A 54,794-nucleotide genomic window follows, 5' to 3' on the forward strand; every position below is an offset into this window, starting at 1 on the left:
TCGCCGGCTTGCGCAGCTCATGCAGCTGGCGGCGCAGGCGGTGGCGATCGGCGATCAGTGCCTGGTCGAGGTTTTTCAGCAGGAGGTCGAATGCGGGAGTCTGGTCGGTCATCGGGGCCGTGGTGCAGTCATGCCAGGGTGGGCGCGAACGGCGCCCAGCCCGGCGGGAAAATTAGCCGGCGATTGTCGCAGATTTCCCCCCACTGCGCCCAAGCCAGCTCAGCCCCTCGCCTCTTACCGCACATCCGCCGCCTCCGCGCCTCAGAATCCCTCGGCGCGATAGACCTCCGCGCCACCGAGCAGGGTCCAGAGCACCCGGGCCTTGCCGAGCTGCTCGACTGGCAGCCGGAATATGTCGCGATCCAGCACCACCAGGTCGGCTTGCTTGCCTACCTCCAGGGAGCCGGTGTCCTGCTCCTGGCGCAGGCTGTAGGCGGCATCCAGGGTGTAGGCGCGCACCGCCGCCTCCAGGCTGGGCAGGCTGCGCTCGCCCAGACCCAGGGCATTGTGCATGATGCCCAGGGGCGACAGCGGGTTGACGTCCCAGTCGGAACTCAGGGTGACCCGCGCACCGCTGTCATGCAGCTGGCCCAACGGCAGCAGTCGATAGGCGCGCTGACCGATCAGCGGCTCGTTGTCCTTGAGGAAAGACGGCGCGAAGTAACGGCTCGGCTGAAAATCGGCGGTAACGTTCAGCTGCCGGAAACGCGGCAGGTCGGCCTGGTCCACCAACTCGACGTGGGTCAGGCGGTGCCGCCCCTGGCCGCCGCCGGCCTCGATGGCGTCCAGGGCATCGCCCACCGCCTGGTCGCCGATGGCATGGATATGCATGTCGAAGCCTGCCTCGGACAGCTCGCCGACATAGCGTCGCAACCGCTCGGGACCAAAGTAGTACAGCCCTTTGGGCTCGACCCCCGGCAGGCTTTCTTGATAGGGCTGCTGCAGCCGTGCGGTGCTGTTGTGGATGATGCCGTCGACGTAGAACTTGACCTGGTTGACCCGCAGCAGGCTGTGCTCATCGCCGGGTCGATACAGGGACTTGAGTTCGGCCAGCTGCTGCTCGTCGTCCAGCGACGGATAGGCCCACAAGCCCAGGGCGGTGCGCGCCTTAAGTTCGTCGCGTTCGGCGGCCTTCTGCCAGGCCTCGAGATGGCCCCGGCGCCAGAACACCCGGGCATCGGCCACCGAGGTGACGCCGTTGCTGGCCAGTTCGTCCTGGCCCGTCAGCACCGCCTGATAATAGACCTCTGCGAGCGCCCTGGACGGCGGCAGGGCCTGGTCCAGCGCCAGGTCGCCGGCATTGTCCAGCACCAGGCCGGTGGGTCGACCGTCCTCGTCGCGCATGATCACGCCGCCGATCGGGTCGGGGGTGTCGGCATCGATGCCGGCCAGTTCCAGGCCCTTGGAGTTGAGCCAGTAGGCGTGCGAGGTCTCCTCCATCAGGGTCACCGGACGGTCCGCCACCACGGCGTCGAGCAGGTCGCGCGGGGCTTCGTCCTCCTCCAGCAGGGTATGCAGGGCGAAGCCCCAACCCACCAGCCAGTCGCCCTCGTCCTCGGCATTGCAGCCCTCCAGTTGCGCCAGCCACCGCTCCATCCCATCCCCGGGGCTGAGGGTGCAATCGCCCTGGGCCTGCGAGGAGGCATCCAGCACATGGGCGTGGGTATCCTGGAAACCCGGCAGCACCAGGCGCCCCTGCAGGTCGACCCGCTCGGTCTGCGCGTCGACATAGGCCTGCAGCGCCTGGCCATCGCCCACGGCGAGAATCCGCCCGTCCTCGGCGATGGCCAGGGCGCTGGCCCAGGGCTGCTGCTCGTTCACCGTGTAGATCTTGCCGTTGTGCAACAGCGTGGCGGCCGGCTCGGCGGCCTGCAGGGCGGAACTGGCCAGCATCAGCAGGCCGGTCAGACTCGGAACTACTCGCATAAAAAGCCTCATCCTTGGATATCGGTGCCACCGCCGCACTGGCGCGAACTACTGCGCGGTGGCGGTCTTGAAGTTGGTCCAGGTGCGCATGCGCGCACGCATGTCGCGCTGTGGGATGTCCTTGCCGGGGAACAGCCGGGCGTAGCTGGCCTCGCTCGGGTAGATGTCCGGGTTGTCGCGCATCTGCGGGTCGACGGCGGCGCGCGCCTTGGCGTTGGAGGTGGGGTAGCCGGTGAAGTTGGAGATGGCCGCCATGTGCTCCGGGCGCATGACGAAGTTGATGAAGGCGTAGGCGTATTCAGGATGCTTGGCATCCACGGGAATCGCCATGGTGTCCATCCACACCGCGGAGCCCTCGCTGGGGATGCGGTACTGGAAGTCCACCTGCTTGCCGGCGGCGTCTGCCGTGCGCTGGGCCTGGGTCATGTCGCCGCTGTAGCCGAGCGACAGGCACAGGTCGCCGTTGACCAGGTCGGTGACCGGCTGCGACTGCAGCTTGGTCACATAGGGGCGCAGCTGCATCAGCAGGGCTTGCGCCGCCTCCAGGTCCTCAGGCTTGGCGCTGCGCGGGTCGCGCCCCAGGTAGTGCAGCGCCACCGCCAGCACTTCGTCGGGGGAGTCGATCAGGGAGATTCCGCAGTCGGCGAACCTGGCCGCCAGCTCCGGCTTGAACAACATATCCAGACTGTTAACCGGCGCGCCCGGCGCCCGCTGGCGGATCATCTCGGCGTTGTAGGTCAGGCCGACCGTGCCCCAGGTGTAAGGCACCGTGGCATCGCGGGAATTGGGGTACTGCGCGTGCAGCGCCCGCAGGCCCGGCTCGATGTCCTCCAGCTCGGTCAGCTTGGCCTTGTCCAGCGGCTGCAGGGCGCCGGCGCGCATCAGCCGTTCGGCCACGGTGTCGCCGGGGAAGATCAGGTCGTAGCCACTGCCGCCGGACATCATCCTGGCCTCCAGCGTTTCGCTGCTGTCCATCACGTCGTAGACCACGCGAATGCCGGTCTCCGCGGTGAACTTGGCCAGGGTGTCCTCGGCGAAGTAGTCCGCCCAGTTGTACAGGTGCAGCACCTTCTCCTCGGCCAGCAGCGGCTGGCTCAGCAGCCCCAGGCCCAGGACCAACGCCGCCAGTGGTTTGCTGTGCTTATTCATCGTGAACTCCTCGCGCCGTCCAGCGCACGTGGGTTTGACGACCGTCCAGGCCCAGCAGGGGGCCGTACATTTCCGGGCGACGATCGCGGTAGATGCCCCAGGTCAGGCGCTCTTCGCGCATGGCCGGCAGATCCAGGGTCTGCACCAGCACGCCGGTCGAATCGCGGTCGGCCTCGGCCAGCGTCTTGCCCTTGTGATCGGTGATGAACGACGAGCCGTAGAAACTCATCGCCAGCTCGGGGTCGTTGCTCGCCACCTCACGGCCGACGCGGTTGGCGGCGACCACCGGCAGGATGTTGGCGGCGGCATGGCCCCGCATGCACATCTGCCAGTGATCGCGCGAATCCAGCGTCGCGGCCCCCGGCTCGGAGCCGATGGCGGCGGGGAACAGCAGCACCTCGGCGCCCTGCAGGGCCAGGCAACGGGCGGTCTCGGGGAACCACTGGTCCCAGCAGATGCCCACACCGAGGCAACCGAAGGCGGTGTCCCAGACCCGGAAACCGGTGTCGCCGGGGCTGAAGTACTCCTTCTCCTGATAGCCGATGGCGTTGGGAATGTGGGTCTTGCGGTAGACACCGAGCAAGCGACCGTCGGCGTCGGCCACGCTCAAGGAATTGAAGTAGACATTGCCGGCCTTCTCGAACCAGGACAGCGGCAAGACCACGCCCAGCTCCCGGGCCAGGGCGGCGAAGCGTTTGAGCACCCGGCTGTTGCCGTACTCCTCGGCCAGCGCCAGGTGCTTGTGATCCTGCTCGATGCAGAAATAGGGCGTGGCGAACAGCTCCTGCAGCAGGATCACCTGGGCGCCCTGGGCGGCCGCCTGGCGCACCAGCTGCTCGGCCTGGTCGAGATTGCGTCCGAGCTCCCAGCTGCAGGCGAACTGGGTGGTGGCGATGCACAGTTTGCTCATGCCCCTCACCCCTTCAGCGGCCAGGCCGGCTGTTGCTGGGTGATGCAGTGCACCCCGCCGCCGCCATGGGCCAGGTGGTCGATCCGCACCGGTACCACTTCACGCCCCGGGAAGGCCATGGCCAGGGTCTCGGCGGCCACCCGATCGGCGGCGATACCGTAGGCCGGCATGATCACGGCGCCGTTGGCGATGTAGAAGTTGGTGTAGGAGGCGCAGAACACCTCGGCCGCGCTGTCCACCGCATCGCTGGCATCAAACAGCTCGAGCAGCTCGAACCGGCGCCCACGGGCATCGGTGGCCAGCTCCAGGGCGCGTCGATTCTCGCGCACCACCTCGGCATAGGTCGAGGACTGCTCATGGGTGGCGTCCACCAGCAGCGCGCCGGGCCGGGCGAAGGCGCAGACGCCATCGACGTGGCCGTCGGTCATGTCGCCGGTGACATGGTCGGGATCGCCTGGCAGCCAGATGGTCTTCTTCACGCCGAGCAGGCGGGCGAAGATGGCCTCCATCTCGACCTTGCTCAGGCCCGGATTGCGATTGGGGTTGAGCAACACCGACTCGGTGGTGATCAGGGTGCCATCGCCGTCCACATGGATGGCGCCGCCCTCGTTGGCCAGCGGCGTGCCGAAGCACTCCAGGCCCAGGCCGTTGAGCACGCGCCGGGCCAGGCTCTCGTCCAGGTCATGGGCCGACTTGCCGCCCCAGGCATTGAAACGCCAGCTGACCCCGGCCAGGCCCAGCTGCGGATGGCAGACGAAGCTCGGCCCGCTGTCGCGGCACCAGCTGTCGTTGACCGCCAGCTCGACCAGTTCGATACCCGGCCCGCACAGCGTCCGGGCGGACGCCAGGGCGCTGGGGTCGACGACCAGCCTGACCGGCTCGAAGCGGGCGATGGTGTTGGCCACCCGGGCGAAGTCCTCCTGCACCTGGGCCAGGGTCACCCCCCAGGTGTTCTCCCACAGCGCCTGGTTGTGCGGCCAGACCATCCAGGTCGCGGCGTGCCGGGCCCATTCGGCCGGCATCCACCAGCTTGCTTGCTGCGTGTCGTTCAGTTGCATGACGAGTGCCTTTCCAGTTAAGTAGTTGTTATCACTGAAAACCGCCGAAGCGGCCATGACACCCATGCTAAGCCCCTATAAATCACGCAACAAACGATGGATTTTGCCTAAAACTGATTAGCAGGACTTATCAATCATGCTCAAACACTGGCCACCGCTGAACGCCCTGCGCGGCTTCGAAGCCGCCGCCCGCCTGGGCAGCTTCCACAAGGCCGCCGAGGAGCTGCACCTCACTCAGTCGGCCATCAGCCAGCAGATCCGCAGCCTGGAAGGCTATCTGGAGCAGCCGCTGTTCCATCGCAGCGGCCGCAGCGTCAGCCTGACGGACGCGGGCCACGACCTGCTCAGCACCACCCAGTCGCTGCTGCAACAACTGGCCGTGGGCATTCGCCGCCTGGAGCAGTACAGCAAGCCCAATCAGCTGGTGCTCAACACCACCCCGGCTTTCGCCCGTCACTGGCTACTGCCGCGCCTGGGTGATTTCCATCGGCACCACCCGGAGATCGATCTGTGGCTGTTCACCACCGACGAAGCCCCGGACATGGCTAGCCAAACCATCGACATTGCCGTGCGTGACGATATCGCCGCCCAGGCCGAGTGCAGTTTCCGGGTGCTGTTGCGTGACCGCCTCTATCCGGCCGGACACCCTACACAGCTGGCACTACCGGTCAGCCAACGCACCACCCTGCACGGCGAACGGGAGATGGATTGGAGTCATTGGGAAGTGGAGGCAGGCATCGACGTCGGCCAGCAGGGCCACGGCCTGAATTTCTCAGAGCCCGGCCTGCTGCTGGACGCCGCCTGCCAGGGCCTGGGCATCGCCCTGGTCAGCCAGCTGCTGGCCCGTCAGGCACGCACCAACGGCCTGTTGCAGCCGTTGACCGAGCGTAGCGTACGCGGCCCCAACTGGGCCTGGCTGATTCACCGCGACAGCGAGCACAGCCCGTTGACGCGCGACTTCTGCACCTGGCTGGAGCGTCAATTGGAGAGCGGTGACAACACCAAGAGCACGGCGCGCCATCAAGGCTGACGCCCCGGTGGCGCAGGCCCGCGCTCTCAGGATCAGATCTGGAACTGGCCAACCAGGCGCTCGCCGAGGCCATGCAATTCGCGCGAGGTCTGCGTTTCCTGCTGATCGGCCAGGCGCTGCAGCATCAGCATGGCGATGGTGCTGAGCACCAGGGTCAACAGGAAGATCGGGCCGAGGGCCAGGCCAGCAGCAGTTTGCCGCGTAGACGAAGACCGGAAAGCATGAAGGCGAGCACCTGGGTTGAAAGCAAAGGGCCGGCATTGTGCCAAACAACAGTCGCCAGAAATAATTACGCTTATGTCTAGTTCCCGCCGAAACCCCGGTCTAGAGCCATTTGCCAAATGACCGACAAGAAAAAACCCGCCGCGGCGGGTTTTTTCAAGCGATTGCGACTCAGGCGTTGGCGACTTTCTTCAGCTCCTGGTCACGCAGCTCGCGACGCAAGATCTTGCCGACATTGGTGGTCGGCAGCTCTTCGCGGAACTCCACCGCCCTCGGCACCTTGTAGCCGGTGACGTTGGCGCGCATGTGCTCCATGACCTGCTCCTTGGTCAGGGTCACGCCCGGCTTGGCGACCACGAACAGCTTGATCGACTCGCCGGATTTTTCATCCGGCACACCGATGGCCGCGCACTGCAGCACGCCCGGCAGGGTCGCCAGCACGTCTTCCAATTCGTTCGGATAGACGTTGAAGCCGGACACCAGAATCATGTCCTTCTTGCGGTCGACGACCCGCATGTAGCCGTCGTCCTGGATCAGCGCGATGTCACCGGTCTTCAGCCAGCCCTCGGCATCGATCATCTCGTCGGTGGCGTCCTGGCGCTGCCAGTAGCCCTTCATCACCTGCGGGCCCTTGACGCACAGCTCGCCCACCGCACCCAGCGGCAGCGCGTTGCCGGCATCGTCGATGACCTTGCACTGGGTCGAGGGCACCGGAATGCCGATGGTGCCCATTTGAATGTTCGCCACCGGATTGACCGAGGTCACCGGGCTGGTTTCGGTCATGCCATAGCCTTCGCACACCGGACTGCCGGTCACCTGGGTCCAGCGCTCGGCGGTGGCCATTTGCAGGGCCATACCGCCGGACAACGTGATCTTAAGGGACGAGAAGTCGAGCTTCTGGAATGCCTCGTTGTTGCACAGGGCGATGAACAGGGTATTGAGGCCCACGAAGGCGCTGAACTTGTGGCGCGACAGTTCCTTGACCATGCCTGGCAGGTCGCGCGGATTGGTGATCAGCAGGTTGTGGTTGCCGATCAGCATCATCGCCATGCAGTGAAAGGTGAAGGCATAGATGTGGTAAAGCGGCAGCGGCGCCACGACGATTTCGCAGCCATCGCCCATGTTCGAGGCCATCATCGCCCGGGCCTGCAGCATGTTGGCCACCAGGTTGCGGTGGGTCAGCATCGCGCCCTTCGCCACTCCGGTGGTACCGCCGGTGTACTGCAGCACGGCGATCTCGCCGCTGGCCGGATTGACCTCGGCCACTGGCTTGCCGCGCCCCTTGGCCAGAGCCTGGGTGAGCTTGACCGCCTTCGGCAGGTTGTAGGCCGGCACCATCTTCTTCACGTGCTTGATCACGCTGTTGACCAACAGGCGCTTGAGCGGCGCCAGCATGTCGCCGACCTCGGTGACGATGACCGTGTTGACCCCGGTCTTGGGCACCACCTGCTCCGCCAGGTGGGCCATATTGGCCAGGCAGACCAGGGCCTTGGCGCCGGAATCGTTGAACTGGTGCTCCATTTCCCGCGCGGTGTACAGCGGGTTGGTATTGACCACCACCAGGCCGGCGCGCATGGCGCCGAATACCACCACCGGGTACTGCAGCAGGTTGGGCAGCTGCACGGCGATGCGGTCGCCCGGCTCGAGATCGGTATGCTGTTGCAGGTAGGCGGCAAAGGCACCCGACAGCTGGTACAGCTCGCCGTAGGTCAGGGTCTTGCCGAGGTTGCTGAAGGCCGGCTTGTCGGCAAAACGCTGGCAGGACTGCTTCAGCACCGCCTGAATGTTCGGGTACTGGTCCGGATCGATCTCCGCGGCGATGCCAACGGGATACTTATCCTTCCAAAAATTCTCGGTCATGGAAGCCCACTCCTAAGCGACAGCTGATCTTCGCCGCGCGCAGGCGGCTGTTTGTTGTTTTGACCTGCTTTTCCACCGTACAGGCGGCCACAAGGCGGGCCGAGAGTAGCAGCTTTGCCAGGGGCCGCCTAGCACCCAAAGCAGGACAGGAGGTCCAAATGCGAACGAAATATGCATTTTTGGTCATTTTTAGAAGAAGCTGTCAGATTGCCCGACAATCGCCTCAGTATCTGGCATGCAATCACGAACCTGGTGCGTACAGAAGGGGCTCAGGCTGCCGCCTCGGGCTGTTCCTGGCGACCCTGGGTGATGAGCGTAGTCGCCCCCGGGCGAAGCACGCACGAGCGATTCGGGGCCTGGCCCCGAACCGGTAACGCCGCCCGCAGGCGGCGTCGAAGGAGGGGTCAGGCGATATCGCGCAGTTCGCGCCGGAGGATCTTGCCGACCGGGGTCATCGGCAGCGCCTCCTTGAAGACGATGTGCTTGGGCACCTTGTAGCCGGTGAAGTTTTCCTTGCAGTAGGCCTTGAGCTCCTCGACGCTGAGGTCGCCGCTGCGCGGCACCACGAACAACTTCACCGCTTCGCCGGATTTCTCGTCGGGCACGCCGATGGCCGCGCAGCTGGCGACCTTGGGGTGGGCCATCACCACGTCTTCGATCTCGTTGGGGTACACGTTGAAACCGGAGACGATGATCATGTCCTTCTTGCGATCGACGATGCGTACAAAGCCGTCCGGGTCGATCACCGCGATGTCGCCGGTCTTGAACCAGCCGTCGGCATCCAGCACCTCGGCGGTGGCCTCCTCGCGCTGCCAGTAGCCTTTCATCACCTGCGGTCCCTTGATGCACAGCTCGCCGCGCTCGCCCAGTGGCTGCTCGTTGCCGTCATCATCGATGACCTTGAACGCCGTGCCCGGCAGAGGAACGCCAACCGTCCCCAGGCGCGCCTTGTCGCCGTAGCCGTTGGCGCTGGCCACCGGCGAGGTCTCGGTCAGGCCGTAGCCTTCGGTCACCGCGCAACCGGTCATGGCCTTCCAGCGCTCGGCCGTGGCCTTGACCAAGGCGGTGCCGCCGGAATTGGTGAGCTTGAGGTGGGAGAAGTCGAGCTTCTTGAAATCGGGGTGATCCATCAGGGCGACGAACAGGGTGTTGAGCCCCAGCAACGCGGAGAACTGCCACTTGCCCAGCTCCTTGACGAAGCCGGCGATATCCCGAGGATTGGTGATCAGCACGTTGTGGTTGCCGTTGACCATCATGCACATGCAGTTCGCGGTGAATGCATAGATATGGTAGAGCGGCAACGGCGCGATCATGATTTCCTGCGCCTCCTTGAGCAGCGGCGCGCCGTCGTTGCCAAGCTGCGACATGCAGGCGTTGACCTGGAGCATGTTGCCCACCAGGTTGCCGTGGGTCAGCATCGCGCCCTTGGCCACCCCCGTGGTGCCACCGGTGTACTGCAGCACGGCGATGTCGTCCTGGCCGACCTTGACCGGTTTGAGGTCGTAGCCGTGACCCTGGCGCAGCGCCTGCTTGAAGGGTACCGCCTGGGGCAGGCGGTAGTCCGGCACCAGCTTCTTGACCTTCTTCACCAGGGTATTGACCAGCCAGCCCTTCAGGCTCGGCAGCATGTCGCCCATTCTGGCTTCGATCAGGTATTCGATTTCGGTGTCGGGCAGCACTTCCTGCACCAGCTTGCCGAACATGTTCAGGTAGACTAGGGCGCGCACCCCGGCGTCCTTGAACTGGTGGCGCATCTCCCGGGCGGTGTACAGCGGGTTGGTGTTGACCACGATCAGCCCGGCGCGCATGGCGCCGAACACCGCGATCGGGTATTGCAGGACGTTGGGCATCTGCACGGCGATGCGGTCGCCGGGCTGCAGGTCGGTGTGCTTCTGCAGATAGCCGGCGAAGGCGGCGGACAGTCGATCAAGCTCGGCGTAACTGAGGGTCACCCCCAGGTTGGTGAAGGCCGGGCGGTCGGCGAATTTCTTGCAGGAGCGCTCGAACACCTCGACCACCGACTTGTAGGCGCCCATGTCGATGCTGCTGGGTACCCCGGCCGGGCGCTTGTCGTTCCAGAAATCAGGCTGCATTGTTGTTATTCCTCTTCCTCGAGATGTTGTCCCCCGCCAAGCGGGCCTGCGCAAGGCCTTGCCATGACACGCCTGGAGCTGCGCCGAACTTAGCAGTTCTGCCGCGGGGCGCAAAGACTGGCACGGGCGTCATAGATCCCATGAATCTTCGATCCGCGCATGCGGCTGTGAAAGCCCGGGGCCTGCCTCTACAATGCCGACTCCCGCAGGCTCAAGGACTCGCCATGCACCATGAAGCATTCTGGCTGAACAGCAGCGATGCAACGCCCCTGTACGTGAACCGCTGGTCCCCCGACGAGCCACCCAGGGCCGTGGTGATGCTGGCCCACGGCATGGCCGAGCACAGCGACCGTTACGCCCGCCTGGGGACCGCGCTGACGGCGGCCGGCTACGAGCTGTTCGCCCACGACCAGCGGGGCCACGGCCAGACCGCCCGTCACGGACGCCTCGGCCACTATGCCGACGACAATGGCTGGAACCTGGTGATTGGCGACCTGGCCCGTCTCAACCACCATATCCGCCAACACCACCCGCACACGCCAATCTTCCTGCTCGGCCACAGCATGGGCAGCTATATCGGCCAGGCCTACCTGATGCACCACAGCAGCAGCCTGCAGGGCGCGATCCTCTCCGGCTCGAACTACCAGCCAAGCTGGCTGTACCGCCTCGCCCGCCTGGTGGCGCGTTTCGAACACTGGCGCCAGGGCCCCCACGGCCGCAGCAAGCTGATCGTCCGGCTGTCCTTCGGCTCGTTCAACAGCGCATTCAAACCCAACCGCACCACCTTCGACTGGCTGAGCCGGGACCCGCAGGAAGTCGCCAGCTACGTCAACGACCCGCTGTGCGGCTTCCTCTGCACCAATCAGCTGTGGCTCGACCTGCTCGGCGGTCTGCAGCACATCAGCCAGCCGCAGCACCTCGAGCAGATCGACAGCGAGCTGCCGCTGCTGGTGATCGGTGGCGACCACGACCCGGTCAGTGCCGGCAAGCGCCTGCACCACCTGGCCGACGTCCTGCGCCAGGCCGGCCTCAAGCAGGTGCAATTGAAAACCTACCCGGACGCCCGTCACGAGCTGCTCAACGAGCGCAATCGCGACGAAGTGACCGCCCACCTGATCGGCTGGCTGGACGAGGCCCTGGCCCACAGCCGCCACCGCACCCGGAAAGCCAAGGAGACCCCATGAGCCAGACCAGCAACACGCCCTACGAAGCCCTCGAAGTCGGCCAGACCGCCAGCTACAGCAAGACCGTCGAGGAACGCGACATCCAGCTGTTCGCGGCGATGTCCGGCGACCACAACCCGGTGCACCTGGACGCCGAGTACGCCGCCGGCACCATGTTCAAGGAGCGCATCGCCCACGGCATGTTCAGTGGCGCGCTGATCAGCGCCGCGGTCGCCTGCGAGCTGCCCGGCCCCGGCACCATCTACCTGGGCCAGACCATGCGTTTCACCCTTCCGGTCAAGCTCGGCGACACCCTCACCGTGCGCCTGGAAATCCTCGAGAAGCTGCCGAAATTCCGCGTCCGCATCGCCACCCGCGTGTTCAACCAGCGGGACGAACTGGTGGTCGACGGCGAGGCGGAGATCCTCGCCCCGCGCAAGCAGCAGACCGTGGAACTGACCGAACTGCCGCCGATCCGCATCGGCTAGGTGCCGGGCAACCTGAGCGATGCGCTCCGGTCTAACCCGCACAGCCCCCGACAGACCGCCACGGCGGCGGTCTGTATTTTTCTTCGCAGCACCCCACGCACCTCCCTGGAGAGTTCCATGTCCCTATCCATGTACCACGCGTCCATCCCGGTCTTCGTCCGCCAACTGGGCAACCTGTCGACCATTCTCGGCCTCGCCGCCGCCGACGCCGAGGCGCGCAAGATCGACCCGAGCGTGTTCTTCAACGCCCGCCTGGCCCCCGACATGTTCCCCCTGAGCCGTCAGGTGCAGATCGCCTGCGATGGCGCCAAGGCCGGCGTCGCCCTGCTGGCGGGCGTCGAAGCGCCCAGCCATGCCGACGACGAAACCAACCTCGCCGAACTGCAGGCGCGCATCGCCAAGACCCTGGAATTCCTCCAGGCCGTGAGCCCCGAACAGATCGACGGCAGCGAGGCGCGCACCGTGACCCTCAAGCGCCGCGACAAGGAAACCCACTTCCAGGGCCAGGCCTTCCTCCTCGACCACGTCCTGCCCAACTTCTATTTCCACTACACCACCGCCTACGCCATCCTGCGCCACAACGGCGTCGCCGTCGGCAAGCGCGACTTCCTCGGCACCCGCTGAGTCGCGCCCGACAGCCGATCCACTCGGCTGCCCGCAACTGCCGTGAGGGCGGGGCCCATGTTGCCCCGCCCCTCGCCGCCCCTCTCTGGATATCCAATAAAGATCCTGCCGCCTACCGTTCGGCGGATGCGGCCGTTCGTTGGCATCAATTAATTAAACTGATATTTAAATAAACTCCGCCAAACCCGGAGCCGAACATGTCCCGCCCCCGTTCACCCGGCCGGCCCAGCGGCGACTCGCCGCCGCAGCGCGAGCGCCTGCTCGACGCCGCCGTACAGGCCTTCGCCCACACCGGCATCCAGGCCGCCAGCCTGCGCGGCATCGCCGAGCACGCCGGGGTCACTCCGGCCTTGGTCAATTACTACTTCGGCAACAAGGCGCGCCTGGTCGAGGCGATGATCGAGGAACGCTTCATGCCCTTGATCCGCGGCGTCGCCGAGCGCCTGCAGCAGGCCGGCGACGACCCGCACGAGCTGGTGCAGCGCTTCGTTCGCGGCATGAGCGAGATGGTGGTCCAGCACCCCTGGATTCCGCCGCTGTGGGTGCGCGAAATACTCTGCGAGGGCGGCGCGCTGCGCGAACAACTGACCAGCCGCATCGCCCCGCTGATCCCCCTGCTGCTGGCCCAACGCTTCGCCGCCGCCCAGGCCCGCGGCGGCCTCAACCCGGCCCTCGATCCGCGCCTGCTGGTGGTCTCGCTGATCGGCCTGACCATGCTGCCCTATGCCGCCGCGCCGCTGTGGCGCGGCATCTTCGCCAACCCGCAGCTCGGCGACGAGGCGCTGATCAGCCACACCCTGGCCCTGCTCGAACATGGGATGGAGGCCTGAAATGCGCACCCTGCTGCCCTGCCTGCTGATACTCGGCCTGTTTGCCGGCTGCGAACGCCCAAACGATGCGGTGCTGCTCGGCACCCTGGAATGGGACCGCATCGGCCTGCCGGCCGAAGCCTCGGAGCCCATCCTGCGCTGGCACGTGACCGAGGGCGAGCGGGTCGAGGCCGGCCAGCTGCTGCTGGAGCTCGACCCGCGCCGGCAGAACGCCCGCATCGCCCAGGCCCGGGGCGAAGTCGCCCTGGCCGAGGCGCGGCTGCGCGAACTGAGCAACGGCGCCCGGGTGGAAGCCATCGACGCAGCCCAGGCCAATCTGGCGCGCAACCGCGCCGCGCAAGTCGACGCCGAACGCAACTTCCGGCGCATCGCCACCCTGCACCGGCGCGGCCTGCTGGCCGTGGCCGAACTGGACAGTGCCCGCGCCAGCCGCGACCAGGCCCGCGCCGCCAGCCGCAATGCCGAGGCCCAGCTGCGTGAACTGAGCAACGGCACCCGGCCCGAGCAGCTGGAGCAGGCCAGCGCGGCGCTGCAGGCGGCCCGCGGCGGCCTGGCCCTGCTCGAGGTCGGCCGCGAGCACCTGAGCCTGCGTGCCCCCCGGGCCGGGCGGGTCGACGCCCTGCCCTTCAAGCCCGGCGACCAGCCGCCCGGTGGCGCCGAACTGGTCAGCCTGCTGGTGGGCGAGCAGCCCTACGCGCGGGTCTACGTGCCCGCCAGCCTGCGCGCCGGCATGACCCTGGGCGATACCCTGCAGGTGCGGGTCGAAGGAATCGAGCAGCCGTTCACCGCCAGCGTCAGCAGCATCCGCAGCGAGGCCAGCTTCACCCCCTATTTCGCCCTCAGCGGCGACGACGCCAGTCGTCTGATGTACCGCGCCGAGTTGCGCCTGCAGGGCGAGGCCGCCCGCCAACTGCCGGCCGGCCTGCCGGTACGCGCCGAGCGCCAGCGCCATGAATAGCGCCGAGCCGGTGATCCGCTGCCGCGGCCTGAGCAAGCGCTTCGCCGCGCTGACCGCGGTCGACGCGCTCGACCTCAACGTGCGCCGCGCCGAGGTGTTCGGTTTCCTCGGCCCCAACGGCTCCGGCAAGTCCACCACCATCCGCATGCTCTGCGGCCTGCTGCTGCCCAGCGCCGGCGAGATCGAGGTGCTCGGCTGCCAGATTCCCCGGGACGCCGAGGCGCTGAAGCGGCGCATCGGCTACATGACCCAGAAGTTCTCCCTGTACGAGGACCTCAGCGTGCTGGAGAACCTGCAGTTCCTCGCCACCGTGCAGGGTCTGGGCAAGGCCGCGGCGCGTTCACGCATCGCCGAGCTGCTCGAGCGCTACTGGCTGAGCGAGCTCCGCCAGCAGATGGCCGGCACCCTCAGTGGCGGCCAGAAGCAGCGCCTGGCACTGGCCGGCGCGGTGCTGCACAAACCCGACCTGCTGCTGCTGGACGAGCCGACCAGTGCGGTCGATCCGCAGTCGCGGCGCGAATTCTGGGATTCGCTGTTCGAGCTGGCCGAAGCCGGCACCACCCTGCTGGTATCCACCCACTACATGGACGAGGCCGAGCGCTGCACCCGCCTGGGCATCCTCGACGCCGGCCGCCTGGTGGCCGACGGCAGCCCGCGCGAGCTGCTCGACGCCCTGCCCGGTCAGCCGCTGCTGGTCGAATGCGAACAGCCGCGCCAGGCTCAGCGGGCGCTGCAGGGCTGCCCCGAAGTGCTGGCCATGGCCCAGATCGGCGCCGCGCTGCGGGTGCTGGTGGCCGGCACCGATGGCCGCGCCGCCATCGCCCAGCGCCTCGACGCCGCACGCCTCGACGCCCGCCTGCACGATGCCCCGGCCAACCTCGAGGACGTATTCGTCTGCGTCACCCGGCAGCCCGTACAGGTGCGCCCATGAACCTGCGCCGACTCAGCGCGATCGTCATCAAGGAACTGCGCCAGCTGCGCCGCGACCGCCTGACCTTCGCCATGATCGTCGGCATCCCGCTGCTGCAGCTGGTGCTGTTCGGCTACGCCATCAACATGGACGTGCGCGGCATCGACGCCGCCGTGCTGGACCAGGCCGGCACCGCCAATGCCCGCGAGGTGGTGGCGGAAATCGGCTCCAGCCAGGTGCTTGACCTGCGCTACCGGGCCAGCAGCCCACAGCAGCTGGACGAGCTGCTGCGCCAGGGCAAGATCAGCGCCGCCCTGGTGCTGCCCGCGGACTTCGAGGCGCGCCTGCAGCGCCAGGACCGGCCGCCGCTGCAGCTCGTGGTCGACGGCTCGGACCAGAGCGTGCAGGCCTCGGCCCGGCAACTGGCGGCCTACCCCCTGCCAGGCTGGGACAGCCGCCAGGCGGTGGAGCTGGTGAACTTCTACAACCCCGAGCGGCGAGCCGCCCTGAACACGGTGCCGGGGCTGATCGGGGTGATCCTGACCATGACCCTGGTGATGTTCACCGCCATCGCCCTGGTGCGCGAGCGCGAACGGGGCAACCTGGAGATGCTGATCGCCACGCCGCTGTCGCCCTGGGAGCTGACCCTGGGCAAGGTGCTGCCGTTCGTCGGCATCGGCCTGATCCAGGTGACGGTGATCCTGCTGGTCGGCCGCCTGCTGTTCGAGGTGCCGGTGCGCGGCTCGTTGCTGCAGCTGTATGGCGCGGCCCTGCTGTTCATCGTCGCCAGCCTGGCCCTCGGGGTGTTCCTCTCGACCCTGGCGCGCACCCAGTTCCAGGCCATGCAGATGGCTTTTTTCACCTTCCTGCCGCAGATCCTGCTGTCCGGTTTCATGTTCCCCTTCGCCGGCATGCCCCAGGCCGCCCAGTGGTTCGCCGAGCTGCTGCCGCTCACCCACTTCCTGCGCCTGGCGCGCGGCATCATGCTGCGCAGCGCCGGCCTGCTGGAACTCTGGCCGGAAATGCTCGCCCTGCTGGCGTTCACCGTACTGATGCTGAGCGTGGCGGTGCTGCGGGTCAGCAAGCGCCTCGACTAGCCGCGGCAGCTTGCTCCCCGGCAGTTTCGAAGCAAAAAAGGGGCGACCGTAGTCGCCCCAATTGCCTTGCGTGCCCATGCAAACGCCGGCGCTAGCCCTGGCCGCGCCCTCGCGAATCCTTCCAGATGAAATAACCAACGCCCGCGAAGAACGCCAGCATCAGGGCGACGGTGCCGACCCCGGCGAGAACGACTACATCGATGAACATGCTGGCCTCCTGCATTGACCTTGGCGGGTATGGCGCCAAGGTAACAGGGGCGACGGCGCGGTCCTTGACCCAGGTCAACGGATGCGAGGGGGGAGAAAGCAGGGGGACACCCAAGATTGACCCGGGTCAAGGGAGCGGCGTCCAGCGCGATGGCTCAGCGCTTCTTAGACTTGCCCCGGGACTTCTTCTTGCCCTGGGTCAAGGGCAACACCTGCTCGAACTTCTCGCGCATCTCGTTGAGGCGCTTGTCGTGCAGGTCGTGGATGCGCTTGTCGCGCTCGGCGCTGAAATCGATCAGGTTTTCGTCATTGCTCATGCGGTCGACCGGATTAAGCGGAAGGTCAGGTTCAGACGCGGCGCACAGGGCCGGCGCGTCTTCGCCACTTGATGCTGCCAATAATGCTGCGTCGGGCCGGCCATGACCAGCAGCGATCCGTGTTCGAGGCGCAACGAGTGCTCGATCCGCGACTGGCCCTTGCGGCGCAGGTCGAAACGGCGGGCGCCGCCCAGGTTGAGCGAGACGATCACTGGGTTGGCACCCAACTCGGCCTCGTCGTCGCTGTGCCAGCCCATGGAATCGTTGCCATCGCGGTAATAGTTGAGCAGCACGCCATTGAGCGCCTGGCCCACCGTCGCCTGCAGCCGCTGGCGGATCTGCGCCAGCAAGGGCGTCCACGGCAGTGGCCGATGCTGCAGGCCGGAATAGCGGTAGGCGGCGTCCTCGTCGCCGTACCAGGCCACCAGGCGCGGCACCGGGTGAACGCGGCCATAGAGGCGCACCTGAGGCTGCTGCCAGGGCGTTTGCGCGAGTAACTGGTGCAACCAGGCATCGGCCGTGAGCGGGTCGAGCCACTGGGCATGCAGTTCCAGCTGGGCATCGGGCAGTTGCAAATGGCTGTCGGAAAAAAGGTCCAAGGGCATCTCGGGGCGGGGCTGAGGCGATTCGATTGTCCGCGTTTCAGACCTGCACATCCACCCACAGGCCCTGGCGCGGCAGCTCGTCGAGCCCCTGGGCATCGGCCTCGTCCACCTCGCCCTCGGCCAGTTCCTCGGCGCTGTAGCCCCGACGTTGACGCCGTCGCTGTTCCTCGCGCCGCAGTTCCTCGGCCTCCTGCGGGTGCCGCTTGTCGAGGCCCACACCGCTCTCCTTGGCGCTTTCCGCCGCAGGCGTCACCGGTGGCACCTCGGGTTTTGGCTTGATCACGTCCTGCTGCACGGTGACCGGGGCCAGGCTGTGGGGAATGGGTGGTAGCACGATATGACGCCCTCCTTTGGTCAGGCTGTCGGCCAACTCGATGCCGACTTGAGAACCGCCTAACTACACTTTCGACTCGGGAGACGCCGTCAAGTGCCCTTCGCGCAGTATTGCGCCTTTGGCCTGGGCCCGACGTTCCGTTACCATAGCCGGCTTTTTCACGCGGGAGACAGGCATGGCGCAATACGAACCGGGGCAACGCTGGATCAGTGACAGCGAAGCGGAGCTGGGCTTGGGAACCATCCTCATGCAGGAAGGCCGCATGCTCACCGTGCTCTACCCGGCCACTGGCGAGACCCGCCAGTACGCTGCGCGCAATGCACCGCTGACCCGCGTGCGCTTCGCCCCGGGTGACGAGATCACCCATTTCGAGGGCTGGAAGCTGACCGTGCAGGAAGTCGAGGACATCGACGGCCTGCTGGTCTACCACGGCCTCAATGGTCAGCACGACAGCATCAGCCTGCCGGAAACCCAGCTGTCGAACTTCATCCAGTTCCGTCTGGCCAGCGACCGCCTGTTCGCCGGCCAGATCGACCCGCTGCCCTGGTTCGCCCTGCGCTATCGCACCCTGGAGTTCACCAGCCGTCAGCTGCAGTCGAAGCTCTGGGGCCTGGGCGGCGTCCGCGCACAACCCATCGCCCACCAGCTGCACATCGCCCGCGAAGTCGCCGACCGCATCGCCCCGCGGGTACTGCTGGCCGACGAAGTGGGCCTGGGCAAGACCATCGAGGCCGGCCTGGTGATCCATCGCCAGCTGCTCAGCGGCCGCGCCAGCCGGGTGCTGATCCTGGTACCGGAGAACCTGCAGCACCAGTGGCTGGTGGAGATGCGCCGGCGCTTCAACCTCGAGGTCGCCCTGTTCGACGCCGAGCGCTTCATCGAGAGCGACGCCGACAACCCGTTCGAGGACGCCCAGCTGGCACTGGTCGCCCTGGAGTGGCTGCGCGAGGACGACAAGGCCCAGGACGCGCTGCTCAAAGCCGGCTGGGACCTGCTGGTGGTCGACGAGGCCCACCACCTGGTCTGGCACCCGGAACACGCCAGTGCGGAATACCGCCTGGTCGAGCAACTGGCCGGGGTCATTCCCGGCGTGCTGCTGCTCACCGCGACGCCGGAGCAGCTTGGCCAGGACAGCCACTTCGCCCGCCTGCGCCTGCTCGACCCGCACCGTTTCCACGACCTCGAGGCTTTCCGCGCCGAGAGCGCCCATTACCGGCCGATCGCCGAAGCGGTGCAGGAGCTGCTGGACAAGGGCAAGCTGTCGACCACCGCGCACCGCACCATCCACGACTTCCTCGGCCTGGAAGGCGAAGGCCTGCTGGCCGCGGTCAACGACGGCGACCAGGATGCCGCGGCGCGCCTGGTGCGCGAGCTGCTCGACCGCCACGGTACCGGCCGCCTGCTGTTTCGCAACACCCGCGCGGCGGTGCAGGGCTTTCCCGAGCGCGAACTGCACCCCTACCCGCTGGCGAGCCCGGACGAGTACATGGAGCTGCCGATCGGCGAGCACCCCGACCTCTACCCGGAAGTCAGCTACCAGGCCCAGTCCGAGGTGGACGAGGACCAGCGCTGGTGGCGTTTCGACCCGCGCGTCGAGTGGCTGGTCGATACCCTGAAGATGCTCAAGAAGTTCAAGGTGCTGGTGATCTGCGCCCACGCCGAGACCGCCATGGACCTGGAAGACGCCCTGCGCGTGCGCAAGGGCATCCCCGCCACCGTGTTCCACGAGGGCATGAGCATCCTCGAGCGCGACCGCGCCGCGGCCTACTTCGCCGACGAAGAGTTCGGCGCCCAGGTGCTGGTCTGCTCGGAAATCGGCAGCGAAGGCCGCAACTTCCAGTTCGCCCATCACCTGGTGCTGTTCGACCTGCCGGCCCACCCCGACCTGCTCGAGCAGCGCATCGGCCGCCTCGACCGCATCGGCCAGAAACACCGCATCCAGCTGCACGTGCCCTACCTGGAGAACAGCCCGCAGGAGCGCCTGTTCCAGTGGTACCACCAGGGGCTCAACGCCTTCCTCGCCACCTGCCCCACCGGCAACGCCCTGCAGCACCAGTTCGGCGCGCGCCTGCTGCCGCTGCTCGAAGGCGGCGACGACGATCAGTGGCAGCGCCTGGTGGATGAGGCCCGCGCCGAGCGTCAGCGCCTGGAAGGCGAGCTGCACGCCGGCCGCGACCGCCTGCTGGAACTCAACTCCGGGGGCGCCGGCGAAGGCGAGGCGCTGGTCGAGGCGATCCTCGAGCAGGACGATCAGTTCGCCCTGCCGATCTATATGGAAGCGCTGTTCGACGCCTTTGGCATCGACAGCGAGGACCACTCGGAAAACGCCCTGATCCTGCGCCCCAGCGAGAAGATGCTGGACGCCAGTTTTCCGCTGGGCGACGACGAAGGGGTGACCATCACCTACGACCGCAGCCAGGCCCTGGCCCGCGAGGACATGCAGTTCCTCACCTGGGAACACCCCATGGTGCAGGGCGGCATGGACCTGGTGCGCTCTGGCTCGATGGGCAACACCGGCGTCGCGCTGATCAAGAACAAGGCGCTCAAACCCGGTACCGTGCTGCTGGAACTGCTGTACGTCAGCGAAGTGGTCGCCCCGCGCACCCTGCAGCTGGGCCGCTACCTGCCGCCCGCGGCGCTGCGCTGCCTGCTCGACGCCAACGGCAACGACCTGGCCGGCAAGGTCGCCTTCGAAACCCTCAACGACCAGCTGGAAAGCGTGCCGCGTGCCAGCGCCAACAAGTTCGTCCAGGCCCAGCGGGACGCCATCAGTCCACTGATCAACTCGGGCGAGGAGAAAATCGCGCCGCGCCACGCCGAGCGGGTCGCCGAGGCCAAGCGCCGCCTGGCCGCGGAGATCGACGAGGAGCTGGCGCGCCTGACCGCTTTGCAGGCCGTCAACCCGAGCGTGCGCGACGACGAACTGAACGCCCTGCGCCAGCAGCGCGAGCAGGGCCTGGCCATGCTCGACAAGGCCGCCCTGCGCCTGGAGGCGATCCGCGTGCTGGTGGCCGGCTAAGCCCCCAAGTCGTACCGCAGAAGGCCCGCACGCGCGGGCCTTCTTGCGTTTCTGATGCCTGGATCGCCGGCATGGCGCGGCAATGCCCACTCAGATCAGACGCCCCAGCCGGCGGGCGCTCGCCCTTGGCTCGAATGGCTATAAGCGTAGTAGCCAAAAAATCACCACCGTCCCCCCATCACCGCTTGTCGCCCAAGCACCCTCACTATACTCACGGCATACCGCGACCCTCCGTCGACTGGTGTACGGGAGAGAGCACGCTATGGATTGGCTAGACCTGCGTTTGACCTCGGATATTCCCCTCAGCGGACAACTGATCCTCGAATCTACCCATACATTTTGGCTGGTCCTGCTGGCCTGCATGGTCGCCGGCGCCGCCGGCTACGCTGCCCTGGACATGGTCGAGCGCGCCCGCGGCTGCCAGCGCCCCGGCACCCGAAGCCTGTGGTGCTGGATGGGCGCCCTGAGCCTGGCCGGCGGCATCTGGTCGCTGCACTTCATCGCCATGCTCGCCCTGCAGGCGCCCATCGCCATCCGCCATGACCTGCCGACCACTCTGGTCTCGCTGCTGGCCGCCTTCGTTCCAGCCCTTGTGGCCATGCACCTGCTCGACCGCCAACAGCTGGGCCGTCGCCAATGTGCACTCGCCGCCCTGTGCATCGGCCTGGGCATCACCGCCGCCCATTACGGCGGTCTGAGCGCGACGCGCTCGGCGGCCACCCTGTATTTCCAGCCCGGATTGCTGGCGCTGGCGGTGTCGCTGGCGGTCGGCTGCAATTACGCCGCGCTGCTGCTGCATCGGCATGCCCGCCAGGTGCGCAGCGAGCGGCGGCCAGGCTACCGGGCCGCCGCCGGCGCCCTGCTGGGCCTGGCCATGGTGCTGATGCATTTCGTCGGCATGCAGTCGCTGAGCCTGACGGTGCCAATGGGCACCGCCCTGCATCTGCAGGGGGCGACCAATGGCCTGCAGCTGGCCCTGACCGTCGCCAGCATCGCCCTGCTCAGCATCGGCGCCAGCCTGGGCGCCGCCTGGGCCGACCGCAAACAGGAGCACAAGGAGCACGAGCAGTTGCAGGTCGACTCACTGCTGACCCAGCTCGATCACGCCCGCGCTTCGCTGCAGCAGGTTACCCAGTTCGACGCCCTGACCGACCTGCTCAATCGCCAGGGCCTGGACGAGGCCCTGGCCGAGAAGATTCAGCAGCATCGACAAGAAGGCATACCACTGGCGGTCATGTTCCTCGACATCGATCACTTCAAGCGCATCAACGACAGCCTCGGCCACGCCGCCGGCGACGAGATGCTTCGGGTGTTCGCCGAGCGGATTCGTGGCGTGCTGCGTGGCAACGACGTGATCGCCCGCTTCGGCGGTGACGAATTCTGCGTGGTCGCCAGCCTGATCGACAATGAAGAGGCGCGCTACCTGGCGCAGCGGGTGATGCAGCGCATCAAGGAACCGGTGGTCCTGGCCGGACGCAGCATGGTGATGACCACCAGCATCGGCATCAGCCTGTTCCCCAAGGATGGGGAAAACTGCGAGGAGCTGCTCAAGCACGCCGATCTGGCCCTCTATCAGTCCAAGGGCAGCGGCCGCAACAATGCCCAGTTCTTCAGCACCCCGCTGAAGATCAAGGCCAGCTTCGAGCTGCAGTTGGAAGAAGAACTGCGCACCGCCCTGCAGCACGACCACGGCCTGCTGCTCTACTACCAACCGATTCTCGATCTCGACACTGGCCAGGTGAGCAAGCTGGAGGCCCTGGTGCGCTGGCAGCACCCCGAGCACGGCCTGTTGACCCCGGACCGCTTCATCGGCATTGCCGAAGCCAACGGCTTCATCGCCGAACTCGACGCCTGGGTGCTGCTGCGCGCCTGTCGCGACCTCTGCATGCTCGGCGACACCGGCTATCCGCAGCTGCGGGTTGCGGTGAACTGCTCGGCGCTGAACCTGGGTCGCGAAGAGCTGGTCCAGGAGGTGCGCGAAGCCCTGACCCGCTCCGGTGTCGCGGCCCAGCGCCTGGAGCTGGAGGTGACCGAGAACGCCCTGATGGGCAATATCAACCGTGCGGTCGGCCTGCTGCAGCAGATCCGCGAGCTGGGCGTTAGCCTGTCGATCGACGATTTCGGCACCGGCTACTCGTCGCTGGCCTACCTCAAGCGCCTGCCCCTCGACACGCTGAAGATCGATCGCTCCTTCATCCAGGACGTGCCTGCCTCACACCAGGACATGGAGATCATCCAGGCCGTGATCGGCATGGCCCACACCCTGCACCTGAAGGTCGTCGCCGAAGGCGTCGAGACCCCCCAGCAACTGGCCTTCCTGCAACAGCACGGCTGCGACTACCTGCAAGGCTACCTGCTCAGCCGACCGCTGCCGCTGCTGCAACTGCTGGACTTCCTGCGCCAGCAACCGGCGACCGCCGAATCCTTGCCCCTGCTGTCGCGCTGTCGCTGAACGCCTGCCGGTTGACGCCTGGGCCTTCGCTGTCCATGGTCATAGCAGGCATCAACACGCCAAACCAGCGACGGGCTCCATGTCAGTACCCATTGCCAGCCAACCTGCAAGCACGGCCTCGACCCACACGACCGGCTACTCGCTGTGCCTGGGCATCGCCCTGTTCATCGCCCAGTTGCTCTGGCCGGTGGACACGCTGGCGGCCGACAAGCTGCGCCTGCAACTGCGCTGGCTGCACCAGTTCCAGTTCGCCGGTTACTACATGGCCCTGGAAAAAGGCTTTTATCGCCAGGCCGGGCTGGACGTGGAAATTCTCCCGGGCGGCCCCCAGGCGGCCAGATCGATAGAGGCGGTGCTGGCCGGCGAGGTCGATTTCGCCATCGCCAACAGCGGCCTGGTCATCGCTCGCCTGCAGGGCGAACCGGTCGTGGCGCTGGCGGCGATCATGCAGAGCTCGCCGGTGGTGTGGATCGTCCGCGCCGACTCGGACATCTATGCGCCCCAGGACCTGGCCGGCAAGCGGGTGATGCTGCTGGCGCCGCCGGAAAGCGCCGAGCTGCGCATCACCCTGCTGCGCGAGGGCATCGACCTCAGCCAGCTGCGGATCAGCCCGGCGAGCTTCGATCCGCAGGACCTGATCGACGGCCGCACCGACGCCTACAACGGCTACACCTCGAACGAGCCGTACTGGCTCAAGCAACAGCAAATTGCCTACCGCCTGATCAACCCGCGCGAGTACGGCGTGAACTTCTACAACGACGTGCTGGCCACCCGCGAGGCCCTGCTCGAAGAGCGGCCCGAGCAGGTCGAAGCCTTTGTCAACGCCAGCCTGGCTGGCTGGCAGTACGCCCTGGACAACACCGAGGAAAGCATCCGGCTGATCCGGCAACGCTATGCCCCCGACAAGCCCCTGGAGCACCTGCGCTTCGAGGCGCAGGCGCTGAGGAAGCTGATCATGCCGGAGCTGGTTCAGCTCGGGCACATGAACCCCGGCCGCTGGCAGACCATCGCCGACAGCTATGTCGAGCTGGGCATGGCCGAGGCTTCCAGTGACTTGGAGGGTTTCCTTTACCAGGGCCTGGCACAGCCCGATCACCGCCTGCTCTACCAGGTCATCGCGGGCACCGCCCTGGCCCTGCTGTTGACGGCCATCGTCGCCCTGCGCTTCGCCCACCTGACCCGACGCCTGCGCCAGGAGATGGGCCGGCGCCTGCAGGCCGAACAGGAGCTGCGCGACAGCAACCTGCAGCTCGAACGTGTGGCCAGCACCGACCGCCTGACCGGGCTGTGGACCCGCCTGAAACTGGAGGAAGTGGCGCACAACGAGATCAAGCGCGCCGAGCGCTATCAACTGCCGCTCAGCCTGCTGTTCTTCGACATCGATCACTTCAAGGTGGTCAACGACCAGCATGGCCATGATGCCGGCGACCGAGTCCTCAGCGCCCTGGCCCAGCGCGTCCAGGCGCAGCTGCGCGAATCCGACTGCCTGTGCCGCTGGGGCGGCGAGGAGTTCGTCATCCTCATGCCCCATACCGACCTCGAGCATGCCGCGGTGATGGCGGAGAAGCTGCGCATCCTGGTGTCCGCCGAGGCGGCCGCCCCGGACATTGGCGTCACCGCCAGCTTCGGCGTGGCCCAGTGGCAACCCGGGCAGAGCCTGCGCGAGCTGGTGAAATCTGCCGATCAGGTGCTCTACCTGGCCAAGCAGCGCGGTCGCAACCGCATCGAGTGCTTCGTTCCGAGCGCGCCGCGCCCCCAGACCTGACCCCGACCTATGCCTCAGGCAAGGGCGCGCCAGTGGGCCAGCCAGCCCAGGCTGGCGCGCGTGCCCCCCTCCCCCGGCTTGTATTCGGCGCCCAGCCAGCCGCGATAGCCGGTGTCATTCAGCGCCGCCAGCGCCGGGGCGAAGTCCTGGCTGCCACTACCCGGTGCCCCGCGGCCGGGACAATCGGCGAACTGCACATGACCGATGCGCCCGGCCAGCAGCTCGATGCCCGCGACCAGGTCGAGGCCCTGCCGGGCCATGTGGTAGAGGTCGTACTGGGCCAGGCAATTGGGGTGAGCGACCGCGCGCAGCAGCGCGTCCAGCTGTTGCGGCGTATTGACCAGAAAGCCGGGCATATCCAGTGGATTGATCGCCTCCACCAGCACCCGGATGCCCAGCAGTTCGAACGCCTCGGCCGCCTGGCGCAGGTTGTCGACCAGGGTGGTCAGTGCCTGCTCCCGACTGACGCCTTCGGCCAGGCGCCCCGGCAACACGTTGACGCAGGCCGGGCGCACCATCGCGGCGTAGCTCAGGGCCTCCTGCAACGCCTCCGAGAAGGCCGCCTGGCGCTCCGGCACAGCCGCCAGGCCGGGGCCGCCGCTCATCAGGTCAGCGGCCGGCAGATTGATCAGCACCAGCGGCAGCCCGGCGGCGGCCAGGGCCTCCTTCAGGCGAATCGCCGGAACCTCATAGGGAAACTGGATCTCCACGCCATCGAATCCGGCGGCACCGGCGGCGACAATGCGCTCGACCAGCGGCAGTTCGCCGAACAGCAGCGACAGGTTGGCGGCGATCTTCATGCCTGGCCCTCGCGATACAGCTCGACCAGGGTCGCCGGGTCCTTCTCCAGGTTGCCCTGACTGCCGTGCAGGCGCATCAGCTGGGCGGCCAGGCCGCTGACCGGCGTGGCCGAACCGGTCTCGCGGGAAAGCCTGACCGCGGTATCCAGGTCCTTGAGCAGGGTGCGCACATGCCACTTGATCGGCTCGAACTGGCTGCTGGCCATCTGCGGCGCGAGTATCTGCAACGGCTTGGAATCGGCGAAGCCGCCGGCCAGCGCCGGCGCGATCAGGCCGGCGTCGACCCCGGCGCGCTCGGCCAGGGCCACCACCTCGGCGATCACCAGGGCGTTGCAGGCGACGATCATCTGGTTGCACACCTTGGTCACCTGGCCGGCGCCGACCTCGCCCATGCGCGTGAGACGCTGGCCCAGGTGCGCGAGGATCGGCCGCACGCGCTCGACATCCGCCTCGCAACCGCCGGCCATGATCGCCAGACTGCCCGCCTCGGCGCCCACCGTGCCGCCAGACACCGGCGCGTCCACCCAGCGCATGCCGGTACGCTGCAGCAGTTCGGCGGCCATCTCGCGGGTCGCCGCCGGCTCCAGGCTGGACAGATCCACCAGCACCTGTCCGGGCTTGCCGCCCTCGACTATGCCGCCCGGCCCGAACACCACCTCGCGCACCACCTCGGTGTTGGCCAGGCAGAGCATCACCACGTCGGCCTCGGCGCAGAGCGCGGCCGGCGTCGCCACGCAGCGCGCGCCCTGCTGCTGCAGGGGCGCGCACTTGTCCGGGGAACGGTTCCATACGCTCAGCGGATAACCGGCGGCGAGCAGACGGCGGGTCATCGGCAGGCCCATCAGGCCAATGCCGGCAAAAGCGATCGAAGGCAGTGAAGCGGTCATCTGGCAACTTCCCAAGTTCAACAGAAAATCCATCTTAACGGCAGGCGCCCGCAATGAAAGCTGCGCAATTGCCCGCGCATCCCTATAATCCGCCCGCTTTCCCCGCTATTGAACCGGAGAACCCATGAAACTCAAGAATTCCCTGGCGCTCGTCGCCGGCCTCGCCCTGTCCCTGTCCTGCGTCATCAGCCAAGCCGCCGAAGTCCTGAAGGTCTCGGCCATTCCCGACGAGGCACCCACCGAGCTGCTGCGCAAGTTCGAACCGCTGGGCGCCTATCTCGAACAGCAGCTGGGCATGCCGGTCGAATTCGTCCCGGTGACCGACTACGCCGCCGTGGTCGAAGCCCTCGCCGCCGAGCGCGTCGACCTGGCCTGGCTGGGCGGTTTCACCTTCGTCCAGGCGCACCTGAAGAACGCCGAAGTCCTGCCCCTGGTGCAACGCGCCGAGGATGAGCAGTTCACCAGCAAGATCATCAGCGCCGACCCCACCGTCCAGTCGCTGCAGGACCTCAAGGGCAAGACCTTCGCCTTCGGCTCGGTGTCCTCCACCTCCGGCAGCCTGATGCCACGCTACTTCATGCTGCAGGACGGCATCGAACCGGAAGCCTTCTTCAGCCGCATCGCCTACTCCGGCGCCCACGACGCCACTGCCGCCTGGGTCCAGGCCGGCAAGGCCGATGGCGGCGTGCTCAATGCCTCGGTCTGGGACAAGCTGGTCGCGGCCGGCAAGATCGACAGCGACAAGGTCCGGGTGATCGCCACCACCCCGCCTTACTTCGACTACAACTGGACCGTTCGCGGCGGCCTCGACCCGGCCCTGCGCGACAAGCTCAAGGCCGCATTCCTCGCCCTCGACCCGGCCGATCCGGCGCACAAGGCGATCCTCGACCTGCAGGGCGCCAGCCGTTTCATCGAAACCAAGGCGGACAACTACCAAGGCATCGAGGAAGCAGCCCGCGCGGCCGGCCTATTGAAGTGAGCCTGAGCCTGCACGGCGTGGGCCTGGCCCACGCCAATGGCCGGGTCGCGCTCAGCGACATCGACCTGCACATTCGCCCCGGCGAGCGGGTGGCCATCATTGGTCCATCCGGTGCGGGCAAGACCAGCCTGCTGCGGCTGTTCGCCACCGCCCTGCGCCCCAGCTGCGGCCAGCTCAGCGTGCTCGAGCAGCAGCCCTGGCAACTCAGCGCCCGCCAGCGCCAGCGCCTGCGCGCGCGCATCGGCCTGATCCACCAGACCCCACCCTTGCCGCCGCGCCAGCGCGTGGTCACCGCGGTGCTGGCCGGCAAGCTGGGTCAATGGACCCTGGCCCGCAGCCTGTTCAGCCTGCTGCACCCGGTCGACACCGCCGGGGCGGCCGCGGCCCTCGGCCGCCTGGACCTGGCGCAAAAGCTGTTCGAGCGCTGCGACCAACTCTCCGGTGGCCAACTGCAACGCGTCGGCATCGCCCGCGCGCTGTACCAGGCCCCCGAACTGATTCTCGCCGATGAACCGGTATCGGCCATGGACCCGCTGCTCGCCGGGCACACCCTGGGGGTGCTCAACCGCGAGGCCGACAGCCGCGGCCTGACCCTGCTGGCCAGCCTGCACGCGGTGGACCTGGCCCTGGCCCACTTCCCGCGGATCATCGGCCTGCGCGACGGACGCATCGTCTTCGATCTGCCACCGGCGGCGATCAAGCCCGCCCAGCTGAACGCCCTGTACGTCAACGAGCAGCTGCAGGCCGCACCGACCTCGACACCGCCGCCGCAGCAGATCCTGCATATCCCGCGATGCTGAACCCAGCCCCACGCGACCCGGCCGCACTGCCGCGCCTGGCCCTGACCCTGCTCGCCCTGCTGCTGTTGTGGCCCGGCTTGAGCATCAGCGAACTGGACCTGGGCGTGCTGTTCGACGACGACAATGCCGTGAGCATGGGCCGCTTTCTCGGCGACTTCTGGCCGCCGGCCCATGATGCCGAGTTCCTCCGCCTGCTCGGCCGCGCGACCCTGGAGACCCTGGCCATCGCCACCGCCGGCATGGCCCTGACGCTGCTGATCGCCATTCCCGGCGCGCTGCTGGCCAGTCGCGCGCTGTCGCTGTCGGCACTGCACCATGGCGGACGTCCCGCCTGGTGGGCGCAGGCCCTGCGCTGGCCGGTTCGCGCCACCCTGATCGTCCTGCGCAGCGTGCCGGAAATCGTCTGGGCCCTGCTGTTCGTGCGCGCGGTGGGCCTGGGCCCGACCGCCGGCGTGCTGGCCATCGCCATCACCTACAGCGGCATGCTCGGCAAGGTCTACGCGGAAATATTCGAGTCGGTCGACCCACGCCCCAGCCGCGCCCTGCTGCTGGCCGGCAGCCCGCGCCTGGCGGCCTTCGCCTATGGTGTGCTGCCCGCCGCTGCCGCGGAAATGCTTTCCTACACGGTGTACCGCTGGGAGTGTGCGATCCGCGCCTCGGTGGTGATGGGCTTCGTCGGCGCCGGCGGCCTGGGCCAACAGATCGAACTGTCGATGCGCATGTTCGCCGGTGCCGAGGTCGCGAGCATGCTACTGACCTTCCTGGCCCTGGTGCTGCTCGCCGACCAGCTCAGCCGACTGCTACGGGCGCGGCTGCTGTGAGGCGCGCCGACAGCCGGCTTCTGGGCAACGGCGCCCTGCTGCTGGTGCTGCTGGCGGCGGTGATCGCCGCCTTCATCTACCTCGGCATCGATCTCGGTGCGCTGCTCGGCGGCGACAACCTGCAGCAGATGGCCGACTACGCCGGCCGCTTCCTGCGCCCGGACCTCTCCGCCGCGCACCTCCGAGCCATCGGCCAGGGCGCCGTGGAGACCCTGGCGATGTCGGCCATCGGCACACTGCTGGCGATGGTAGTGGGATTGTTCCTGGCACTGCCGGCCGCCGGCCGCTTCGGTTGGCCCGCCAAGAGCGCCGCGCGCCTGCTGCTCAACGCCCTGCGGGCAGTCCCGGAGCTGGTCTGGGCGGCCCTGGTGGTGCTGGCCGCCGGCCTGGGGCCCAACGCCGGCACCCTGGCGCTGGCGCTGCATACGGCCGGGGTGCTCGGGCGGCTGTTCGCCGAGGCCCTGGAAAACGCGGCGGACGAGCCGGCCGAGGCGATCCGCCTGGGCGGTGGCAGCGCCGTTGCGGCCTTCTGCTATGGCACCCTGCCGGCGGTCTGGCCGCAACTGGTGGCCTACTCGCTGTACCGCTGGGAAAACAACATCCGCATGGCCAGCGTGCTGGGCTTCGTCGGCGCCGGCGGTCTGGGCCAGATGCTCTACGTCCACCTGAGCCTGTTTCAGGAAGCCCAGGCGGCGACGGTGATCCTGGCCATGCTGGTGCTGGTACTGGGTGTCGATGCGCTGAGCGGCTGGGCCCGGCAACGCTGGGTCAGCGCCTGAGCACTAAAGCCCGTCCTTCTCCAGATGGTCCAGGTTGACCGGGTCGCCGGTATGACTGCCGAGCTTGGCCCGGATATCGGCGAACATGTGGTCGTATTCCTGATGATCGCGCAGCAGCAGGCTGGTGTTGGCCGGCAGGCCATGCTTGCGCGCGATACGGCTGGCAACACTGGCGAAGTTGAATGCCGTATCGCGGTGCAGCTCGAACTGCTCCTCGAAGGCCTTGCCCGCCACTTCGCCGGCCATGCGCATGTGCAGCATCGGTCCTTCGACCGGGTCCTGACGCACCTCGTAAAACAGGTCGATGCTGTACTTGGGCTGATCAGTGGTGGCAACCGGGTTGCCACGGTGCAAATGGCCGGGCTCGAACATGGCGACGCTCCGTCTGCGGATCAGCAACGAGCATAGTTGCTTCTCGGTGGCTTTGCCGGAGCAGGCTCAGCGCGGCTGCTCGGCCCGCTCCTGGACCAGCACCCAGGGTGCCACGACCACCGCCCACAGCTGCGGATCACGGGCCAGCAGATCCTCGGCGAGCCCATCGTCGACCTTGCGCAGCAGGCCACTCTGCAACCAAGCGGCCACCTTGTCCTGATGGTTCTCAGCGACGGCCTCGGCAATCGCGACCAGATCCTGGGCACCCTCGACCCACAACAAGGCGCCCCGGGCGAAGAACGGTTGCAGCTCTTGCCAGCGAATGGGGGCGGTTTCGCCAAGCAGCTTGGCGTAGAGGGTGCTAGGTTGTTCTGTCATGGTGTGCCCTGTCGTGGAAGCCGGGATTGAGTCGGCGGCCATGATAGCGTCGCAAGCCCTCGAGGCAAGCGCGCAGGACGCCATCAGGAGGTGACGAGGCACGCCGCTTTTCTGTACGTCTATTGCATTTAAGCGACACCCGCGTATTTTGCCCCCAGCGGCCGGCTTTTCAAGGCGCGAACCGGCGCTCTACACTGCACCGGTACAGTTGCCGGGGGTACAGCCGGGGGAAACATCCCGGTTCTGCAGCTTTGGCCGCCAGAACTACAACAATGAAATACCAATAAGAGTGGAGCACTATGAACAAGGCTACTAAGCAGATTTCCAAACTGTTTGCCGCCATGGCCATGGCCGGCGTTGCCAGCTACTCGGTAGCGGCTGACAACATCAAGATCGGCATGGCCGGTCCGGTGACCGGCGCAGTCGCCCAGTACGGCGAAATGCAATTCATCGGTGCCAAGATGGCCATAGAGCAGATCAACAAGGCCGGCGGGGTGAACGGCGCGATGCTCGAAGGCGTGGTCTACGACGACGCTTGCGATCCGAAGCAGGCCGTTGCCGTGGCCAACAAGATCGTCAACGACGAAGTCAAGTTCGTGATCGGTCACCTCTGCTCCAGCTCCACTCAGCCGGCGTCCGACATCTACGAAGACGAAGGCATCCTGATGGTCACTCCGGCCTCCACCAGCCCGGACATCACCGCCCGCGGTTACGAACTGGTGTTCCGCACCATCGGCCTTGACAGCCTGCAGGGCCCGACCGCCGGCAACTTCATCGCCGACAGCATTAAGCCGAAGAACGTCGCGGTCATTCACGACAAGCAGCAGTACGGCGAAGGCATCGCCACCGCGGTCAAGCAGACCCTGGAAGGCAAGGGTGTGAACGTCGCCCTGTTCGAAGGCATCAATGCCGGCGACAAGGACTTCTCGGCGATGATCTCCAAGCTCAAGCAGGCCAACGTGGACTTCATCTACTACGGCGGCTACCACCCGGAGCTGGGCCTGCTGCTGCGCCAGTCTTCCGAGAAGGGTCTGAAGGTCCGTTTCATGGGCCCGGAAGGCGTGGGTAACAAGGAAATCTCCGCCATCGCCGGCCCGGCCTCCGAAGGCCTGCTGGTGACCCTGCCGAAGTCCTTCGACCAGGACCCGAAGAACCAGGCGCTGGTCGAGGCCTTCAAGGCCAAGAACGAAGACCCGACCGGTCCGTTCGTGTTCCCAGCTTACGCCGCGGTACAAGTGATCGCCGAAGGCATCGAGAAGGCCGGCGACACCGACACCGCCAAGGTGGCCGAGGCCCTGCGCGCCAACAGCTTCGACACCCCGACCGGCAACCTGGCCTTCGACGAGAAGGGTGACCTGAAGGACTTCAGCTTCGTGGTCTACGAGTGGCACCAGGACGGCACCAAGTCCGAAGCCAAGTAAGCGTCCCGCCTGAACCCAGAACCCACTGCAACCGCAGTGGGTTTTGTTTATTAGAAGAATTCTGGTCTCACGCTGCGCCACAAGCGCCGCCGTGCGTGCTGACCCAGGAGTTAGGCAATGCCTGATCTTTATCACTACCTGCAACAGCTGGTTAACGGCCTGACCGTTGGCAGCACCTATGCCCTGATCGCCATCGGCTACACCATGGTCTACGGCATCATCGGCATGATCAACTTCGCCCACGGCGAGGTTTACATGATTGGCTCGTATGTAGCCTTCATCGCCATTACCATCCTCGCGATGTTCGGCCTGGACAGCCTGCCCCTGATCATGATCGCCGGCTTCGCCGCCAGCATCATCGTCTGCAGCGCCTATGGCTACAGCATCGAACGGGTCGCCTACCGCCCGCTGCGCGGCGGCAACCGCCTGATCCCGCTGATTTCGGCGATCGGCATGTCGATCTTCCTGCAGAACCTGGTCCTGCTGGCCCAGGACTCCAAGGACAAGGCCATCCCCAACCCGCTGCCGGGCAACTTCGTGTTCGGCGAAAGCACCATGAACGGGGTGGTGATCTCCTATACCCAGGTGCTGATCTTCGTCGTCACCTTCCTGGTGATGGTCGGCCTGACCCTGTTCATTTCCCGCTCACGCCTCGGCCGCGCCTGCCGCGCCAGCGCCGAAGACCTGAAGATGGCCAACCTGCTGGGCATCAACACCAACAACATCATCGCCCTGACCTTCGTCATCGGTGCCGCCCTGGCCGCCGTCGCCGCGGTGCTGCTGGGCATGCAGTACGGCGTGATCAACCCGCACCTGGGCTTCCTCGCCGGCATCAAGGCCTTCACCGCCGCAGTACTGGGCGGCATCGGCAGCATCCCCGGCGCCATGCTCGGCGGCCTGGTACTGGGCGTGGCCGAGGCCTTCGGCGCCGACCTGTTCGGCGACCAGTACAAGGACGTGGTGGCTTTCAGCCTGCTGGTGCTGGTCCTGCTGTTCCGCCCGACCGGTATTCTCGGCCGTCCGGAGGTTGAAAAAGTATGAACCCCTCGATCCGCGGCAACCTCAAGACCGCTTTCTTCAGCGCCCTGCTGGTCCTGGCCGTGGCCTACCCGGTCATCGGCCTGAAGCTGACCACGGTCGGCATCAGCCTGCAGGTACAGGGCGCCAGCCCGGCCGTGCTCTGGACCATCGGCGCCTGCGCCATCGCCATGTTCTTCTGGCAACTGTTGCGCAACCAGATCGGCGCCGCCTGGAGCAGTGCGCCCGGGCTGCCCAAGGTGCCGAGCCAGTCCAGCGACTTCCTCACCCAACCGTCCACGCAGCGCTGGGCCGTGCTCGGCCTGATCCTCATCGCCCTGGCCTGGCCGTTCTTCGGCAGCCGCGGCGCGGTGGATATCGCCACGCTGATCCTGATCTACGTGATGCTCGGCCTCGGCCTGAACATCGTGGTAGGTCTGGCCGGCCTGCTCGACCTCGGCTATGTCGGCTTCTATGCCGTGGGCGCCTACAGCTACGCGCTGCTGTCGCACTACTACGGCCTGGGCTTCTGGGTGTGCCTGCCGATCGCCGGCCTGATGGCGGCCTTCTTCGGCTTCATCCTCGGTTTCCCGGTATTGCGCCTGCGCGGCGACTACCTGGCCATCGTCACCCTCGGTTTCGGCGAGATCATTCGCATCCTGCTGCGCAACATGACCGAGCTGACCGGCGGCCCCAACGGCATCAGCAACATCGACAAACCGACGCTGTTCGGCCTGTCGTTCGAGCGCCGTGCCGAAGAAGGCCTGCAGACCTTCCACGAGTTTTTCGGGGTTGCCTACCAGTCGATCAACAAGGTGATCTTCCTCTACCTGATCGCCCTGCTGCTGGTGCTGCTGACCCTGTTCGTGATCAACCGCCTGCTGCGCATGCCGATCGGCCGTGCCTGGGAGGCACTGCGCGAAGACGAAATCGCCTGCCGCGCACTGGGCATGAACCCCACCGTGATCAAGCTCTCGGCCTTCACCCTGGGTGCCACCTTCGCCGGATTCGCCGGCAGCTTCTTCGCCGCGCGCCAGGGCCTGGTGACGCCGGAGTCCTTCACCTTCATCGAGTCGGCGATCATCCTCGCCATCGTCGTGCTGGGTGGCATGGGCTCACAGCTGGGCATCATTCTCGCCGCGGTGGTGATGATCCTGCTGCCCGAGCTGATGCGTGAGTTCAGCGAGTACCGCATGCTGATGTTCGGTGCCCTGATGGTATTCATGATGATTTGGCGTCCGCAGGGCCTGCTGCCCATGCAGCGCCCGCACCTGGAGCTGAAACCATGAGCCGCCCGATCCTAGAAGTAAGCGGCCTGTCCATGCGCTTCGGCGGCCTCCTGGCCGTCAACGGGGTGGGTCTGTCGGTCGATGAGAAGCAAGTGGTGTCGATGATCGGGCCGAATGGCGCCGGCAAGACCACGGTGTTCAACTGCCTGACCGGTTTCTACCAGCCCACCAGCGGCAGCATCCGCCTCAATGGCGAGCAGATCGAAGGGTTGCCTGGCCACAAGATCGCCCACAAGGGCGTCGTGCGCACCTTCCAGAACGTCCGCCTGTTCAAGGAAATGACGGCGGTGGAGAACCTGCTGGTAGCCCAGCATCGTCACCTCAACACCAACTTCATTGCCGGCCTGCTGAAGACCCCGGCGTTCCGCAAGAGCGAGCGCGAGGCGATGGAATACGCCGCCCACTGGCTCGAGCAGGTCAACCTGACCGAGTTCGCCAACCGCCCGGCCGGCACTCTGGCCTACGGCCAGCAACGCCGCCTGGAGATCGCCCGCTGCATGATGACGCGCCCGCGCATCCTCATGCTCGACGAACCGGCCGCCGGCCTCAATCCGCGCGAGACCGACGACCTCAAGGCGTTGATCCGCATGCTGCGCGACCAGCACAACGTCACCGTGCTGCTGATCGAGCACGACATGAAGCTGGTCATGAGCATTTCCGACTACATCTACGTGATCAACCAGGGCACCCCCCTGGCCGACGGCACGCCGGAGCAGATCCGCGACAACCCCGACGTGATCAAAGCCTATCTGGGGGAGGCGTAAGCCATGCTGACGTTCGACAAGGTTTCCACCTTCTACGGCAAGATCCAGGCGCTGCACGACGTCAGCGTCGAGGTCCGTCAGGGCGAGATCGTCACCCTGATCGGCGCCAACGGCGCCGGCAAGTCGACGCTGCTGATGACCCTGTGCGGCAACCCGCATGCGAGCAGCGGCAGCATCCGCTACCAGGGCGAGGAACTGGTCGGCCAGGACACCCCGGAGATCATGCGCAAGAGCATCGCCATCGTTCCCGAGGGACGCCGGGTGTTCGCCCGCCTGACCGTCGAGGAAAACCTGGTGATGGGCGGCTTCTTCACCGCCAAGGGCGACTTCCGCCAGCAGATGGACAAGGTCCTGCACCTGTTCCCGCGACTCAAGGAGCGCCTCAATCAGCGCGCCGGCACCATGTCCGGCGGCGAACAGCAGATGCTCGCCATCGGCCGTGCGCTGATGAGCATGCCCAAGCTGTTGCTGCTCGACGAGCCGTCCCTGGGCCTGGCGCCGATCATCATCCAGCAGATCTTCGACATCATCGAACAGCTGCGCAAGGACGGCGTGACCATCTTCCTGGTCGAGCAGAACGCCAACCAGGCGCTCAAGCTGGCCGATCGCGGTTATGTGCTGGAGAACGGGCGGATCGTCATGCAGGGCAGTGGCCATGAGCTGCTGACCAACCCCAAGGTGCGCGACGCTTACCTCGGCGGCTGAGCCACCGGCAGTCAGAAAACCGCTCCTCGGAGCGGTTTTTTTATCCCTGTAGCGAGGCCGTGGCCAGTTACAATGGCGGCCCTGCCCTTCACGATGACCTTTGCCATGACCGACCCCATCCGCCTGTCCAAACGCCTGATCGAACTGGTCGGCTGCTCGCGCCGCGAGGCCGAGCTGTATATCCAGGGCGGCTGGGTGCTGGTCGATGGCGAAGTGGTGGACGAGCCACAGTTCAAGGTCGCGAGCCAGCATGTCGAACTGCTCCCGGATGCCGTGGCCGCCCCCGTGGAGCCGGTCACCCTGCTGCTCCACGTGCCCGCCGGCCACGCCCCGGCGAGCGCCGTCGCCACGCTCGGCCCGGCGACCCACTGGCCGGAGGATGCCTCCGGCCTGCGCCCGTTGAAGAGCCACTTCGAGCGACTGACCGCGTGCATCCCGCTGCAGGCCGGCGCCGACGGTCTGCACGTACTGACCCAGGACTGGCGCGTCGAGCGCAAGCTCAGGGAAGACCTGAGCAAGATCGAGCAGGAGTACGTGGTCGAGGTAAGCGGCGAACTCAGCCCCGCCCAACTCAAGCGCCTCAACCATGGCCTGAGTTTCAACGACAGGCCGCTGCCGCCCTGCAAGGTCAGTTGGCAGAACGAAACCCGTCTGCGTTTCGCCCTGAAGAATCCCCAGCCCGGCCAACTGGTGTTCATGTGCAACAGCGTCGGCCTCAAGGTGCTGGGGCTCAAGCGCATCCGCATCGGCGGCGTACCGATGGCCAAGGTGCAGCCCGGCCAGTGGCGCTATCTGGCGGCCAAGGAACGCTTCTAGGCCCTCTGCTCTCGCCGCCCGACAGGGTGCGGCGCCCTCTTCTTCCCAGGAACCACCCCATGCTCAATAACGATGTACTGCGCAGCCTGCGCTACACCCTCGACCTCAGCGACGCCCAGATGGCCGATATCATCCAGCTCAGCGGCCTGCAGGTCGACCAGGCCCGGGTCAGCGACGTGCTGAAAAAGGACGACGAGGAAGGCTTCCAGGCCTGCGACGATGAGCTGATGGCGCATTTTCTCGATGGTCTGGTGTACTTCAAGCGCGGCAAGGATGACAGCCGCCCGCCACAGCCGTTCGAGCTGCCGGTGACCAACAACATGGTGTTGAAGAAAATCCGCGTGGCCTTCGAGCTGAAGGAAGACGACATGCACGCGATCATGCAGAGCGTCGACTGCCCGGTGTCGAAGCCGGAGATGAGCGCCCTGTTCCGCAAGTTCGGGCACAGCAATTACCGCACCTGCGGCGATCAGTTTCTGCGCAACTTCCTCAAGGGCCTGACCCTTCGCCTGCGCGGCTGAGCCAGGCACCAGCGCAAGCCTAGGCGGCCGTCCAGGCCGCCCGCGAGCACGCCCCTAGCGCCTGACACGAACAACGGCCCCGCCCTGCGCGTCGGCGCGCGCCGTTGGTCCGCCACGCCGTCCGCGCCCTTCGCCATTGCTAACCTTTCATTTGGGGGGTTATCGCGCTTCAGGCCGCCAACGCGGCAGGGAGGAAGGTCATGAGCATGGCTGACTGGCGCATGCAGGGCGCCGAATTCGCCACCTGCAACTGCAACTGGGGCTGCCCCTGTCAATTCAGCGCACTGCCCAGCCACGGCAACTGCGAAGCCGTGGTGTCGATGCGCATCGATCAAGGCCATTACCAGGACATCAGACTGGACGGCCTGTGCTGGGTCGGCACCTTCGCCTGGCCCAAGGCCATCCACGAAGGCAACGGCCGCTGCCAGCTGTTTATCGACAACAGGGCCACCGCCGAGCAACGCGAGGCGTTGCTGCGGATTCTCACGGGCGAGGACACCGAACCCGGTGCCACCGTCTTCTCCGTATTCGCCAGCACCCTCAGCGAGGTCTACGAGCCGCAGTTCGTGCCGATCGAGTTCAGCGTCGATGTGGATCGGCGCGAAGCCCACACCCGCATCCCCGGCGTGCTGGAAGTGACGGGTGAACCGATTCGCAACCCGGTCAGCGGCCAGGCCCAGGAAGCCCGCCTGGTGCTGCCCGCCGGCTTCGAGTTCACCGAGGCGCAGATGGCCAGTGGCAGCTACAAGACCCAGGGCGCGATCAAGATTCAGTCGCAGAAGGGCCACGGCCACTTCGCCCGCCTGCACTTCACCGGCCAGGGGGTGGTGCGCTGAAGTCCCTCGAGCTGCCCGACGCCAGCGCCGCACGGACACGGCGGCTGCCACACTGGCCGCTGCAGCGCGACCAGTGGGCCACCCTGCTCTGCCTGCTGGCCTTGGTCGCCCTGGCCTGGTGGGCCTTGCTGCGGATGGACCGGGGCATGGCCGCAATGGCCATGTCCACCATGCCGATGCCCTGGACGGGCACGGACGCCTTGCTGATGCTGGCGATGTGGGTGGTGATGATGGTCGGCATGATGCTGCCCAGCGCCCTGCCGATGATCCTGCTGTATCAACAGATGCTGCGCAAACACCTGCAGGCGCCTCGGCGCCAGCTGGCGCTGCTGCTGTTCTGCCTGACCTATCTGCTGGTGTGGAGCGGTTTCAGCCTGCTCGCCACCGCACTGCAATGGGGCCTGGAGCGCCTCGCCCTGCTCAGCCCGCAGATGCGCAGCGACAGTCAGTGGCTCGGCGGCACGCTGCTGCTGCTCGCCGGCGCCTACCAGTGGCTGCCGGGCAAGGCCGCCTGCCTGGCCCATTGCCGTGGCCCGGTGCTGTTCCTCATGAGCCATTGGCGCCCCGGCATCGCCGGTGGCTGGCGCATGGGCCTGGCCCACGGCCTTTACTGCCTCGGTTGCTGCTGGGCCCTGATGGGCCTGCTGTTTCTCGGCGGGGTGATGAACCTGCTGTGGGTGGCGGGGATCGGTGCCTATGTGCTGCTGGAAAAGATTCTCCCCCAGGGACTCGGACTCGCACGCCTCGCCGGGCTAGTGCTGATGGCCGGGGGCATTGCCGTGCTGCTCGAATAACACCCCTTAAGACGGGCGCCCTCTGCAGGTAAGATGGGCATCCCCCCGCCGCCGACTGCCTGCTCATGTCCTACGCCGTATCGCCCATTGGCTTCGTTCGCTCCTGCTTCAAGGAGAAGTTCGCCATCCCCCGCCAGCCGCAACTGGCGCCGGCGGCCCGCGGGACCCTGGACCTGCTCCCGCCCTTCGACCAGGGTGAAGCCGTGCAAGGTCTGGAGCAGGTCAGCCATGTCTGGCTGCTGTTCCTGTTCCACCAGGCGCTGGAAGACAAGCCACGCCTGAAGGTGCGCCCGCCACGCCTGGGCGGCAACCAGTCGATCGGCGTGTTCGCCAGCCGCGCCACCCACAGACCCAATGGCCTTGGCCAGTCGGTGGTCAAGCTGGACAGGGTCGAGCCGGGGCGACTCTGGCTGTCCGGCATCGACCTGCTGGACGGCACGCCGGTACTGGATATCAAGCCCTACGTGCCCTATGCAGACTGCGTGACGGATGCGGTCAACGCCATTGCCGACAGCGCGCCACTGCCCATCAAGGTCGACTGGCAGGAGCAGGCGCTGACCCAGGCGCGTCAGCACGGCCTGCGCCTGAACGAGCCCCTGGTCGAGCTGATCGAGCAGTGCCTGGCCCAGGATCCACGACCGGCCTACCAGACGCCGCAACCCGAACGGCGCTACGGCGCCGCCTTCTGGGACCTGGATGTGCGTTGGCACTACCCGCAACCGGGACGCATCTGCGTGCTGGACGTGGTCGCCAGCGCAGCCACCCTCTAGGCCGATGGTTCAACGCCGCGGATTGAGCGCCAGCGAATCCGCCTCGATCGCCTCCTGGCTGAGGACCAGCGGATCGACCAGCGGCCGGCTGGCAATGAAGTGCGGCGCCTGCAGGTGCGCCTCGAAGGCCGCCTCGTCGCGGTAAACCTCGTACAGCCAGACCCGATCGGGGTCACCGCGGTCGCGCAGCACATCGAACACCAGACAGCCGGGCTCTTCACGCACCGAGGCCGCCGCATTGACGCCCATCGCTGCCATGAAGGCATCCAGGCAACCGGGTTTGAGTTGGGTCTTGAGCAGTAGGCAGTACACGCAGAACTCCATTTGTCCTATATTGAATACTTAATTGTATACAAGTAGGAGTGCGAATAAATGCCTGAACGTCCCAGCCGACTCAACGGATTGCGCCACCTGGCCTTGCAGGTCGTCGATCTGGAAGCCTGCGAGCGCTTCTACGTCGACATGCTCGGCATGCAGGTGCTGCACCGCGCCAGCCCGGACCTGGTCTACCTGACCTGCGGCAACGACAACCTCTCCCTGAGTCGCGCCAACGCCGAACCCCACGGCGTGCCGACAATGGACCACTTCGGCTTCATCGTCGACAGCGTCGAAGAGCTGGAGGCCTGGTACCAGTACCTCAAGGCCGAGGGCGTGCGACTGCTGGACCGGCCCTTCGACCATGGCGACGGCGCGCGCAGCTTTCACCTGCTCGACCCGGCGGGCAACAAGGTGCAGCCGATCTATCACCCGGCGGTGTCCGGGCAGCGCTTCAGCCAGCCTTAACCTTCGGGACAAGAAAAAGCCCGCCAATAGGCGGGCTTTTTCGTCTCGCTGAGGCGCCTACTTCTCGACGAAGGCGCGCTCGATCAGGTAGTCACCCGGCTCGCCCAGGCGCGGCGATATCTTCAGGCCGAAACCATCCAGCACCGCGCTGGTCTCGTCGAGCATGCTCGGGCTGCCGCAGATCATGGCACGGTCGTCCTGCGGGTTGATCGGCGGCAGGCCGATATCGCGGAACAGTTTGCCGCTGCGCATGAGGTCGGTCAGGCGACCCTGGTTCTCGAACTCTTCGCGGGTCACGGTCGGGTAGTAGATCAACTTGCTCTTCAGCGACTCGCCAAAGTACTCGTTCTGCGGCAGGTGCTCGGTGATGTACTCGCGGTAGGCCACCTCGTTGACGTAGCGCACGCCGTGCACCAGTACCACCTTCTCGTAGCGCTCATAGGTTTCCGGGTCCTGGATCACGCTCATGAACGGCGCCAGACCGGTACCGGTGCTGAGCAGGTAGAGGTGCTTGCCCGGCAGCAGATCGTCGAGCAGCAGGGTGCCGGTGGGCTTGCGGCTGACCATCAACTCGTCGCCCGGTTTGAGGTGCTGCAGCTTGGAGGTCAGCGGGCCGTCCGCCACCTTGATGCTGAAGAACTCCAGGTGATCTTCGTAGTTGGGGCTGGCGATGGAGTAGGCGCGCATCAGCGGACGACCGTTGTCCTGCTGCAGACCGATCATCACGAACTGACCGTTCTCGAATCGCAGGCCCGCATTGCGGGTGGTCTTGAAACTGAACAGGGTGTCGTTCCAGTGGTGGACGCTGAGCACACGCTCGACGTTCAGATTGCTCATGCTGGCTTCCTCGAAGGCTCAGATACCCGAAGCGGGTGATTGCGCGGCATTTTAGGCGGGTGCAGAATATCTGTTAAGTGGATTATTATGATATGGCTTATCGGTTATATAGATATGCGATTTACGCTTAGACAGCTTCACGTATTCGTCATCGCCGCCCAGCAGGAAAGCGTGTCCCGCGCAGCCGAGGCGCTGGCCCTGTCGCAATCGGCCACCAGCACCTCATTGAGCGAGCTGGAACGACAATCCGGCTGCCAACTGTTCGACCGCTCCGGCAAGCGTCTGCGCCTCAACGCACTGGGCCGCCAGCTGCTGCCCGAAGCCGTGGCGCTGCTCGATCAGGCCAAGGAAATCGAACGCCTGCTCGCCGGCAAGAGCGGCTTCGGCTCGCTCGACGTCGGCGCCACCCTCACCGTCGGCAATTACCTGGCGACCCTGCTGATCGGCAACTTCATGCAGCGCCACCCGGAGTGTCGGGTGAAGCTGCAGGTGCACAACACCGCCCACGTGGTCCAGCAGATTGCCCACTACGAACTGGATCTCGGCCTGATCGAAGGCGACTGCCAGCATCCGGATATCGAGGTGCAACCCTGGGTGGAGGACGAACTGGTGGTGTTCTGCGCGCCCCAGCACCCTTTGGCGCAGCGTCGCGAGGCGAGCCTCGAGGAGCTGGCCAATGAGGCATGGATTCTCCGCGAGAAGGGCTCCGGCACCCGTCTGACGTTCGACCAGGCCATGCGCCACCATCCGGCTTCGCTGAACATCCGGCTGGAGCTGGAACATACCGAAGCGATCAAGCGCGCGGTGGAGTCGGGCCTGGGTATCGGCTGCATCTCACGCCTGGCCCTGCGCGATGCGGTGCGCCGCGGCAGCCTGGTGGCGGTGGAAACGCCGGCCCTGGATCTGCGCCGACAGTTCTACTTCATCTGGCACAAACAGAAGTACCAGACCGCCGCCATGCGTGAGTTCCTCGAACAGTGCCGGGCGCTGACCGCCGGGGTCAGGCGCAGCGACGAAATCGTCCTGCCGAGCCTGGCCTAGCCACCTCAGCGCTGGGCTCAGCCGGCCGGAATGGATTCCAGCTGCTGCAGCAGCAGCGCCGCCTGGGTGCGGGTGCGCACGCCGAGCTTGCGGAATATCGCCGTGACGTGGGCCTTGACGGTCGCCTCCGAAACGCTCAATTCGTAGGCAATCTGCTTGTTCAGCAGGCCATCGCAGACCATGGTCAGCACGCGAAACTGCTGCGGCGTCAGGCTGGCCAGGCCGGCACTGGCGGCCTTGGCCTCGGCGGATAGCGCCTGCGCCTCCTCGGTTTGCGCCGGCCACCAGACCTCTCCTTCGAGCACCTGGCGCACGGCCTGCTGGATGGTTTCCAGCGGGCTGGATTTGGGAATGAAACCGCTGGCGCCGAACTCCCGCGAGCGCGCCACGACGGCGGCGTCCTCTTGGGCCGAGACCATCACCACAGGAATCTGCGGATACTGCCCGCGCAGCAGCACCAGGCCAGAGAAGCCATAGGCGCCGGGCATATTGAGGTCGAGCAGCACCAGGTCCCAGTCCGCCTTGTTGCTCAGGAAACCTTCCAACTCGGCGATGCTGGCGGCCTCCATCAGCCGCACATCCGGGCCCAGGCCCAGGGTCAAGGCTTGCTGCAGGGCGCTGCGAAACAGTGGGTGATCGTCGGCAATCAGGATTTCATAGGCAGCCATAGGCAGATCCTGTTGTTGTTATATGAGGAGCCACGTCGTGACCCGTACAGGTTACCCCAGCGGGGGACCGATAGCAGCCTGGGCGTGCCGCCGGGCAACGTGGTCAGACCAATTTCACGCCAGAGACGGCGGCCAGCATGCCGAGCCCTGCCGGGGTGGTCAAGTACGGCGCTTTACGGCACAGTCTGCGCCTTAACTCCACAAGGATTGCTCCATGCGAAAGGAAGCCCTGCGCGCCGACCTGTTGATGCTACTTACCGCCATGATCTGGGGCTCTGCCTTCGTTGCGCAACGCCTGGGCATGGATAACATCGGCCCGTTTCTCTACAGCGGTCTGCGCTTCGCCCTGGCGGCCCTGATTCTTGTGCCGCTACTGCCCATTCTGCAGCGCCTGTCGCCCGACACCCCGGTGCCGCCGGTGAATCGTCATCTGCTGTTCGGCGGCGGGCTGATGGGCCTGGCCCTGGCCCTGGGAATCAACCTGCAGCAGGTCGGCCTGCTGTTCACCAGCGTGACCAACTCGGGCTTCATCACCGGCCTGTACGTGATCATCGTGCCGCTGCTGGGCCTGCTGATCGGCCACAAGACCGGGCTGGGCATCTGGCTGGGCGCCTGCCTGGCGGTGGTCGGCATGTTCCTGCTGAGCGTCGGCGAAGGTTTCCAGGTGGCCAGCGGCGACTGGCTGCAGCTGGCCGGCGCCTTCGTCTGGGGGGTGCACGTATTGCTGGTGGGCTTCTTCGCCGGGCGCCACGACCCACTGCGCCTGGCCGCCGTGCAGTTCGTCACCTGCGCGCTGATCAGCCTGCTACTGGCCGTGCTGTTCGAGGAGATTCGGCTGGACGCGATCATCGCCGCCGGCCCGGCGATCCTCTATGGCGGCGTGTTCGGCGTGGCGATCGGCTTCACCCTGCAGGTGGTGGCGCAGAAGCACGCGATCGCCTCCCACGCGGCGATCATCCTCTCGCTGGAGGCGGTGTTCGCCGCCATCGCCGGGGCGATCATGCTCGGCGAATCCCTGGAGCTGCGCGGCTATTTCGGCTGTGCGCTGATGTTCGGCGGCATGCTGCTGGCCCAGCTATGGCCGCGCAAACTGCCGCCGCTGCCCGCGCCGACGCTCACAGAAACGCCCGCAGGCGCTGGTGAAGCGGGTCATCCGGGTCGATCGCGCGCTGCCCTTTAGCCGCCAGGTAGTGCTGGCTGAACACATCCAGATAGGCCCCCAGTGCATCGCCGGCGCGCTGGTCGCCGGCCAGCTCGAGACAGAGCGCGGCGACCTCGGCGGTGCACAGGTGATCGCCACGGGTGGAGCGGCGCAAGCGATAGCGCGACAACTGCTCCGGCTTGAAGCTGAGCACCGGCAAGTGATCCAGGTAAGGACTCTTGCGGAACATCTTGCGCGCCTCGGTCCAGGTCGCATCGAGCAACACGAACAGCGGCCGCTTGCCCGGCGCCACCTCGACCTCGCTGACCACCCGCTCCGGCGCCGCATATTCGCCGGGAAACACCAGGTAGGGCTGCCACTGCGGCTCGGCCAGCAGCGCCGGCAAGCCCGCATCGACCTCCGTGCGCAGCCAGCCGAAAGCCGAGGTATCGCCCACTACATCGGCGATCAACCAGCCGGTGTTGCTCGGTTTGAGCGCTTCGATATCGTGCATCAGCAGGCACACCGCCGATTGCGCCTCGACCCGTGGTCGCCAGGTGCACAGGCAATGGCTCGGGACCAAGCGGCAGCGCGCGCACCGCATGGCTTTGGAACCGCGTGCGACGAAGGGCTTTACACTGCGCGCCAGGCGGGCGGCGCGCAAACGGGCAACGGCGTGACTCATGGAGACGGCGCCTGGAGGCAAAAAAAGGACGGCATACTTGATCCTGGATCGACAGGCGCGGCAGTCTAACAAAGCCGCCGCGCGCCGGCGTGCCCGCATGACTGATGGCGCAGCACGCTGAACCTCTGCCGGCCCCAGCCGGTCCAACGCACGAACCGTTTCCGGAGCCCCCCATGCTGCGCGCCACCGCCCTGTCCATCGCCCTGTGCCTGCCCTTTTGCGTCCAGGCCGCCTCGCTCAAGGACCAGGAGCTGACCAAGCTGCTGGAACAGGTCGCCCGCCAGAGCAGCCAGGGTACGCCGCGGGCCATCAACGCCGACATCCTCGACCGCGGCTACACGGTGGAAGGCAACGAGCTGATCAACCACCTCAGCGTGCGGGCCGGCCACGCCGCACAGATGCGCGGCAACCCCGACACGGTCAGGGCGCAACTGGCCGACAGCGTGTGCCGCAATACCGGCTACCGCCGCCTGCTGGCCCAGGGCGCGGTACTGCGCTATCAGTTCAGCGAATACCAGAGCAACCGCCCGGTCACCAGCGAACGCTTCTCCAAGGACGACTGCGGCGTACCCTGAGCGCAACCCGAGGCGAGCGCCAGGCCACGGCAATGGATGAGCGGCAGGTGACCGCGCCAGCGGGACTAGGCTTAAGGCATGAGGGGCTGGCGTCGCCGCACAGGTTGCGGGAGCGGCTCGCGGCGCAGGTCGATGGGCGTCAGGGCTGACCTGGATCAAGACCTCTTGAGCTTATCTGAGGCAGCCTGATGCCATGCCCATCCCGCACGCCCAAGGAGTCCTTCCATGGCACTACTCAACTTCTTCGGGGCCATTCAGCAGGTCACCGGCTCCTGTTACCTGGTCGAAAGCCGCGATGGCGCCCGTGTCCTGCTCGAATGCGGCATGCACCAGGGCCGCCGGCAGGAGGAGGATCGCAACCACGCGCCCTTCCCCTTCGAGCCCGCCAGCCTGGACGCCGTGGTCATCTCCCATGCCCATCTCGACCACACCGGTCTGCTGCCGCGCCTGGTCGCCTGCGGCTACCGGGGGCCGATCTTCGCCACCGAAGCCAGCTGTGAACTGATGGAGCTGATGCTGCTGGACTCGGCGCACATTCAGGAGAAGGACGCCGAATGGGAAAGCAAATGGCGGGTGCGCCAGGGCAAGCCGCCGGTCAAGCCGCTGTACACCACCCAGGACACCGAACAGACCCTCGCGCTGCGCCGCCCCCTGCCCTACGGCGTGCCCCATGAGGTGGCCAAGGGCGTGCAGGTCACCTACCACGATGCGGGCCACATCCTCGGCTCCGCAATAGTCGAGCTTGAGGTCGAGGATCACCACCTCACCCGTCGCCTGGTGTTCTCCGGCGACCTGGGCAACACCTGTTCGCCGCTGATGTGCGACCCGGCCACCCTGAAGCGCGCCGACCTGGTGCTGCTCGAATCCACCTACGGCGATCGCGACCATCGCAACAGCGACGAGACCCTCGACGAGCTCGGGGAAATCCTCCAGCAGGCCCATCGCGATGGCGGCAATGTACTGATTCCATCCTTCGCCGTCGGCCGCACCCAGGACCTGATCTACTACCTCGGGCGCTTCTATCAGGAAGGGCGCCTGCCACAGCAGGCGGTCTTTCTCGACAGTCCCATGGCCATCCGCGCAAACGCCATCTACGCGCGCTTTCACGAACAGTTCGACCTGACCAACCAGGCGGAGATCAAGGCCAGGAACGTCAAGCGCGTCGAGGATTGGCTGCCGATCCTGCGCTGCACGCCGTCACCGGAAGAGTCCATGGCGATCAACCGGATCAAGAGCGGTGCGATCATCATCGCCGGCAGCGGCATGTGCAACGGCGGACGCATCGTTCACCATTTCAAGCACAACCTCTGGCGCAGTGACTGCCACCTGGTGTTCCCCGGTTTCCAGGCCAGAGGTACCACCGGCCGGGCCATTGTTGATGGCGCCACCACGGTGAAGGTGCTGCACCAACGCATCGCGGTAAAGGCCAAGGTGCATACCCTCGGCGGCTTCTCCGCCCATGCCGGGCAGTCACAGTTGCTCGACTGGGTCAGCCACTTCACTCACCACCCGGAGCTGTACCTGGTGCATGGCGAACTGGAGAAGATGCAGGTCTTGCAGCAGGTGCTGCGCGAGCGCCTCAACTGGATCGCCAACATCCCCGAGCCCGGCGAGCAAATCGCCCTGTAACCGGGCCGCTCCAACCTGCCGACAGGCCGCCCTGGTCGCTCCAGTTGGTCTGCGATGCCTGTGGCCCTGCCGCAAAAGCGCCGCGACCCAGCCATACTCTTGGACAGGGCCGGGCGCTTCATGGAACCGAAGGGACCCGGTCCGCATAACAAAAGGAGAAGTTCTATGCCTGATGAATCGGACGACTACCTGTCTCGGCATTTCCAGACCAGCGGCATCGACCTGGCCAGCAAGGTGGATGAGCTCACCACCCTGGTCGTCCCCCCGGACAGCCCCAACCTGCCCTTGTACCGGGAAATGCTCATCACCGTGACCCGCATGGCCCAGGCCGACCGCAATCGCTGGGACGCCAAGATCATGCTGCAGACCCTGCGGGAAATGGAGCACGCCTTCAGCACCCTGGATAAGTTCAAACGGCGGCGCAAAGTCACGGTATTCGGCTCGGCGCGCACCCCGGTGGATCACCCGGTGTACGGGTTGGCGCGTGAGCTGGGCGCCACCCTGGCGCGCTACGACCTGATGGTGGTGACCGGCGCCGGGGGCGGCATCATGGCCGCCGCCCACGAAGGCGCCGGCCTGGAAAACAGTCTCGGCTTCAACATCACCCTGCCCTTCGAGCAGGGCGCCAACGCCACCGTGGAAGGCAGCGGCAACCTGCTGTCATTCCATTTCTTCTTTCTGCGCAAGCTGTTCTTCGTCAAGGAAGCCGACGCGCTGGTGCTCTGTCCTGGCGGCTTCGGCACCCTGGACGAAGCCCTGGAGGTGCTGACCCTGATCCAGACCGGCAAGAGTCCGATCGTGCCGGTGGTGCTGCTGGACCAGCCGGGCGGCAACTACTGGGAGGAGCACCTGGCCTTTATCGAGAAGCAAGTGCTCGGTCACGGCTATATCCTGCCCAGCGACCTGCACCTGATACGCCTGGTGCACAGCGCCGACGAGGCGGCCGAGGAAATCGCCCAGTTCTACCGCAACTTCCACTCCAGCCGCTGGCTGAAGGGTCTGTTCGTCATACGCCTCAACCACCCGCTCAGCGATGCCGCCGTCGAGCAGTTGAACCTCGACTACGCGGACCTGTGCAAGCACGGCGACTTCCAGCAGCAACCCCCCTGCGATCAGGAGCAGGATGAACCGGAGCTCTGCCACCTGACTCGGCTGGCCTTCGCCTTCAACGGCCGCGACCACGGGCGCCTGCGGGAGCTGCTGAATTTCATCAATCGGCCACAGAACTGGGCGAAAAACGCCTGAGGACGCCCGGTGACCTTTGCCGACCGAGGTCGGTGGAGCGGAGCCCCCTCCGGACGGCGGACGGCGGACGGCAAGCAAGTACATCAAGGCCAGCAGGCGCCCCAGGGAAGCGACATGGACACAGCGCGCCCGCTAGGGGCTTCGATCAGGAACGAGGGGTATTGCAAGCGAGTGGCTGGCCGGGTACTTGCCGGCTCAGTCTTCGATACCGCGCAACAGGCGGCCGATCGATTCGAGGGGGAAACCGCGGTAACTGAGAAAGCGTCCTTGCTGGGCACGTTCGCGGGGATCGGCAGGCAGCTTGCCGGAGAACTTGCGTTGCCAGGCGGCGTGCAGCTGTTCGGCCCAGTCGATGCCGCTGTCGCGCAGCGCCTGCTCGACTTCGGCCCGGTCCAACCCTCGCTGCGTCAGCTCCTCGCGAATCCGCTGCGGTCCATAGCCGGCCCGCGCGCGATGGCCGATGTAACTCTCCAGATAACGCGCCTCGGACAGCAGCCCCTCCTCCGCCAGCCGATCGAGGGCGGCCTCGATCAACTCGGCGGCGGCGCCGCGCTGACGCAGCTTGCGCGTCAGCTCGACCCGCCCGTGCTCCCGGCGCGCCAGCAGGTCCATGGCCGTGCGCCGCACCGCCAGCGGGTTATCCAGGATTACCGACATGCTCTAGGACCTGCTGCGCAATCGTCCAACGATTAACTCAGGCGTCGACTTCGGCCTCTACCAGACGGTCGGCAGTGGCCTTGACCGGAGCGCTGGAAACCAGCAGCTTCTCGCGGATCATGCCCTCGATGGTGCGCGCCACTTCCGGGTTGTCTTCCAGGTACTTGGCCGAGTTGGCCTTGCCCTGGCCGATCTTGCTGCCCTGGTAGCTGTACCAGGCGCCGGACTTCTCCAGCAGCCCGAGCTGCACGCCCAGGTCGATGATCTCGCCGTTACGGTAGATACCCTTGCCGTAGAGGATCTGGAACTCCGCCTGGCGGAAGGGCGGCGCCACCTTGTTCTTGACGACCTTGACCCGGGTCTCGCTGCCGACCACCTCGTCGCCTTCCTTCACCGCGCCGGTACGGCGGATGTCCAGGCGCACCGAGGAATAGAACTTCAGCGCGTTACCGCCGGTGGTGGTTTCCGGGCTGCCGAACATCACGCCGATCTTCATGCGGATCTGGTTGATGAAAATCACCAGGCAGTTGGCGTTCTTGATATTGCCGGTGATCTTGCGCAGCGCCTGGGACATCAGGCGAGCCTGCAGGCCGACGTGCATGTCACCCATCTCGCCTTCGATTTCCGCCTTCGGCACCAGGGCCGCCACCGAGTCGACGATGATCACGTCGATGGCATTGGAACGCACCAGCATGTCGGTGATCTCCAGGGCCTGCTCACCGGTGTCCGGCTGCGACACCAGCAGGTCGTCGACGTTGACCCCCAGCTTGCCGGCATAGTCCGGGTCCAGCGCGTGCTCGGCGTCGACGAACGCGCAGGTGGCACCCTGCCTCTGCGCTTCGGCGATCACCGACAGGGTCAGGGTGGTCTTGCCCGAGGACTCGGGACCGTAGATCTCGACGATACGGCCCTTCGGCAGACCGCCAATGCCCAAGGCGATGTCCAGGCCGAGCGAGCCGGTGGAGATGGCCGGAATCGCCTGGCGCTCATGATCGCCCATGCGCATGACCGCGCCCTTGCCGAATTGCTTTTCGATCTGGCCCAGGGCAGCCGCCAAGGCGCGCTTCTTATTCTCGTCCATTGAAGTCCTCACGTGATCAAGAGGGCCTGACGGCCAACAACTGTATAAGTAGACAGTATTATTCCACAGGGCAAGTCGCCCGCCTACCCCGCCCCCGGATTTTCTTTCGCCAACAGGCGCAGCAGCCCCTCTAGGGCGGCCTCGACCGTTTGTCGGCGAACTTCGGCGCGATCCCCCGTGAACTGCCGGCGCACGCTGAACAGCTCACCGCCATCGCCCCAGGCCAGCCAGACGGTACCCACCGGCTTCTCCGGCGAACCGCCATCGGGCCCAGCCACACCACTGACCGCCACTGCGTAACGGGCACCGCTGGCGGCCTGGGCGCCGCGTACCATGGCCTCGACCACTTCGCGACTGACTGCGCCGACAGAATCGAACAGGGTAGCGGGGACGCCCAGTTGCCTGCTCTTCTGCGCATTGGAGTAGGTAACGTAACCGGCTTCGAACCAGCTCGAACTGCCAGGAATCCGCGTGATCGCCTCGGCGATGCCGCCACCGGTACAGGACTCGGCTGTGCTCACCTGGGCCTCAAAGGCCATCAACCGCGCTCCTAGCTCGGTAGCCAGCTGATTCAACTCTCGATCATCCACAGTCATCCTCACTCCGGGGTTAAAGCCAGCCAGGGGGATACCGTACACTAGGCGCTTTTGCGATTCAGCCGGATAGTCCAAAACGATGAGCCAAAGCGATCTCAGCGCCCACACCCCCATGATGCAGCAGTACTGGAAGCTCAAAAACCAGCATCCGGACCAACTGATGTTCTACCGCATGGGCGATTTCTACGAGATCTTCTACGAGGACGCCAAGAAGGCCGCCAAGCTGCTCGACATCACCCTCACCGCCCGCGGCCAGTCCGCCGGCCAGGCGATTCCGATGTGCGGCATCCCCTTCCATTCTGTCGAAGGCTACCTGGCCAAGCTGGTCAAGCTCGGCGAGTCGGTGGTGATCTGTGAGCAGGTCGGCGACCCGGCCACCAGCAAGGGGCCGGTGGAGCGCCAGGTGGTGCGCATCATCACCCCCGGCACGGTCAGCGACGAGGCCCTGCTCGACGAGCGCCGCGACAACCTGCTGGCCGCCGTGCTGGGCGACGAGCGCCTGTTCGGCCTGGCGGTACTGGACATCACCAGCGGCCGCTTCAGCGTGCTGGAGATCAAGGGTTGGGAGAACCTGCTGGCCGAGCTGGAGCGGCTCAATCCGGTCGAGCTGCTGATTCCGGATGACTGGCCTCAGGGCTTGCCGGCGGAGAAGCGCCGTGGCGCCCGGCGCCGCGCGCCCTGGGACTTCGAGCGCGACACGGCACGCAAGAGCCTGTGCCAGCAGTTCGGCACCCAGGACCTCAAGGGCTTCGGCTGCGAGCAGCTGACCCTGGCCATCGGCGCCGCCGGCTGCCTGCTCGGCTACGCCAAGGAGACCCAGCGCACCGCCCTGCCGCACCTGCGCAGCCTGCGCCACGAACGCCTGGACGATACGGTGATCCTCGACGGCGCCAGCCGGCGCAATCTGGAGCTGGACATCAATCTCGCCGGCGGGCGCGACAACACCCTGCAATCGGTGGTCGACCGCTGCCAGACGGCCATGGGCAGTCGCCTGCTCAGCCGCTGGCTGAATCGCCCGCTGCGCGACCGCGCGGTGCTCGAGGCGCGCCAGGAGTCGATCGACTGTTTCCTGGAGCGCTACCGCTTCGAAACCCTGCAGCCCCAGCTCAAGGAGATCGGCGACCTGGAGCGCATCCTCGCCCGTATCGGCCTACGCAATGCCCGCCCACGGGATCTGGCCCGTCTGCGCGACGCCCTCGCGGCCCTGCCGCAGCTGCAGCAGGCGATGAACGAACTGGAAGCGCCGCACCTCAAAGACCTGGCGGTGAGCGTGAGCACCTACCCGGAGCTGGCCGACCTGCTCGCCCGCGCGGTCATCGACAACCCGCCGGCGGTGATCCGTGAAGGCGGCGTGCTGAAGACCGGCTACGACGCCGAACTGGACGAACTGCAGGCGATGAGCGAGAACGCCGGGCAGTACCTGATGGATCTGGAGACCCGGGAAAAGGCCCGCACCGGCCTGGCTAATCTCAAGGTCGGCTACAACCGCGTGCATGGCTACTTCATCGAGCTGCCGAGCAAGCAGGCCGAACAGGCCCCCGCCGACTACATCCGCCGGCAGACCCTCAAGGGCGCCGAGCGCTTCATCACCCCCGAACTCAAGGAGTTCGAGGACAAGGCGCTGTCGGCCAAGAGCCGCGCCCTGGCGCGGGAGAAATTGCTCTACGAGGCCCTGCTGGAGCTGCTGATCGAGCATCTCGCACCGCTGCAGGACAGCGCCGCCGCCCTGGCCGAACTGGACGTGCTGAGCAACCTGGCCGAACGCGCGCTGAACCTGGACCTCAATCGACCGCGCTTCGTCGACGAGCCCTGCATGCGCATCGATCAGGGTCGTCACCCGGTGGTCGAGCAGGTGCTCACCACGCCCTTCGTGGCCAACGACCTGAGCCTGGACGATGCGACACGCATGCTGATCATCACCGGGCCGAACATGGGCGGTAAGTCCACCTACATGCGCCAGACCGCGCTGATCGTGCTGCTTGCCCATATCGGCAGCTTCGTGCCCGCGGCCCGTTGCGAGCTTTCGCTGGTCGACCGCATCTTCACCCGTATCGGCTCAAGCGACGACCTGGCCGGCGGACGCTCGACCTTCATGGTCGAAATGAGCGAAACCGCCAACATCCTGCACAACGCCACGGAACGCAGCCTGGTGCTGATGGACGAGGTCGGGCGCGGCACCAGCACCTTTGACGGCCTGTCGCTGGCCTGGTCCGCCGCCGAGCAACTGGCAAGATTGCGCGCCTATACCCTGTTCGCCACCCACTACTTCGAGCTGACCGTGCTGCCGGAAAGCCTGCCGGTCGTGGCCAACGTCCACCTCAACGCCACCGAGCACAACGAGCGCATCGTATTTTTGCATCACGTGCTGCCCGGGCCGGCCAGTCAGAGCTATGGTTTAGCGGTGGCCCAGCTGGCCGGGGTACCCGGCGAGGTGATCACCCGTGCTCGGGAGCATCTGGCGCGTCTGGAAACCACCAGTCTGCCCCATGAAGTCCCGCGCCAGGAACCCGGACAAGCCGCAGTGCCAATGCAGAGCGACATGTTCGCCAGTCTGCCGCATCCCGTGCTGGATGAGCTCGCCAAGGTCAACCCGGATGACCTGACACCGCGCAAGGCACTGGAGCTGTTATATACATGGAAGACACACATCTAACGCAGAGTCGCGCAAGCTGTTAGAATCGCGCGCATTTTTATGACTGCCCGGTTTAAAGCCTGAGCCGCGGCCAATAACGAACGCCTGCATGCCCTGCACAGACAGGGCCAGGCCGCCGCCCGAGGAGAGAATCAAGCCATGACCTTCGTCGTTACCGACAACTGCATCAAGTGCAAATACACCGACTGCGTGGAAGTCTGCCCAGTCGACTGCTTCTACGAAGGCCCGAACTTCCTGGTCATTCATCCGGACGAGTGCATCGACTGCGCACTGTGCGAGCCGGAGTGCCCGGCTCAGGCGATTTTCTCCGAAGACGAGGTGCCGGAGGACATGCAGGAGTTCACCGAGCTGAACGCCGATCTGGCCGAGGTCTGGCCAAACATCACCGAGAAGAAAGATGCCCTGCCTGATGCCGAAGAGTGGGACGGTGTGAAGGACAAGCTGCAGCATCTGGAACGCTGAGTAGAATCAATGAAAGGCCCGCCATGTGCGGGCCTTTCGCTTTTCTGCGGACAAAAAAAGGGGCGGTTTTACCCGCCCACTCTTTTGTCCCTACTCCCTTTATTTCCCAGCTCATCGTCCTGATGAAATCGCATCCGGCGATTGTCCCGGTCACCGTCCTTAGCGACCCGTGTCTATCCCTCGACACAGATGTGATATTAGGGATTTACGGTGCGCGCACAAGTCAGTCTTACTCCCTAAAACTCCGCACCGCCCACCAAGGAAAAATAATAAATATCAATTAAATCAACACCTTGAATATATTCCAAAAGCTTAAAGAGCCAGTAGCACGCGGAACTTTCCCGCGATCTCCTACATGTTCTGTAAGCAATGGCTTACATGAACGCACACAAAAAACCCGGCCTCAGCCGGGTTTTGTTTGATGACAAACGCCTTACTGGAACAACGCGTCACTCGACAGGCCATTGCTCTCCAGAATTTCCCGCAGACGCTTGAGCGCCTCAACCTGGATCTGCCGCACACGCTCGCGGGTCAGGCCGATTTCCTGCCCCACCTCCTCGAGGGTGCAGGTCTCATGGCCACGCAAGCCGAAGCGGCGAACCACGACCTCGCGCTGCTTGTCGGTCAGCTCCGACAGCCACTGGTCGATGCTCTGGGACAGGTCATCGTCCTGCAGCAATTCACAGGGATCGGTCGGGCGGTCATCGGTCAGGGTATCGAGCAGGGTCTTGTCCGAGTCCGGCCCCAGGGACACGTCCACCGAAGACACACGCTCATTCAGGCCGAGCATGCGCTTGACCTCGCCAACCGGCTTTTCCAGCAGGTTGGCGATCTCTTCGGCGGAAGGCTCATGGTCGAGCTTCTGGGTCAGCTCACGGGCGGCGCGCAGGTAGACATTCAGCTCCTTGACCACGTGAATCGGCAGGCGAATGGTGCGCGTCTGGTTCATGATCGCCCGCTCGATGGTCTGGCGAA

57 protein-coding genes (2 of these 57 only partly in view) are annotated in these 54,794 nt (G+C 66.0%); 33 read left to right on the top strand and 24 right to left on the bottom strand.

Features of this window, described 5'->3' with window-relative positions; genetic code table 11:
- From hrpA to KDW96_RS05095, 5 genes are all read right to left on the bottom strand, one after another.
- Positions 1-112 carry the beginning of an ATP-dependent RNA helicase HrpA gene (hrpA, locus tag KDW96_RS05075; RefSeq protein WP_255839340.1) on the bottom strand. Its footprint begins 3,911 nt before the window's first position, so only the first 112 of its 4,023 coding nucleotides appear in the window; the start codon lies at positions 110-112; the stop codon falls past the left edge of the window.
- Between the two features lie 149 nt (positions 113-261).
- Complete coding sequence (locus KDW96_RS05080; protein ID WP_255839341.1) at positions 262-1,926, bottom strand: amidohydrolase; 1,665 nt, start codon at positions 1,924-1,926, stop codon at positions 262-264.
- A gap of 48 nt (positions 1,927-1,974) precedes the next feature.
- The gene (locus tag KDW96_RS05085) at positions 1,975-3,075 is read right to left on the bottom strand and encodes an extracellular solute-binding protein (protein ID WP_255839342.1); all 1,101 of its coding nucleotides are present in this window, start codon (positions 3,073-3,075) and stop codon (positions 1,975-1,977) included.
- A complete protein-coding gene (gene aguB / locus KDW96_RS05090) occupies positions 3,068-3,985 on the bottom strand; it encodes an N-carbamoylputrescine amidase (protein WP_255839343.1) in 918 nt (305 codons plus the stop codon). Before aguB ends, KDW96_RS05085 begins: the two co-directional genes overlap by 8 nt.
- A gap of 5 nt (positions 3,986-3,990) precedes the next feature.
- On the bottom strand, positions 3,991-5,043 hold the full coding sequence (locus KDW96_RS05095; RefSeq protein WP_255839344.1) for an agmatine deiminase family protein: 1,053 nt from the start codon (positions 5,041-5,043) through the stop codon (positions 3,991-3,993).
- Positions 5,044-5,179: 136 nt separating this feature from the next.
- Between KDW96_RS05095 and KDW96_RS05100 the strand changes: the two genes are divergently transcribed.
- Positions 5,180-6,073 (top strand): LysR family transcriptional regulator, encoded by an 894-nt coding sequence (locus tag KDW96_RS05100; protein WP_255839345.1) that lies wholly within the window; start codon positions 5,180-5,182, stop codon positions 6,071-6,073.
- Between the two features lie 32 nt (positions 6,074-6,105).
- Here KDW96_RS05100 and KDW96_RS05105 read toward each other — a convergent pair whose 3' ends face one another.
- From KDW96_RS05105 to fadD2, 3 genes are all read right to left on the bottom strand, one after another.
- Positions 6,106-6,231, bottom strand: coding sequence for a hypothetical protein (locus KDW96_RS05105; RefSeq protein ID WP_255839346.1), 126 nt, complete (start codon positions 6,229-6,231; stop codon positions 6,106-6,108).
- 235 nt (positions 6,232-6,466) lie between these two features.
- Positions 6,467-8,155: a long-chain-fatty-acid--CoA ligase FadD1 gene (fadD1, locus tag KDW96_RS05110; protein ID WP_255839348.1), complete on the bottom strand. Its 1,689-nt coding sequence runs from the start codon at positions 8,153-8,155 to the stop codon at positions 6,467-6,469.
- A 404-nt stretch (positions 8,156-8,559) separates the two neighbouring features.
- Positions 8,560-10,248, bottom strand: coding sequence for a long-chain-fatty-acid--CoA ligase FadD2 (gene fadD2 / locus KDW96_RS05115; protein WP_255839349.1), 1,689 nt, complete (start codon positions 10,246-10,248; stop codon positions 8,560-8,562).
- A 224-nt stretch (positions 10,249-10,472) separates the two neighbouring features.
- Here fadD2 and KDW96_RS05120 point away from each other — a divergent pair, with 224 nt between their 5' ends.
- The 7 genes from KDW96_RS05120 (at position 10,473) to KDW96_RS05150 (ending at position 16,318) form a co-directional block, all read left to right on the top strand.
- Positions 10,473-11,432: an alpha/beta hydrolase gene (locus tag KDW96_RS05120; protein WP_255839350.1), complete on the top strand. Its 960-nt coding sequence runs from the start codon at positions 10,473-10,475 to the stop codon at positions 11,430-11,432.
- The gene (locus tag KDW96_RS05125) at positions 11,429-11,899 is read left to right on the top strand and encodes a MaoC family dehydratase (protein WP_255839351.1); all 471 of its coding nucleotides are present in this window, start codon (positions 11,429-11,431) and stop codon (positions 11,897-11,899) included. The genes KDW96_RS05120 and KDW96_RS05125 overlap by 4 nt, the downstream gene beginning before the upstream one ends.
- Before the next feature lie 117 nt (positions 11,900-12,016).
- The gene (locus tag KDW96_RS05130) at positions 12,017-12,523 is read left to right on the top strand and encodes a DUF1993 domain-containing protein (RefSeq protein WP_255839352.1); all 507 of its coding nucleotides are present in this window, start codon (positions 12,017-12,019) and stop codon (positions 12,521-12,523) included.
- A 197-nt stretch (positions 12,524-12,720) separates the two neighbouring features.
- Positions 12,721-13,353 (top strand): TetR/AcrR family transcriptional regulator, encoded by a 633-nt coding sequence (locus KDW96_RS05135; RefSeq protein WP_255839353.1) that lies wholly within the window; start codon positions 12,721-12,723, stop codon positions 13,351-13,353.
- 1 nt (position 13,354) lies between these two features.
- Positions 13,355-14,311, top strand: coding sequence for an HlyD family secretion protein (locus KDW96_RS05140; RefSeq protein WP_255839354.1), 957 nt, complete (start codon positions 13,355-13,357; stop codon positions 14,309-14,311).
- On the top strand, positions 14,304-15,242 hold the full coding sequence (locus tag KDW96_RS05145) for an ABC transporter ATP-binding protein (RefSeq protein WP_255839355.1): 939 nt from the start codon (positions 14,304-14,306) through the stop codon (positions 15,240-15,242). Before KDW96_RS05140 ends, KDW96_RS05145 begins: the two co-directional genes overlap by 8 nt.
- On the top strand, positions 15,239-16,318 hold the full coding sequence (locus KDW96_RS05150; RefSeq protein WP_255839356.1) for an ABC transporter permease: 1,080 nt from the start codon (positions 15,239-15,241) through the stop codon (positions 16,316-16,318). Before KDW96_RS05145 ends, KDW96_RS05150 begins: the two co-directional genes overlap by 4 nt.
- A 91-nt stretch (positions 16,319-16,409) precedes the next feature.
- Here KDW96_RS05150 and ccoM read toward each other — a convergent pair whose 3' ends face one another.
- The 4 genes from ccoM to KDW96_RS05165 all read right to left on the bottom strand — a co-directional run bounded on the left by ccoM (position 16,410) and on the right by KDW96_RS05165 (position 17,781).
- A complete protein-coding gene (gene ccoM / locus KDW96_RS22070; protein ID WP_304665575.1) occupies positions 16,410-16,526 on the bottom strand; it encodes a cytochrome c oxidase subunit CcoM in 117 nt (38 codons plus the stop codon).
- Between the two features lie 154 nt (positions 16,527-16,680).
- Complete coding sequence (locus tag KDW96_RS05155; protein ID WP_255839357.1) at positions 16,681-16,842, bottom strand: hypothetical protein; 162 nt, start codon at positions 16,840-16,842, stop codon at positions 16,681-16,683.
- Positions 16,839-17,441 carry an alpha-ketoglutarate-dependent dioxygenase AlkB family protein gene (locus KDW96_RS05160; RefSeq protein ID WP_255839358.1) on the bottom strand — a complete coding sequence of 201 codons (603 nt, stop codon included), beginning with the start codon at positions 17,439-17,441 and terminating at the stop codon, positions 16,839-16,841. The genes KDW96_RS05155 and KDW96_RS05160 overlap by 4 nt, the downstream gene beginning before the upstream one ends.
- Positions 17,442-17,484: 43 nt before the next feature.
- Complete coding sequence (locus tag KDW96_RS05165) at positions 17,485-17,781, bottom strand: aspartate-semialdehyde dehydrogenase (RefSeq protein ID WP_255839359.1); 297 nt, start codon at positions 17,779-17,781, stop codon at positions 17,485-17,487.
- 175 nt (positions 17,782-17,956) lie between these two features.
- Here KDW96_RS05165 and rapA point away from each other — a divergent pair, with 175 nt between their 5' ends.
- The 3 genes from rapA to KDW96_RS05180 all read left to right on the top strand — a co-directional run bounded on the left by rapA (position 17,957) and on the right by KDW96_RS05180 (position 25,017).
- The gene (rapA, locus tag KDW96_RS05170; RefSeq protein ID WP_255839360.1) at positions 17,957-20,800 is read left to right on the top strand and encodes an RNA polymerase-associated protein RapA; all 2,844 of its coding nucleotides are present in this window, start codon (positions 17,957-17,959) and stop codon (positions 20,798-20,800) included.
- A gap of 262 nt (positions 20,801-21,062) precedes the next feature.
- A complete protein-coding gene (locus KDW96_RS05175; RefSeq protein ID WP_255839361.1) occupies positions 21,063-23,252 on the top strand; it encodes a putative bifunctional diguanylate cyclase/phosphodiesterase in 2,190 nt (729 codons plus the stop codon).
- A gap of 79 nt (positions 23,253-23,331) precedes the next feature.
- Positions 23,332-25,017: a GGDEF domain-containing protein gene (locus tag KDW96_RS05180; RefSeq protein WP_255839362.1), complete on the top strand. Its 1,686-nt coding sequence runs from the start codon at positions 23,332-23,334 to the stop codon at positions 25,015-25,017.
- 14 nt (positions 25,018-25,031) lie between these two features.
- Here the strand turns inward: KDW96_RS05180 and KDW96_RS05185 are convergent, their stop codons facing one another.
- The gene (locus KDW96_RS05185; protein WP_255839363.1) at positions 25,032-25,817 is read right to left on the bottom strand and encodes a hydroxypyruvate isomerase family protein; all 786 of its coding nucleotides are present in this window, start codon (positions 25,815-25,817) and stop codon (positions 25,032-25,034) included.
- On the bottom strand, positions 25,814-26,704 hold the full coding sequence (locus KDW96_RS05190; protein ID WP_255839364.1) for an NAD(P)-dependent oxidoreductase: 891 nt from the start codon (positions 26,702-26,704) through the stop codon (positions 25,814-25,816). The genes KDW96_RS05185 and KDW96_RS05190 overlap by 4 nt, the downstream gene beginning before the upstream one ends.
- 124 nt (positions 26,705-26,828) lie before the next feature.
- Here KDW96_RS05190 and KDW96_RS05195 point away from each other — a divergent pair, with 124 nt between their 5' ends.
- From KDW96_RS05195 to phnE, 4 genes are read left to right on the top strand one after another with little or no spacing between them, the layout of a single operon-like run.
- Complete coding sequence (locus KDW96_RS05195; RefSeq protein ID WP_255839365.1) at positions 26,829-27,683, top strand: putative selenate ABC transporter substrate-binding protein; 855 nt, start codon at positions 26,829-26,831, stop codon at positions 27,681-27,683.
- Complete coding sequence (locus tag KDW96_RS05200; protein WP_255839366.1) at positions 27,680-28,483, top strand: phosphonate ABC transporter ATP-binding protein; 804 nt, start codon at positions 27,680-27,682, stop codon at positions 28,481-28,483. Before KDW96_RS05195 ends, KDW96_RS05200 begins: the two co-directional genes overlap by 4 nt.
- Complete coding sequence (locus KDW96_RS05205; protein WP_255839367.1) at positions 28,477-29,304, top strand: PhnE/PtxC family ABC transporter permease; 828 nt, start codon at positions 28,477-28,479, stop codon at positions 29,302-29,304. The genes KDW96_RS05200 and KDW96_RS05205 overlap by 7 nt, the downstream gene beginning before the upstream one ends.
- Before the next feature lie 20 nt (positions 29,305-29,324).
- A complete protein-coding gene (phnE, locus tag KDW96_RS05210) occupies positions 29,325-30,083 on the top strand; it encodes a phosphonate ABC transporter, permease protein PhnE (RefSeq protein WP_255840481.1) in 759 nt (252 codons plus the stop codon).
- Positions 30,084-30,086: 3 nt separating this feature from the next.
- Here the strand turns inward: phnE and KDW96_RS05215 are convergent, their stop codons facing one another.
- Both KDW96_RS05215 and KDW96_RS05220 read right to left on the bottom strand, forming a co-directional pair.
- Complete coding sequence (locus tag KDW96_RS05215; protein WP_255839368.1) at positions 30,087-30,455, bottom strand: DUF5064 family protein; 369 nt, start codon at positions 30,453-30,455, stop codon at positions 30,087-30,089.
- A 66-nt stretch (positions 30,456-30,521) separates the two neighbouring features.
- Positions 30,522-30,833, bottom strand: a complete 312-nt coding sequence (locus KDW96_RS05220; protein ID WP_255839369.1) for a DUF2288 domain-containing protein — start codon at positions 30,831-30,833, stop codon at positions 30,522-30,524.
- A gap of 299 nt (positions 30,834-31,132) precedes the next feature.
- On the opposite strand from KDW96_RS05220, the gene KDW96_RS05225 reads away from it, so the two are divergent.
- The 10 genes from KDW96_RS05225 (at position 31,133) to tsaA (ending at position 39,766) form a co-directional block, all read left to right on the top strand.
- Complete coding sequence (locus KDW96_RS05225) at positions 31,133-32,254, top strand: branched-chain amino acid ABC transporter substrate-binding protein (protein WP_255839370.1); 1,122 nt, start codon at positions 31,133-31,135, stop codon at positions 32,252-32,254.
- Positions 32,255-32,371: 117 nt separating this feature from the next.
- The gene (livH, locus tag KDW96_RS05230) at positions 32,372-33,295 is read left to right on the top strand and encodes a high-affinity branched-chain amino acid ABC transporter permease LivH (RefSeq protein WP_255839371.1); all 924 of its coding nucleotides are present in this window, start codon (positions 32,372-32,374) and stop codon (positions 33,293-33,295) included.
- Between the two features lie 8 nt (positions 33,296-33,303).
- Positions 33,304-34,560, top strand: a complete 1,257-nt coding sequence (locus KDW96_RS05235) for a high-affinity branched-chain amino acid ABC transporter permease LivM (protein WP_255840482.1) — start codon at positions 33,304-33,306, stop codon at positions 34,558-34,560.
- Positions 34,557-35,324, top strand: coding sequence for a high-affinity branched-chain amino acid ABC transporter ATP-binding protein LivG (livG, locus tag KDW96_RS05240; RefSeq protein WP_255839372.1), 768 nt, complete (start codon positions 34,557-34,559; stop codon positions 35,322-35,324). The genes KDW96_RS05235 and livG overlap by 4 nt, the downstream gene beginning before the upstream one ends.
- A gap of 3 nt (positions 35,325-35,327) precedes the next feature.
- Entirely contained in the window at positions 35,328-36,029 is a 702-nt protein-coding gene (locus tag KDW96_RS05245) for an ABC transporter ATP-binding protein (RefSeq protein WP_255839373.1), read from the top strand.
- A gap of 105 nt (positions 36,030-36,134) precedes the next feature.
- Complete coding sequence (locus KDW96_RS05250; RefSeq protein WP_255839374.1) at positions 36,135-36,845, top strand: rRNA pseudouridine synthase; 711 nt, start codon at positions 36,135-36,137, stop codon at positions 36,843-36,845.
- A 59-nt stretch (positions 36,846-36,904) separates the two neighbouring features.
- Entirely contained in the window at positions 36,905-37,366 is a 462-nt protein-coding gene (locus KDW96_RS05255) for a YehS family protein (RefSeq protein ID WP_255839375.1), read from the top strand.
- Between the two features lie 200 nt (positions 37,367-37,566).
- Positions 37,567-38,202 carry a DUF1326 domain-containing protein gene (locus tag KDW96_RS05260; RefSeq protein WP_255839376.1) on the top strand — a complete coding sequence of 212 codons (636 nt, stop codon included), beginning with the start codon at positions 37,567-37,569 and terminating at the stop codon, positions 38,200-38,202.
- A 146-nt stretch (positions 38,203-38,348) separates the two neighbouring features.
- On the top strand, positions 38,349-38,996 hold the full coding sequence (locus tag KDW96_RS05265; protein WP_255839377.1) for a DUF2182 domain-containing protein: 648 nt from the start codon (positions 38,349-38,351) through the stop codon (positions 38,994-38,996).
- Positions 38,997-39,061: 65 nt separating this feature from the next.
- Positions 39,062-39,766: a tRNA (N6-threonylcarbamoyladenosine(37)-N6)-methyltransferase TrmO gene (gene tsaA / locus KDW96_RS05270; RefSeq protein WP_255839378.1), complete on the top strand. Its 705-nt coding sequence runs from the start codon at positions 39,062-39,064 to the stop codon at positions 39,764-39,766.
- A gap of 9 nt (positions 39,767-39,775) precedes the next feature.
- On the opposite strand, the gene KDW96_RS05275 is transcribed toward tsaA, so the two are convergent.
- The gene (locus tag KDW96_RS05275; protein WP_255839379.1) at positions 39,776-40,078 is read right to left on the bottom strand and encodes a putative quinol monooxygenase; all 303 of its coding nucleotides are present in this window, start codon (positions 40,076-40,078) and stop codon (positions 39,776-39,778) included.
- 60 nt (positions 40,079-40,138) lie between these two features.
- Here KDW96_RS05275 and KDW96_RS05280 point away from each other — a divergent pair, with 60 nt between their 5' ends.
- Positions 40,139-40,549 carry a VOC family protein gene (locus KDW96_RS05280; protein ID WP_255839380.1) on the top strand — a complete coding sequence of 137 codons (411 nt, stop codon included), beginning with the start codon at positions 40,139-40,141 and terminating at the stop codon, positions 40,547-40,549.
- Positions 40,550-40,606: 57 nt separating this feature from the next.
- Here the strand turns inward: KDW96_RS05280 and fpr are convergent, their stop codons facing one another.
- Positions 40,607-41,386, bottom strand: coding sequence for a ferredoxin-NADP reductase (gene fpr, locus KDW96_RS05285; RefSeq protein WP_255839383.1), 780 nt, complete (start codon positions 41,384-41,386; stop codon positions 40,607-40,609).
- A 114-nt stretch (positions 41,387-41,500) separates the two neighbouring features.
- Between fpr and KDW96_RS05290 the strand changes: the two genes are divergently transcribed.
- Positions 41,501-42,427: a LysR family transcriptional regulator gene (locus KDW96_RS05290; protein ID WP_255839384.1), complete on the top strand. Its 927-nt coding sequence runs from the start codon at positions 41,501-41,503 to the stop codon at positions 42,425-42,427.
- A gap of 17 nt (positions 42,428-42,444) precedes the next feature.
- On the opposite strand, the gene erdR is transcribed toward KDW96_RS05290, so the two are convergent.
- Complete coding sequence (gene erdR, locus KDW96_RS05295; RefSeq protein ID WP_255839385.1) at positions 42,445-43,095, bottom strand: response regulator transcription factor ErdR; 651 nt, start codon at positions 43,093-43,095, stop codon at positions 42,445-42,447.
- Positions 43,096-43,309: 214 nt separating this feature from the next.
- Between erdR and KDW96_RS05300 the strand changes: the two genes are divergently transcribed.
- Positions 43,310-44,275, top strand: coding sequence for a DMT family transporter (locus tag KDW96_RS05300; protein ID WP_255839386.1), 966 nt, complete (start codon positions 43,310-43,312; stop codon positions 44,273-44,275).
- Here the strand turns inward: KDW96_RS05300 and KDW96_RS05305 are convergent.
- The gene (locus KDW96_RS05305) at positions 44,211-44,921 is read right to left on the bottom strand and encodes a tRNA-uridine aminocarboxypropyltransferase (RefSeq protein ID WP_255839387.1); all 711 of its coding nucleotides are present in this window, start codon (positions 44,919-44,921) and stop codon (positions 44,211-44,213) included. The genes KDW96_RS05300 and KDW96_RS05305 overlap by 65 nt on opposite strands.
- A 173-nt stretch (positions 44,922-45,094) precedes the next feature.
- On the opposite strand from KDW96_RS05305, the gene KDW96_RS05310 reads away from it, so the two are divergent.
- The 3 genes from KDW96_RS05310 (at position 45,095) to KDW96_RS05320 (ending at position 48,370) form a co-directional block, all read left to right on the top strand.
- Entirely contained in the window at positions 45,095-45,496 is a 402-nt protein-coding gene (locus KDW96_RS05310; RefSeq protein WP_255839388.1) for a quorum-sensing-regulated virulence factor family protein, read from the top strand.
- 225 nt (positions 45,497-45,721) lie between these two features.
- Positions 45,722-47,125, top strand: coding sequence for an MBL fold metallo-hydrolase RNA specificity domain-containing protein (locus KDW96_RS05315; RefSeq protein ID WP_255839389.1), 1,404 nt, complete (start codon positions 45,722-45,724; stop codon positions 47,123-47,125).
- A gap of 165 nt (positions 47,126-47,290) precedes the next feature.
- Positions 47,291-48,370 carry an LOG family protein gene (locus KDW96_RS05320; RefSeq protein ID WP_255839390.1) on the top strand — a complete coding sequence of 360 codons (1,080 nt, stop codon included), beginning with the start codon at positions 47,291-47,293 and terminating at the stop codon, positions 48,368-48,370.
- Between the two features lie 195 nt (positions 48,371-48,565).
- On the opposite strand, the gene recX is transcribed toward KDW96_RS05320, so the two are convergent.
- From recX to KDW96_RS05335, 3 genes are all read right to left on the bottom strand, one after another.
- Positions 48,566-49,027 carry a recombination regulator RecX gene (gene recX, locus KDW96_RS05325; RefSeq protein WP_255839391.1) on the bottom strand — a complete coding sequence of 154 codons (462 nt, stop codon included), beginning with the start codon at positions 49,025-49,027 and terminating at the stop codon, positions 48,566-48,568.
- Positions 49,028-49,064: 37 nt separating this feature from the next.
- Positions 49,065-50,108, bottom strand: a complete 1,044-nt coding sequence (recA, locus tag KDW96_RS05330) for a recombinase RecA (RefSeq protein WP_255839392.1) — start codon at positions 50,106-50,108, stop codon at positions 49,065-49,067.
- Between the two features lie 83 nt (positions 50,109-50,191).
- Positions 50,192-50,704, bottom strand: a complete 513-nt coding sequence (locus KDW96_RS05335; protein WP_255839393.1) for a CinA family protein — start codon at positions 50,702-50,704, stop codon at positions 50,192-50,194.
- A gap of 79 nt (positions 50,705-50,783) precedes the next feature.
- Between KDW96_RS05335 and mutS the strand changes: the two genes are divergently transcribed.
- Complete coding sequence (gene mutS, locus KDW96_RS05340; RefSeq protein WP_255839394.1) at positions 50,784-53,357, top strand: DNA mismatch repair protein MutS; 2,574 nt, start codon at positions 50,784-50,786, stop codon at positions 53,355-53,357.
- Between the two features lie 138 nt (positions 53,358-53,495).
- A complete protein-coding gene (gene fdxA, locus KDW96_RS05345; protein WP_255839395.1) occupies positions 53,496-53,819 on the top strand; it encodes a ferredoxin FdxA in 324 nt (107 codons plus the stop codon).
- A 433-nt stretch (positions 53,820-54,252) separates the two neighbouring features.
- Here fdxA and rpoS read toward each other — a convergent pair whose 3' ends face one another.
- On the bottom strand, positions 54,253-54,794 hold the 3' portion of the coding sequence (gene rpoS / locus KDW96_RS05350) for an RNA polymerase sigma factor RpoS (RefSeq protein ID WP_255839397.1). 466 nt of this gene lie beyond the right edge of the window; only the last 542 of its 1,008 coding nucleotides appear in the window; the start codon falls outside the window, past its right edge; its stop codon occupies positions 54,253-54,255.

This window comes from Pseudomonas benzenivorans (assembly GCF_024397895.1).
GTDB classification, from domain to species: domain Bacteria; phylum Pseudomonadota; class Gammaproteobacteria; order Pseudomonadales; family Pseudomonadaceae; genus Aquipseudomonas; species Aquipseudomonas benzenivorans_A.

Bases quoted from the DNA above. Each gene is read 5' to 3' on its own strand.
- KDW96_RS05080 (WP_255839341.1), bottom strand. From the start codon at position 1,926: ATGCGAGTAGTTCCGAGTCTGACCGGCCTGCTGATGCTGGCCAGTTCC.
- KDW96_RS05085 (WP_255839342.1), bottom strand. From the start codon at position 3,075: ATGAATAAGCACAGCAAACCACTGGCGGCGTTGGTCCTGGGCCTGGGG.
- aguB (WP_255839343.1), bottom strand. From the start codon at position 3,985: ATGAGCAAACTGTGCATCGCCACCACCCAGTTCGCCTGCAGCTGGGAG.
- KDW96_RS05095 (WP_255839344.1), bottom strand. From the start codon at position 5,043: ATGCAACTGAACGACACGCAGCAAGCAAGCTGGTGGATGCCGGCCGAA.
- KDW96_RS05100 (WP_255839345.1), top strand. From the start codon at position 5,180: ATGCTCAAACACTGGCCACCGCTGAACGCCCTGCGCGGCTTCGAAGCC.
- fadD1 (WP_255839348.1), bottom strand. From the start codon at position 8,155: ATGACCGAGAATTTTTGGAAGGATAAGTATCCCGTTGGCATCGCCGCG.
- fadD2 (WP_255839349.1), bottom strand. From the start codon at position 10,248: ATGCAGCCTGATTTCTGGAACGACAAGCGCCCGGCCGGGGTACCCAGC.
- KDW96_RS05120 (WP_255839350.1), top strand. From the start codon at position 10,473: ATGCACCATGAAGCATTCTGGCTGAACAGCAGCGATGCAACGCCCCTG.
- KDW96_RS05125 (WP_255839351.1), top strand. From the start codon at position 11,429: ATGAGCCAGACCAGCAACACGCCCTACGAAGCCCTCGAAGTCGGCCAG.
- KDW96_RS05130 (WP_255839352.1), top strand. From the start codon at position 12,017: ATGTCCCTATCCATGTACCACGCGTCCATCCCGGTCTTCGTCCGCCAA.
- KDW96_RS05135 (WP_255839353.1), top strand. From the start codon at position 12,721: ATGTCCCGCCCCCGTTCACCCGGCCGGCCCAGCGGCGACTCGCCGCCG.
- KDW96_RS05140 (WP_255839354.1), top strand. From the start codon at position 13,355: ATGCGCACCCTGCTGCCCTGCCTGCTGATACTCGGCCTGTTTGCCGGC.
- KDW96_RS05145 (WP_255839355.1), top strand. From the start codon at position 14,304: ATGAATAGCGCCGAGCCGGTGATCCGCTGCCGCGGCCTGAGCAAGCGC.
- KDW96_RS05150 (WP_255839356.1), top strand. From the start codon at position 15,239: ATGAACCTGCGCCGACTCAGCGCGATCGTCATCAAGGAACTGCGCCAG.
- ccoM (WP_304665575.1), bottom strand. From the start codon at position 16,526: ATGTTCATCGATGTAGTCGTTCTCGCCGGGGTCGGCACCGTCGCCCTG.
- KDW96_RS05155 (WP_255839357.1), bottom strand. From the start codon at position 16,842: ATGAGCAATGACGAAAACCTGATCGATTTCAGCGCCGAGCGCGACAAG.
- rapA (WP_255839360.1), top strand. From the start codon at position 17,957: ATGGCGCAATACGAACCGGGGCAACGCTGGATCAGTGACAGCGAAGCG.
- KDW96_RS05175 (WP_255839361.1), top strand. From the start codon at position 21,063: ATGGATTGGCTAGACCTGCGTTTGACCTCGGATATTCCCCTCAGCGGA.
- KDW96_RS05180 (WP_255839362.1), top strand. From the start codon at position 23,332: ATGTCAGTACCCATTGCCAGCCAACCTGCAAGCACGGCCTCGACCCAC.
- KDW96_RS05185 (WP_255839363.1), bottom strand. From the start codon at position 25,817: ATGAAGATCGCCGCCAACCTGTCGCTGCTGTTCGGCGAACTGCCGCTG.
- KDW96_RS05190 (WP_255839364.1), bottom strand. From the start codon at position 26,704: ATGACCGCTTCACTGCCTTCGATCGCTTTTGCCGGCATTGGCCTGATG.
- KDW96_RS05195 (WP_255839365.1), top strand. From the start codon at position 26,829: ATGAAACTCAAGAATTCCCTGGCGCTCGTCGCCGGCCTCGCCCTGTCC.
- KDW96_RS05205 (WP_255839367.1), top strand. From the start codon at position 28,477: ATGCTGAACCCAGCCCCACGCGACCCGGCCGCACTGCCGCGCCTGGCC.
- KDW96_RS05215 (WP_255839368.1), bottom strand. From the start codon at position 30,455: ATGTTCGAGCCCGGCCATTTGCACCGTGGCAACCCGGTTGCCACCACT.
- KDW96_RS05220 (WP_255839369.1), bottom strand. From the start codon at position 30,833: ATGACAGAACAACCTAGCACCCTCTACGCCAAGCTGCTTGGCGAAACC.
- KDW96_RS05225 (WP_255839370.1), top strand. From the start codon at position 31,133: ATGAACAAGGCTACTAAGCAGATTTCCAAACTGTTTGCCGCCATGGCC.
- livH (WP_255839371.1), top strand. From the start codon at position 32,372: ATGCCTGATCTTTATCACTACCTGCAACAGCTGGTTAACGGCCTGACC.
- livG (WP_255839372.1), top strand. From the start codon at position 34,557: ATGAGCCGCCCGATCCTAGAAGTAAGCGGCCTGTCCATGCGCTTCGGC.
- KDW96_RS05245 (WP_255839373.1), top strand. From the start codon at position 35,328: ATGCTGACGTTCGACAAGGTTTCCACCTTCTACGGCAAGATCCAGGCG.
- KDW96_RS05250 (WP_255839374.1), top strand. From the start codon at position 36,135: ATGACCGACCCCATCCGCCTGTCCAAACGCCTGATCGAACTGGTCGGC.
- KDW96_RS05255 (WP_255839375.1), top strand. From the start codon at position 36,905: ATGCTCAATAACGATGTACTGCGCAGCCTGCGCTACACCCTCGACCTC.
- KDW96_RS05260 (WP_255839376.1), top strand. From the start codon at position 37,567: ATGAGCATGGCTGACTGGCGCATGCAGGGCGCCGAATTCGCCACCTGC.
- KDW96_RS05265 (WP_255839377.1), top strand. From the start codon at position 38,349: ATGGCCGCAATGGCCATGTCCACCATGCCGATGCCCTGGACGGGCACG.
- tsaA (WP_255839378.1), top strand. From the start codon at position 39,062: ATGTCCTACGCCGTATCGCCCATTGGCTTCGTTCGCTCCTGCTTCAAG.
- KDW96_RS05280 (WP_255839380.1), top strand. From the start codon at position 40,139: ATGCCTGAACGTCCCAGCCGACTCAACGGATTGCGCCACCTGGCCTTG.
- fpr (WP_255839383.1), bottom strand. From the start codon at position 41,386: ATGAGCAATCTGAACGTCGAGCGTGTGCTCAGCGTCCACCACTGGAAC.
- KDW96_RS05290 (WP_255839384.1), top strand. From the start codon at position 41,501: ATGCGATTTACGCTTAGACAGCTTCACGTATTCGTCATCGCCGCCCAG.
- erdR (WP_255839385.1), bottom strand. From the start codon at position 43,095: ATGGCTGCCTATGAAATCCTGATTGCCGACGATCACCCACTGTTTCGC.
- KDW96_RS05300 (WP_255839386.1), top strand. From the start codon at position 43,310: ATGCGAAAGGAAGCCCTGCGCGCCGACCTGTTGATGCTACTTACCGCC.
- KDW96_RS05305 (WP_255839387.1), bottom strand. From the start codon at position 44,921: ATGAGTCACGCCGTTGCCCGTTTGCGCGCCGCCCGCCTGGCGCGCAGT.
- KDW96_RS05310 (WP_255839388.1), top strand. From the start codon at position 45,095: ATGCTGCGCGCCACCGCCCTGTCCATCGCCCTGTGCCTGCCCTTTTGC.
- KDW96_RS05315 (WP_255839389.1), top strand. From the start codon at position 45,722: ATGGCACTACTCAACTTCTTCGGGGCCATTCAGCAGGTCACCGGCTCC.
- KDW96_RS05320 (WP_255839390.1), top strand. From the start codon at position 47,291: ATGCCTGATGAATCGGACGACTACCTGTCTCGGCATTTCCAGACCAGC.
- recX (WP_255839391.1), bottom strand. From the start codon at position 49,027: ATGTCGGTAATCCTGGATAACCCGCTGGCGGTGCGGCGCACGGCCATG.
- recA (WP_255839392.1), bottom strand. From the start codon at position 50,108: ATGGACGAGAATAAGAAGCGCGCCTTGGCGGCTGCCCTGGGCCAGATC.
- KDW96_RS05335 (WP_255839393.1), bottom strand. From the start codon at position 50,704: ATGACTGTGGATGATCGAGAGTTGAATCAGCTGGCTACCGAGCTAGGA.
- mutS (WP_255839394.1), top strand. From the start codon at position 50,784: ATGAGCCAAAGCGATCTCAGCGCCCACACCCCCATGATGCAGCAGTAC.
- fdxA (WP_255839395.1), top strand. From the start codon at position 53,496: ATGACCTTCGTCGTTACCGACAACTGCATCAAGTGCAAATACACCGAC.